Consider the following 57,671-nt stretch of genomic DNA (forward strand, 5'->3'; position numbering starts at 1 on the left):
GGTTCTCCCTGCACGCAGGCCAGGATATCGGGCAGATCGGCAAAGGTTTCCTCCGGCGAAAAGGCTTCCTGGAAGGCGAAACTGGTGTCGATGTGCGGGCTGTCCGGTCCTGCCAGACCGGCAAAGCGCTCGGCCCAGGGCGTTGAAATCTCGCGGATCGCGTCTTCCAGCTGCTTTTGCGGCACATGCGGGGTCTTGCCGAGCCTCCGGCCGATGATGAAATGCACGCGCGCATTGCCGCCCTCCGGAAAGGCCGGATAATAGGCGGAGACATGGCCTTCGAAGGTTGCGGCGAGATAGGTGCCAATCTTCTCGCGCACCGCCGAATTGTAATTTTCACGCGGCACGTAAACGAGAATGGACACGAAGCGGTCGAAATGGTCGATGCGCGCCAGTGCCCGCACGCGCGGCCGCTCGGCCAGTTCCATGATCTGCTCGCAATAGCGCGCCAGAAGATCCGGATCGATCTGGAACAGGTCGTCGCGCGGATAGGATTCGAGCGTGTTGCGCAGCATGCGACCGGAATGGCTGAGCGGATCAAAGCCGAAATGCTCTTCCACCCGCGCGGCCTTGGCCCGCAAGAGCGGAATTTCGCTGACGGAATGGGTGTAGGCCGTGCCGGTAAACAGGCCGACGATGCGCAGCTCGCCGATGACCTTGCCTTCGGGGTCGAAACGCTTGACCCCGACATAGTCCATATAGGCGCGCCGGTGGACGGTGGATTTCACATTGGCCTTGGTGACGATCAGGAAATCCTCCCCCTGGAGGAATTGCAGGATTTCCGGCGTGGTTGTCACCTGATCCTTACCCTGGCGCAGTACAAGCACATCCGGATCCGACAGGATGCCGAGGCCCCGCCCCTCGCCGCGCGACAGTGTCGCATCGGCGCCCTCGCCGGAATAGACGTATTCGCGCATGCCAAGGAAGATGAAATTGCCGTCGCGCAGCCATTTGAAGAAGTCGAGCGCCTCGTCCCGTTCTGCCCGGCGGCCGGTGATCGGCGCCTCCTTCATGTCGCGGCTGGCGCCCTTCAGCAGGGACAGCATCGGCTTCCAGTCGGTAATGACGGAGTGGACCTTGTCGAGCAGAAGGCGCAGTCGCGCCGAAAGATCTGCCGCCTGCTCCTCGGTGAGTGGTGCCAGATGAATCTGGATGAGGCTGACATGCTCGCTCGCCGCCTGGCTTCGCTCATAGGAATAGAGCCCCGGCGCCTTGCCCGGCTGCACGTCGAGGATAGGATGGACGGCAAGCGTGATGTCACGGAAGCTGCTGGTCACCTCGCCCATGACCGAATCGAAGAGGAAAGGCATGTCACGGTCGATCACCGTCAACACCGAGACCGGCACGCCATGGGGCGCGACGCCCTCGACAGTGGAAATGGAGATCCGCGCGGTCTCGCCCGTGAAGGCCTCCAGTTCGCGGGCCGCATAATGGGCGGAAGCGGCCAGCATGTCGGGCGTATAGGCGGCGATGTCGTCATTGCTGGCCCGACCAAACAGAATATCCGGATCCAACACGACACCACCGCTCTCAGCCCAGGCCGCGTGGGCCAGTTGGATCTGTTTTTCCTGCTTCGGATTACGCTTGGCAGCCATGCTTTCCTCCCTTTGCTTGGTTAGGAGCTATTCAACCGATGTTTGAGGCATTAAGGCAGCTCTGGAACAGGTTCTTGCATAGTTTTATGAGTTTAATTGACACCAGACCGTGAAAAATCGACGTAATCGCTCAAAAACAGGCTTTTTCTCATGTCCGACACCCATGCCGTCATCGTCATCTCGAGCCATGTGATTCGCGGCTCCGTCGGAAACCGCGCGGCCGTGTTTGCGCTCGAGACGATGGGCCTGCCCGTCTGGGCGCTGCCGACGGTCATCATGCCGTGGCACCCGGGCCACGGTCCCTCGACGCGGGTGGTGATCCCGGAAGATCAGTTCGAAAAGATCATCGAGGATCTGATCCGCGCGCCCTGGCTGCCGGAAGTGAAGGCGGTGCTCACCGGCTATTTCGGCCATGCTGCGCAGCCGCGGCTGGTGGCGCGTCTGATTTCGGCGCTGAAAGCCAAGAATCCCGATCTCCTTTATGTCTGCGATCCGGTGATGGGCGACAAAGGCGGCCTCTACGTGCCGGAAGCAACGGCCGAGGCCATCCGCGAAAACCTCATTCCGCTGGCCTCGCTTGCGACGCCGAACCGCTACGAGCTTGCCTGGATGGCCGGCGCAGATCTCGACAGCAATACGGCGATCATGGATGCCGCCCTGTCGCTGGGGCCGGCAAAAATGCTGGTCACCTCCGCCGTGCCGATGATGGCGGGAGGCACCGGCAATCTGTACTTGAGTGGAAACCACGCCCTGCTTGCCGAGCACCGGCTGATCGACAATGCCCCGAACGGGCTGGGCGACCTCCTGTCGGCCGTGTTTCTCGCCCGGCTTCTGTCGGGCATGGACGAGGAAAGGGCGCTGCAGCTGGCAACCGCCAGCGTGTTCGAGGTTCTGGCGCGCACCGCCAAACGCGGCGGTGACGAACTGACACTCGAAACCGATGCGGCCAGCCTCTCGACACCGATGGCCATGGTGCAATTGCGCCACCTGATGCATCCCTCGCGCACCGGACGGCGCTGAACGGGTGGGCGCTGTGGCCCTCCTCAGGGTGTCATAAGCTGCGCCGCCTGGATGCACACGAAAGAGGGTGCCTGCCGGCTGCCGTTTGACGACCGGCTCGGCTGGCCCCGATTCGGATCGGGCGGATGCCGCACGTGTTGATCTTCTGCGCCAGCAAGGCTAATCAAGGCGCATGACAGATTTTCCGCCCTCGCTCCTTTCCGGTTACGACAACTTCATGAGCGGCCGCTATAGCGGGGAGCGCGAGCGCTACCGCACGCTAGCCGAGACAGGCCAGAAGCCGCACACACTGGTCGTTGCCTGTTGCGATAGCCGGTCGGCGCCCGAGACCATTTTCGATTCCGGCCCCGGCGAGCTCTTCGTCGTGCGCAATGTCGCAAACCTCGTGCCGCCCTATGAGCCGGACGGCCAGTTCCACGCCACGTCGGCAGCACTCGAATATGCCGTGCAGGTGTTGAAGATCCGCGATATCGTCGTCATGGGCCATGGCCGCTGCGGCGGTATCCAGGCAGCGCTCGATCCCTTGGACGAGCCTCTGTCGCCCGGCGACTTCATCGGAAAGTGGATGGGCCTGCTGCGCCCGACCGCCGAACAGATCCCCGGCATCGACGTCTTGACCCAGGCCGAGCGTCAGACGGCGCTGGAGCGGGTGTCGATCCGCAACTCCATCGCCAACCTGCGGACCTTTCCTTGCGTGAAAATCCTTGAGGAAAAGGGCCGTCTGCGCGTCCATGGCGCCTGGTTCGATATCTCGACAGGCGAGTTGTGGGTGATGGACGCCAAGACCGGCGATTTCATCCGGCCCAGTCTCTGAGCCGGATGCTTGGTGCAGGTTGAAGAGGCCTGCACCGGACGGGATTATTGCCCGTCGATCTTTGCGCCCATATAGGCGATCGCCTGCTGATAGACGGTCGCGGCATTCCAGCCCTGGATGGCTGCAAAATTCGGCTGGCCCTGCTGATATCCCGCACCACGCTGCCAGCCATGGCCGACGAGGAAGTTTGCGGTCGAGGCCAGCGCATCGGCGCGCGAACGCACCATGTCGATATGACCATCGCCATCGCCATCGGCACCGTAGCGGATGACGTTAAGCGGCAGGAACTGCGTCTGGCCGATTTCGCCATGGGCTGCCCCCTTGGCAGAGGGGCTGAGGTCACCGCGCGCCACCAGCTGCAGGGCGGCGTAAAGCTGCTCGGTAAAATAAGCGGAGCGGCGGCAGTCATAGGCGAGCGTCGCCACTGCCGACAGCGTGTGCTGGTCGCCCATGAAACTGCCAAAGCCGGTTTCCATTCCCCAGATCGCCAGGATCGGGCCGGCCGGCACGCCGTAGCGGCGTTCGATATTGGCAAACAGCGCCGCGTTCGAGGCCTTCATGGTCTTGCCGCGCGAGATGATGGCAGAGGCGCCGCGCTTCTGCAGGAATTCATCGAAGGACAGCTTGAAGCTTTTCTGACCGCGGTCGGCACGGATCGTCGGGCGATTGTAGCTGACGCCGGAAAAGGCCTGCTGGACGACGGAGGCCGGAATGCCTTGGGCGGGCGCCTGTTGCTTGAAGTCCTGCACCCAGGCCTCGAAGCCTGATGCATCATTGCCGCAGCTGGCAGCCTGCGCGGCAGTGACCGTCATCATCACCGCGCCGACAGCGCCACCCAGAACAGTTTTCAACATTCGTCGGATCCCATGGTTGTCTCGAAGGCGCAGCCGTTCTGACGCGCCCTTTGTTGCTCGTGTGGTTATGGTGCGCTGAGCGCCATCGACAACCTTTCCAGGCATGAAAAGATCGTGATCCGCCCGAACGCAAAAGCCCCGCCCTGAAGGCGAGGCCTTATCACGTCATGCTTACCAAAAGGTAATTCAGGCTCAGGCGGCCTGCTTGCGCGGCTTGATCAGGCCGCGATTGACGAGAAGTTCCGCAATCTGGATGGCATTGAGGGCAGCCCCCTTGCGCAGGTTGTCGGAGACGACCCAGATGTTGAGGCCGTTTTCAACCGTGGCATCCTCGCGGATACGGGAAATGAAGGTCGCATCCTCGCCGGCGGATTCGAGCGGCGTGATGTAGCCACCGTTCTCGTGCTTGTCGATGACGAGGCAGCCGGGCGCCTCGCGCAGGATATCGCGCGCCTGGTCGGCCGTGATCTCGTTTTCGAACTCGATGTTGACCGATTCCGAATGGCCGATGAAGACGGGAACGCGCACGGCCGTGCAGGTCACCTTGATCTTCGGATCAAGCATCTTCTTGGTTTCGGCGAGCACCTTCCACTCTTCCTTCGTGTAGCCGTCTTCCATGAAGCTATCGATATGGGGAATGACGTTGAAGGCGATGCGCTTGGTGAACTTCTTCGATTCGATCGGATCGGCGACGAAGACGGCGCGCGTCTGGGTGAACAACTCGTCCATGCCTTCCTTGCCGGCACCGGAGACAGACTGGTAGGTGGACACAACGACGCGCTTGATCTTGGCAAAATCATGCAGCGGCTTCAGTGCCACGACCAGCTGGGCCGTCGAGCAATTGGGGTTGGCGATGATGTTGCGCTTGGAAAAGCCGTCGATGGCATCCGGATTGACTTCCGGAACGATGAGCGGAACATCCTGATCGTAACGCCAGGCCGAGGAGTTGTCGATGACGACGCAGCCCTGCGCGCCGATCTTCGGCGACCACTTCTGGGAAATCGTGCCACCGGCCGACATCAGGCAGATATCCGTGTCGGAGAAATCATAGTTCTCGAGGTTGGCAACCTTCAGCACCTTGTCGCCGAAGGAAACTTCCGTCCCCTGCGACCGCGCGGAGGCGAGCGCCACCACTTCATCGACGGGAAAGCCGCGCTCGGAGAGAATGTTCAGCATCTCCCGGCCGACATTGCCGGTTGCGCCGACCACTGCAATCTTGAAACCCATTTTCCTGCTCTCTTTCTCTTCTCTCCTCGGGCTTTGAGGGGGAAACACGATAAAACCGTGCTTCCTTGTCCCCGGCCGAACCGGGGAGAGAGCGGTAGGCCAGAGACGTCAGACGGTTTTCGTCGTCGTTTTGGCCTTGGTTTTGGAGGATACGCATGCGAAAAGCGGCGCTCCGGCCACACGTGCCGGACCAAATGAAGCGGCGATGTGATTGTCGCTGCGATACATTGTTGCTTCCCTTCTGATGAACTCCTTAGAAGATTTCGCAGGCGAGTCAAGCGTTGCGAAGAGCAACCTTTGCAGCCGCCCCCCGTTAGCGGCCAAAGCCATGGCCATTGCGAGCATGCCGCATGAGAAGGACACATCATTTGTCAATGATCGACCGCCGGAGCCTGCGACCCGGAGCCTCCACTGGTGATCAGTGAGCTTACCAGTCTCCCGCGCCCTGCAATCCTTGCCGCCGGTGCCCTGACAAGCGCGATCTGCGTCTTCGTCATCATTGCAAAGGCACGCGATCTCGGCCTCATGCAGGCCCCGGTGGCGCGCTCCTCGCATGTGCGGCCGACGCCAACCGGCGGCGGCATCGGCATTGTCGCCGGCACGCTGCTGGCCGGCCTGCTGTTGCCTGGCGGCAGTGGCCAGACCCTGTCACTGCTGCTGCTTGGCGCGCTCCTGGCAGCGCTGGGCCTTTTCGACGACTGGCGACCGCTCCCGGCCCGCGTCCGTCTGCCGGTGCAGGCCCTGATCGTTCTTCTGGCGATCTGGATCACAGGCGGCACGGCGGCCATCGCCGGCGACAGTGGAGCCGTCGTTCAGCTCGGCGCCGGGCTTCTTCTGCTGCTCGGCGGGCTCTGGTGGGTCAATCTCTTCAACTTCATGGACGGCATTGACGGAATTGCGGGCCAGCAGACGGTCATGATGATGATCTCCGCCATGGCAATTGCCGCCCTCGGCACTCCTGCAGCGCTGGAGAGCTGGACCTGGTGGCTGATGGCGGCCACCGCCAGCGCGACGGCGGCCTTCCTGCTCTTCAACCTTCCCCCTGCCCGCATCTTCATGGGCGATGCCGGCAGCACGTTCCTCGGTTTTGTCATCGTCGCGATCGCCATGAAGAGCCTCGTCGCTGGCTGGCTCAGCCTGCCGCAATGGCTGATCCTGTCGGCACTCTTTGCAAGCGACGCCACCGTGACTCTGATCATCCGCTATCTGAGGGGCGAAAACATCGCGGAAGCCCACCGTTCCCATGCCTATCAGCGCCTGGCGCGGCGGTTCGGAGGGGCGCGACCGGTTACCCTGTCGGCCTTCGGTCTCAACCTTCTGGTCATTCTGCCGCTGGCACTTCTGGCCCGTGACACGGGCTTTGGCTTGCTTGCCGTGCTTCTGGTCTATCTGGCCACGGCCGCACTTGCGCTTCTGGCCGGTGCCGGCCTTCCCGACCACGAGACGGCAGGGATCGCCACCTATCGGCGTCTGCTGAAACGATGAGCATGAGGGCGACAGAAACGTGTACCTGATCACTGGTGCCACAGGTTTTGTCGGACAAGCCCTCTGCCGGATGCTGGCGGAACGCGGCTTGCCGTTTCGGCCGGTGAGCCGCCTCCCCCGCCCCGGCTATGCAACGATCGGCACCATCACCGACCGGACCGACTGGCGGCATGCTCTTGCCGGCATCGACACGGTCATCCACCTTGCCGCACGCGTTCATGTGATGCGCGAGACGGACGGCGATCCGCTGACGAAATTCCGCGCGATGAATGTCGAGGCGACGCTTCATCTGGCCCGCGCGGCCGCAGAAACGAAGGTGCGCCGCTTCGTCTTTGCAAGTTCCATCAAGGTAAACGGTGAAAGCACAAGAGAGGGCTTTCCCTTCCACGCCGACGATGCACCTCATCCCGAGGATGCCTACGGCCTTTCCAAGGCCGAAGCGGAACGGGCGCTTCTGGCCTTGGGCAAAGAGAGCGGCATGGAAGTGGTCATCGTGCGCCCGCCTCTGGTCTACGGCCCGGGTGTCGGCGCCAATTTCCGCCTCTTGATGCGCCTTGCCGCTGTCGGCCTTCCCTCGCCTTTCGCCGCCTGCGACAACCGGCGTTCGCTGGTCTATGTCGATAATCTCTGCGACCTGCTTCTTGCCGCGGCCCAGCATCCGCAGGCTGCCGGAGAGGTTTTTCTGGCAAGCGACGGTGAGGATCTTTCCACGCATCAGTTGTTCAAGCGGCTGGCACAACTGCAGGGACGGGCTGGACTTGGCCTGCCGATCCCACCCAGCCTCCTGAAAACATTGGCAAAGTTGGTCGGAAAGACCCAAATAAGCAACCGCTTGCTTAAGAATCTTCAGGTGGATATACGAAAGACGGGTGATTTGCTGGATTGGGTTCCTCCCTATCCGGTGGCCTACGGTCTGCAGCAAACGGTGGCGCGGGACAAATCACCCGAAGCGCCGCCCCATCACGGCAAGGCGATCCCATGATCGGCGCGAGAGGCTTCAAGACGCGAGCGACTGCATGGTGTTGACCGAGGTGCTGCGGCGCAAAATCGAGGAAATGCCCCGGTTCTGGAAGCGCGTCCTGCTGATCGGCTTCGACGTGGTGACACTGATTGTCGCGCTCTGGGCAAGTTACGCGCTGCGCTATGCCGTGTGGTGGCCGGATATCTCGCCCGAGCGGGTCTTTCTGGCGCTGCTGGCACCGGCGATTGCCATTCCGATCTTTATTCGCATGGGCCTCTACAGGGCCGTGATCCGTTACCTTCCGGATACGGCCATCTGGACGATCCTGAAGGCCATGGCGATTGCGACGATGATCTGGGTCATCCTCGTGTTCCTGATGGAAATGTCCGGCCGCGGCATCGTTCCCCGGTCCATTCCCTTTTTCTATTTCGCCCTCGGCGCGGCCCTCATCGGGGGATCGCGCTTCACCACCAAGATCATCCTCAGCCATGGCACCGGTCTGCGCCGCGACGAGCGGCCCGTATTCATCTATGGCTCCAGCGCCTCCTCGGTGCAGCTGGCGCAGGCGCTGCGCGGCAGCGGAAACCGCTTCATCGTGGGGCTCCTGGACGAGGATCCGGGCCATCATGGTCGCGATGTCGGCGGCTACCGCGTCTACAATCCTGCCAACCTGCCGCGCCTGATCGAGCAATATGGCGTGCAGGAAATCATCCTGTCCCTGTCAACGATTTCGGCCGATCGGCGCCGCAGCGTCATCAGCAGTATCAGCGGGCTTGGCGTGAAGATCCGCACCGTTCCGGATATTTCAGACCTGGTCGACGGCCGCTACCTGGCAAACCAGATCCGCGAGATCGAGATCGACGAATTGCTCGGCCGATCCTTCGTGCCGCCAGACCCGCAGCTGATCGACAGCATCGTCAAAGGCCGGGTGATCATGGTCACCGGCGCCGGCGGCTCGATTGGCTCGGAACTGTGCCGGATGATCGTGCAGTGGAGGCCGGAATGCCTTGTGCTGTTTGAGGCCAATGAATTTGCGCTCTACAAGATCGAACGGGAACTGGCCGGTCTTACACGCTGCCGGATCGTCCCCTTTCTCGGTTCGATCACCCACCAGGGCCGGGTCAATCACGCGATTGAGACCCACAAGGTCGACGTGCTTTACCATGCCGCGGCTCACAAGCATGTGCCCATGCTTGAAGCCAATGCCCTGGAAGGCATCGAGAACAATGTTTTCGGCACGCTGACGGTCGCCAAGGCTGCATTCGAGGCCGGTGTCGGCCATTTTGTGCTGATCTCGTCGGACAAGGCGGTGCGCCCGACCAATGTGATGGGCGCCACCAAGCGCTGGGCGGAACTTATCATCCGCCAGATGGCGCTGGAAGCGGAACGGCGCAGCACCGGCCAGCACTTTTGCGCGGTGCGCTTCGGCAATGTGCTGGGCTCCAACGGTTCGGTAGTGCCGCTGTTCAAGCAGCAGATCGCCGAGGGCGGGCCGGTCACCGTCACCAATCCGGACATGACGCGCTACTTCATGTCGATCCAGGAAGCGGCCGAACTGATCGTTCAGGCAAGCGCCCTGTCGGTCGGCGGCGACATCTTTCTTCTGGAAATGGGAGAGCCGGTGCGCATCGGCGATCTGGCGGAAAACATGATCCGCCTTGCGGGCTTTACCGTGCGCAATGACGAAAACGCCCACGGTGGCATTGAAATCCGCGTGACGGGCAACCGGCCGGGCGAAAAACTGTTCGAAGAACTGTTTTACGATATGGCAAACGCCATGGCGACGCAGCATCCGAAGATCCTGCGGGCCGACACCAAACTGACCGACCATGACGACGTGCTGCAGGCACTGCAGGCACTGAAATCAGCCGTCGATACCAAGGACGAGCAGGCCGCGCGTGCAACCCTCTTTCGCTTCATCGGTCTTGAGTTTCCGCCGTCATCAACGACCTGACGGAAAGGCTCAGGCCGCCGCTGTCGGCTGGCCTCCCGAAGCGCTGCCGCCCAGCACCGGCAGGAGAGTGCGCCACCGGCCGGCACGCCGGCTCGGCAAGGACAGCGGCAGTGGCCGGCAAAGCCTGGGCAGGCTGCCATCCTGCGCCGTAAACAGAAGCCCGTACCGGGCAAACACCGTCGCCGTCACGATCGAGAACCAGGCGCCGAAGACGAGGCCGGCAATCACATCACTCGGATAATGCGCGCCCACGATGACGCGGGAGAAGCCGAGCCAGAGGCCAAGCACCAGGCAATGGACGCGCCAGGCGGGCGCCATCAGCGCAAGCGCCATCATCAGCGCCCCCACCGTCGTGGCATGGCCGGAGGGAAAACTCTCGAACTGGTAGCTGCCATGCAGGGGCGAAAATCCGAAAGCGCTGCCATCCGGCGCAAACAGCGGCCGTACGCGCCCGATCATCCGCTTGGCGAGATTGGCGGCAAGACCGGAAAGGGCGACCGTCAGAAAAACATAGGCGGCAACATGAGAGATGAGAAAAGCCTGCAAGCGCAGCGCGGCGCTGCGCACAAGCCTTGCCTTCGTCAGGGCTTCGCCAAACAGAAGGGCGCTCACCATCAAAATCCAGCCGGATTTGCCAAAATCCGTCACAAAACTACCGATCGGCTTCAAGACCGATGGCGTACGCAGAAGATAGGTGGATACCGGCTCATCCAGAAGGAAGACGGCCAGTAGAATGAGGTTCAACGCAACCAAAACACAGGAAACATGACAGTGTGTCCGCACGCTGCCGCAGTAACGAAGGTGCCGCCGCCTCAACTTGCCCATCATCGCCAGATTTCCCCACAGCCTATACAGGGATAACAAGTCTGTATGACAAGAATTTTGGCATTCCTGACGTTTGGCGGCAGGCATCGCGATAATCTTGAGGCATTTGCGGGCAAGGCAAAAAAAATACCCCGCACAGGGCGGGGCACGGGTCGCATCCGCAGGCTCCACCGTTTCCGGCAAAGCCCAAGGCACAAGAGTCAGGCCGACAGAGCCTTGAATTCAGAAAGGATCGCATCGCCCATTTCGGACGTGCCGACCTTGGTGCAGCCTTCCGCCATGATGTCACCGGTGCGGATGCCCTTGTCGAGCACGTTGGCAATCGCCTTTTCCAGACGGTCGGCTTCTTCAACCTTGTTGAAGGAGTAGCGCAGGCACATGGCGAAGGAAGCGATCATGGCAATCGGGTTGGCAATGCCCTTGCCGGCGATATCGGGTGCCGAACCATGGACGGGCTCGTAAAGCGCCTTGCGCTTGCCGGTCTTTGCATCCGGTGCGCCAAGCGACGCCGAGGGCAGCATGCCGAGCGAGCCGGTCAGCATAGCGGCGACGTCCGACAGCATGTCGCCGAAAAGATTGTCGGTGACGATCACGTCGAACTGTTTTGGCGCACGCACCAGCTGCATGCCGCCGGCATCGGCCAGCATATGCTCCAGTTCCACATCGGAGAACTTTGCCTTGTGCGTCTCGGTCACCACCTGGTTCCACAGGACGCCCGACTTCATCACGTTGCGCTTTTCCATGGAGCAGACGCGGTTCTTGCGGGTGCGGGCCAGTTCGAAGGCAACACCCGAAATGCGCTCGATTTCGTAGGTGTCGTAGACCTGCGTATCGATGGCGCGCTTCTGGCCATTGCCGAGATCGGTAATCGTCTTCGGCTCGCCGAAATAGACGCCACCGGTCAGTTCGCGCACAATGAGGATATCGAGCCCTTCAACCAGTTCCGGCTTCAGCGAGGACGCATTGGCAAGCGCCGGATAGCAGATGGCCGGGCGCAGGTTGGCAAACAGCTCGAGATCCTTGCGCAGGCGAAGCAGGCCGGCTTCCGGGCGCACCTCATAGGGAACAGCATCCCATTTCGGGCCGCCGACGGCACCGAACAGCACCGCATCGGCACTCATGGCCTTTTGCATGTCGTCTTCGGAGATCGCAGCGCCATGGGCATCGTAGGCCGAGCCGCCGACCAGGCCCTGATCCGTAACGAAACCCGCACCGAGCGCCTCGTTCATGTGGTCGATGATCTTCACCACCTCGGCCATGGCCTCGGGGCCGATACCGTCACCGGGAAGCAGGAAAAGCGAATGAGACATATGATGCGTGTCCTTGAGAAATCGGCAGGCCTGATGCGCCAAAGGTGGCGCCTCCCTGAGCTTCGCCCGCGCCTGCCGCTGGACGAAGTCGCAGATTGGTTGTCATGCGGAACCGGCGCCGCGGCGCGCAGTAACCTCGATCTCGATCTTCATCTCCGGGCTGACCAGACCGCAGACCACCATTGTGGCGGCCGGGCGAATGGCGCCAAAGACGTCTCCGAGGACGGGAACCACCGCATTGTAATGGACCACGTCGCTCAGGTAGTAGCGCACGCGCAGCACGTCCGTGAGGGAACTGCCGGCCTCTTCGAGCGCCTTGGCAATGGTCTGCAGCGCGTTTCGGGCCTGTTCGCCGACATCGTCGGGCATGACCATGCGGCTGTAATCATAGCCGGTGGTGCCGGAGACATAGATCATGTCGCCATCCACGACAGCGCGTGAATAGCCGATCGTCGCTTCAAAGGGAGAGCCCGACGAGATGTGCGTCAGCATCGGAAACTCCTTCTTCGGCATTAAAGCCAGGGACGCTCGGACTTCAGCTTCGTCTCGAACGAGGCAATGGCGCCGTCGCTCTTCATCGTCGTGGCAATGTCGTCGAGGCCTTCCAGCATGATGTGCTTGCGGGCCGGATCGATGTCGAAGGTGATCGTGCCGCCATCGGGACCGGAAATCTGCTGCGCTTCCAGATCCACCGTCAGCACGGCATTGGAGCCGCGCGAAGCATCGTCCATCAGCTTGTCGAGGTCGTCCTTGGAGACGACGATCGGCAGGATGCCGTTCTTAAAACAGTTGTTGTAGAAAATGTCGGCGAAGGACGTGGAGATGACGCAGCGGATGCCGAAATCGAGGAGTGCCCAAGGCGCATGTTCGCGCGAGGAACCACAGCCGAAATTGTCGCCGGCCACCAGGATCTTGGCGTTCTGATAGGCGGGCTTGTTGAGGACGAATTCGGTATTGAGCGAGCCGTCTTCCAGATAACGGGCTTCGGCAAACAGGCCGGCACCGAGGCCGGTGCGCTTGATCGTCTTCAGGTAATCCTTCGGAATGATCATGTCCGTGTCGATGTTCACGACAGGAAGCGGCGCAGCAACGCCGGTGAGCTTGGTGAATTTATCCATGATCTGCCTCCGCGAGACTTACTTCTGCGGAAGCTGCCATAGACCAATTTCAATAGGATTTGAAGGCCGGTTTGCCATCAAACGGTACGCCGCCCTGCCTTGAGCGGGCGGCTGTCATCACAATGTGATACGCGCCCTGTAAAGAGCGCGCAGGCAAGTCACTGCCGGCAGGGCCTAAAGATCGATGGCTTAAAGATCAATAATCGTGCCGCGGCCATCGTTCCAGACGCGCATGTGCTCATCTCTTGCCTTTGCCGAACGCCTCGCACGCACAGGGGCGGGCTTGGGGCCCGGGGTCAGTGCCTTCACGACCGTAAACACGGCAAGCATGGCGGCAAAGGCCAGCGTGATGGAGGCCGTCAGCACGACGATTGCGGTGATGGCGGCAATGCCGGCAAGGCCAAGGAAGAGTGCGCGGATATTCTGCATGGTTTTAAACCTTTCTTCTTGTGGAAATGTGGGCTTTTCTCTCGACACATGCAAGGGCTTTTGCCCTACTGCGCTCTTGCGCCTCATCACAAAGCTTGTCACAACATTGCGATGTCCCATTCGCTTGCTCCGGCTCTTCGCCCGCACCGCTCGTTTTTGAGCGTGCCTGCCATCAACCAGCGCGCGCTGACCAAGATTTCCTCGCTTGCCTGTGATGGCGTGATCTTCGACCTCGAGGATTCCGTTTCTTTCGAGAAGAAGCACGAGGCACGCACCAATCTGTCGGCTCATTTCGCAGAGCCGCCGGCCGGGGATCGCCTCTCGATCATCCGCATCAACCCGCTCCTCTCTAAATTCGGCGCCGACGATCTGGCGCTCGTCGTCTCTATCCACCCCGATGCGATCCTCCTGCCGAAGGTGGAAAGCGCCGACGACCTGCAAACCGTGGAACGCGTCCTTGACGAGGCCGGCGTTCCCGACACCACCAAAATCTGGGCGATGATCGAGACGGCCAAGGGCGTGCTCAATGCGGGCGCGATTGCCAGTTCCCGCGAAACATCCGTACCCCGCCTGCAGGGGTTCGTTGTCGGCCTCAACGATCTTCGCAAGGAAACACGCATTCCGGCGCGGAAAGGCCGCAGCTTTCTTATTCCCTTCCTGATGCAGGTGGTGCTGGCGGCGCGCGCCCATGGGCTTTGCGTCATCGACAGCGTATTTAACGATTTTCGCGACGCCGAAGGTTTTGAAGACGAGTGCATCCAGGGCCGCGACATGGGCTTTGACGGCAAGATGCTGATCCACCCGGCACAGATCGACCCGGCCAACCATCACTTCGGCCCCGATCCGGAGGCTGTCGCAGAGGCCGAGGCGATCATCGCCGCCTTTTCCACACAGGAAGCGCAGACCCTCAACGTGATCAACCTCAACGGCCGCATGATCGAGCGGTTGCATCTTGTCGAGGCCGAACGGCTCGTGCAACTGGCCCGGCTGATCGGACAAAGCAGCCGCATCGACCAAAGCCCCTTTGACCAAGGAAAGACCGAAACATGAAAGTTTACCGCTTCCTCACCGGACCCGACGATTCCTCCTTCTGCCATCGGGTGACGGATGCCCTCAACAAGGGATGGGAATTGTACGGCTCCCCCAGCCACACCTTCAACGTGGCGGAAAACAAGCTCTATTGCGGGCAGGCGGTGGTGAAAACCGTCGAAGGCAAGGACTATCATCCCGACATGAAGCTCGGCGAGCAGTAAGCTCAAAAGCCTGCCGGACAGCGCCTAAGCGCGTGGCAGGGCTTGCACAACCGATCCCGAACGATGGCGATGCCTTACAACGGCCGGGAAATCCGTGTGGTTGGGGCATTGCTTCGCACCCCAACTAAGACGGATGAGACCATGGCAGAACCGAGAGCGGCTGAACGGGTAGAATATATTGTCGAGGGCGGACATCGCCTGTCCGGCACCATCGAGCCCTCGGGCAACAAGAATGCAGCCCTGCCGATCATTGCGGCCGCCTTGCTGACCGACGAACCCGTCATTCTCTCCAACGTTCCGCGCATTCGCGATGTCGAGGCGCTGGTGCAGCTTCTGTCCTCGCTCGGCGCCGAAACCGCATGGACGGATCACAATACCTTGCGGATCCATGCGCGCGAGGTTCGCCCGGCAACGCTGGATCCGGATCTGTGTTCGCGCATTCGCGCCTCGATTCTGCTGGCCGGGCCGGTTCTTGCCCGCTGCGGGGAAATTACCCTGCCGCCGCCCGGAGGCGACGTGATTGGCCGGCGCCGGCTCGACAGCCACTTTCTGGCCCTGCGCCAGCTCGGGGCGGATATTGCCCTCGACGGAGATTATGTCTTTCACGCCAAAAAGCTTGTCGGGGCGGATGTGTTTCTCGACGAACCCTCGGTCACGGCAACGGAAAATGCGCTCTGTGCCGCCGTTGCCGCCTCCGGCACGACGATCCTGCGCAACTGCGCCTCCGAACCGCATGTGCAGGATCTCGCCCATTTCCTGGTTGCCATGGGCGCCCGCATCGAGGGTATCGGCACCAATTGCATGACGATCCATGGCGGGGCAGCCCTTTCGGGGGCAAGCCACCGGATCGGGCCGGACCATATCGAGGTGGGCTCCTTGATCGGGCTTGCAGCGGTGACCAATTCCGATCTTCGCATCACCAATGCCGGCGTCCAGCATCTGCGCTCGACCCTCATGGGCTTTGAACGGCTGGGGATCCATTGCCGGATCGAGGGCGACGATCTGATCGTGCCCTCCGGCCAGTCCAAACGGATCGAACCGGATTTCGGCGGCCATGTGCCCAAGATAGAGGATCAGCCCTGGCCCGCCTTCCCGGCCGATACGATGTCGATTGCCATCGTCACCGCAACCCAGTGCGAGGGCATGGTGCTGATGTTTGAAAAGATGTTCGAATCCCGGATGTTCTTCGTCGACAAGCTGATCTCGATGGGGGCACGCATCGTGCTATGCGATCCGCACCGGGCCGTCGTTTCAGGACCAAGCCCGCTTAAAGCCGCACGGCTGGAAAGCCCCGACATTCGTGCCGGCATGGCCATGCTGATTGCCGCCATGGGCGCCGAGGGCACGTCGATCATCAACAACGCCCAGCAGATCGAGCGCGGCTATGAACGCATCGATGAGCGGCTGAATGCGCTGGGCGCCCGCATCCGGCGCATTCCGGCCCGCGCCTGATGAAAGCGGCTTAGCCGGTGCGATCTGCCGCTTCGTCGACGCTTGCCTCGATGCGCTCCATGTCATCGTCGCTCAAGCCGAAATGGTGGCCGATCTCGTGGATCAGCACATGGGTGATGATATCACCCAGTGTTTCCTCGTTTTCCGCCCAGTAATCGATGATCGGCCGGCGATAGAGCCGGATGCGGTTGGGCAATTCGCCGGTTTCCATGGTGAACCGCTCGGAAATGCCGCGTCCTTCGAAAAGCCCCAGAAGATCGAAGGGCGTCTCAAGCGCCATGTCCTCGAAAATCTCGTCGTCGGGAAAATCCTCGATCTCGATGGTGAGGTTTCCGGTCAGCGCACGGAACTCTTCCGGCAGGTTGCCATAGGCCTCGATTGCCAGCGATTCGAACGTGCTGATGGTCGGGGCGTGGCGATCACGCCAATCATCGGTCTGGTCGACACGGGCCATAACTGCTCCTTTTTCAACGAGCATATAAGGTTTCCAGAAAAATATTTCGAGTGCGGATTCAAGCAAGAGGTGGGGAGGGTGAACGAATCTCGCCAAGGGTGCTGTTGACTCTTCCGGGCAGCTCTGGAATCCATAAGAACATAACATGAACATATGAGGCGAAGAGGATCATGGAGATTCTGCCTCGACAAGAAGTGGAGCTGACGTCATGGCGCGATCCGCCCTGGCGCAGGAGACTGTTTTTGCCCTGCGCGAAACGATAGCCCGGCTGGAGGGAAAGCCTATTCCGGCACTGGCCGCTGCACAGGCGCAAGCCACGGCAGACGGGCAGGAAAGGGAACGGTCAGGCCGGGAAGACCGGCCGGCCCGGCTGGCGACCGGTGTTGCAGTCATGGACGAGGCCCTCGAGGGCGGGGTGCCGCTCGATGCCATCACCGAAATCCGCAGCCGCGCTTTTCTCGATGCGGGTGTCGCAAGCGGCTTTGCATTTGCCCTTTCGGCGCGCCTGCAGGCAGGCGCGCAGGGCGGTGTGGGCACGCTGCCGGTGCTGTGGATTGCCGAGCGGATGGCAAGCCAGGAGGCCGGAGCGCCTTACCCCTTGGGGATAAGAGGGTTCGGCTTGTCCACGACACAGTTTTTTCACGCCTTCCCGAACCGTATCGATGAGGCGCTGTGGCTTGCGGAAGCAGCCCTTGGCAGCGGCGCCTTTGGCGTGACCATTCTGGAGGTGCGCGGCAATCCGAAAGCCTTCGGGCTGACCGAAAGCCGGCGCTTGGCGTTGAGGGCAAAGGCGGCGGGGCGGCCGCTTTTCGTTCTGCGCCATGCCGCGCAGGAGGAGGCCTCGAGTGCCACCTTCCGGTTTCTGGCCGAACCGGCGCTTGCCACCGAACGGCGCCTTCCCGACGGATCGATGCTGGGCGGCAGCATCGGCCATCCCGTCTTTCGTCTCACCCTGGAGAAGAGCCGAAACCCGGCTCCGCTCTCCCTCTTTCTTGCCTGGAACGCCCATGACCGCCAATTCACCTGCGTCGACGACCCGATCCGACATGCTGTGCCTGAGGGGAGGGCCGCAGCGCATTCTCGCGCTTCACTTCCCGCAGCTTTCAACCGACAGGATCCTGCGCCGGCACTGGGGTCTCTCCTGGCGTTTGACCGGCAAGCGGGCGGGCGGGCCGGGCCTTTCGAGCGGGCATCCTGAGGATGCGCCTCTCGTCTGCGCCGGCAGGCGTGACAATGCCATGCGCCTCACGGCGCTGGATGAGAATGCGCAGGCAGCCGGGCTGAAGCGGGGGCAGGGGCTTGCCGAGGCGCGCGCCATCTGTCCGGGCCTTGTCGCCATCGACGAGGATAGCGCCGCCGACCGGCGCTTTCTCGAAGCGCTCGCCGACTGGTGCGACCGCTATACGCCGCTGGTGGCGCTGGAGGGCCAGGACGGCCTGTTTCTCGACATTACAGGCTCCGCCCATCTTTTCGGCGGCGAGGCGGCCCTTCTCTCTGATGTTCTCCACCGTATGACAGGCCTTGGCCTTGCCGTGCGCGGAGCCGTCTCGTCGACACCCGGCCTTTCTTCCGCCGTTGCCCGCTTTGGCGAAAGCCGGGTGATCGCCGACAGCGAAATCGAGGCCGTTCTTGCCCCCCTTCCGATCGCTGCCCTGCGCGTTGGCGCCGACGTGGTTCAGGCGCTGGCAAAGGTGGGACTGAAACAGGTGGGCGACCTTCTGGAGGCGCCCCGCGCGCCGCTTGCCCGACGCTTCGGCCCCCATCTCCTGCTGCGGCTCGATCAGGCAACCGGCTTGGACGAGGAGGCGATTTCGCCGCGCCTGCCGGTGGCAAGCCTGTCGGCCGAACGACGGCTGGCCGAACCGATCCAGTCCGAGGAGGATATCCTGAGCCTTGCCGGCCAGGTGGCGGAAGCCCTGAAGCCGAGCCTCGAAGCCCGCGCTGCAGGCGGCCGGATGTTCGAACTGGTGCTGTTTCGGGTCGATGGCAAGGTGTTTCGCTTGACCGCCGGCGCCTCGCGCCCCTTGCGCGACGGTCCCCGCATTGCCCGCCTGTTTGCAGAGCGGCTGACGGGCGTGCATGACGAGCTCGATGTCGGCTTCGGCTTTGAGATCCTCAGGCTCAATGTCCTCAGCCACGACGCTTTTGACCACGCCCAGGGCGATTTCGATGGCGATGGCTCCAGGCAGCAGTCCCTGGCCGATTTCATCGATCAGGTGTCGGCACGGCTTGGGCCAGAATGTCTCAAGACCTACCAGCTGCGCGAAAGCCATATTCCCGAGCGGGCCGTGGTCGCGATCGAGGCCCTTCACCACTCGGTCTCCAAACCACAGCGCCTGCCGGAAGCGGCACCGCTTGGCACTGCAAGCAGTGCGGAAAAGGAGCGGCCGCTGCGACTGTTTGCCCATCCCGAGCCGCTCGAAGCCTTTGCTGTGGAAGTGCCGGACGGGCCACCGATCCGCTTTCGCTGGCGAAGGCTCACCCATCAGGTGCGCCGGGCGGAAGGGCCGGAACGGCTGGCGGCGGAATGGTGGCTGGACGGTGAAGGCGCCCCGACGCGCGATTATTTCCGGCTTGAAGCCGACAATGGCCAGCGTTTCTGGGTCTACCGGCAGGGGCTTTACGACCAGGTGGCCAATCCGCGCTGGTTCATGCACGGCATTTTCGCATGAAAGACGCTCCTGCCTTTTGCGAACTGGGAGCACGCACCAATTTCTCCTTCCTGGAGGGCGCCTCGCATCCGGAGGAAATGGTGCAGCAGGCCGTTTTCCTGAAGCGGCAGGGCCTCCTCTCAGGCCTTGGCATTGCCGACCGCAACACGGTGGCGGGCGTGGTGAAGGCGCATTCGCAACTGCGGGTGCTGAAGAACGAGACGGATCTGGAGGTCAAGCCCGGCGCGCGGCTGGTGTTTTGCGATGAGACGCCGGACCTGCTGGCCTATCCCCGCAACAGAAAGGGCTGGGGCCATCTCTGCCGGCTGCTGAGTGCCGGCAATCTGCGCGCCGAAAAAGGCGAGTGCCGGCTTTTCCTTGACGACCTCCTCACCTGGGGCGACGAGATGATGCTGGCGATCCTGCCCGGCCGGCCGTTGCTGTTTGATAGGCGTGCAGGGGAAAATTTTCTCACTCTGCTTTGCCGCCTGCGCGCGCGCTTCGGCACGGCGCTCCATCTGGCGCTGTCTGCCCATTATGACGGGCAGGATGCCTTTGCCTTTGCCGCCTTTTCCGGCTGGGCCCGAGAGGCGCGGGTGCCGCTTATTGCCACCAACCAGCCGCTTTACCATAGCACTGAGCGCCGGCCGCTCGCAGACATTGTAACCGCCATTCGCGAGCATGTGACGGTGGCGGAGGCGGGCTTTCGCTTTGCCGCCAATGCCGAACGCTACCTCAAGACGGCCCCTCAGATGGCCTCGCTCTTTCGCCGTTATCCGCAAGCGCTCGGCAACAGTCTTGCCTTTTTCAAGGCGCTCACCTTCTCGCTCAACGAACTGCAGCACAATTATCCGCAAGAGCAGGTGGCGGGGGAAACGCCCGACCAGACCCTTGAACGGCTGGCCCATGAAGGGGCCCACCGGCGATATGGAGGTGACGTTCCGGAAAAGGTCAGCGCGCAGATCCGCGCCGAACTCGATCTGATTTCAGAGAAAAAATACGCGCCGTATTTCCTGACCGTGCGCAACATCATGGAATTTGCCCGCGGTGAGAACATTCTCTGCCAGGGGCGCGGATCGGCGGCCAATTCCACCCTCTGTTACTGCCTCGGCATAACCGATGTCGATCCGATGACATCCTCACTGCTGTTTGCAAGGTTCCTCTCCACCGAGCGCGACGAGCCACCCGATATCGACGTGGATTTCGAGCATGAGCGGCGCGAGGAGGTGATCCAGCACATCTATCGCACCTATGGACGCGAGCATGCGGGCCTCACCGCCGCCGTCACCAGCTATCGCACCCGCTCCTCCGGCCGCGAGGTGGCCAAGGCTTTCGGATTGTCGCAGGACGTTCAATCGGCGCTGTCGAGCACGATCTGGGGCTGGTCGACGGAGGGTCTGACGGAGCGCGAGGCGAAGAATGCCGGGCTCGACACGGAGGATGCGACGACGCAGCGCGTGCTGACCTATGCCCGCCAGCTGATGAATTTCCCCCGCCACCTCACCCAGCATGTCGGCGGTTTCGTCATCACCCGCGACCGGCTGGACGAGGTGGTGCCGATCATGCCGACCGCCATGCCCGGCCGCTACATGATCGAGTGGAACAAGGACGATCTCGACACACTCGGCATCCTGAAGGTGGATGTGCTGGCGCTTGGCATGCTGACTTGCCTCGCCAAGGCTTTCCGCCTGCTGGAGAACCATTATGGGCAGCGGAAAACCCTGGCCGGCATCTTGAAAGACGAGAAGCCGCAGGTTTACGACATGATCTGCCGGGCCGACACGGTGGGTGTCTTCCAGATCGAAAGCCGGGCCCAGATGAGCATGCTGCCGCGCCTGCGGCCGCGGAAATTCTATGATCTGGTGATCGAGGTGGCCATCGTGCGCCCGGGCCCGATCCAAGGCGACATGGTTCACCCCTATCTGAAGCGCCGCGAGGACGAGCGGGCAGGGCGGAAGATCGAATATCCGAGCGACGAACTGCGCCAGGTGCTGGAGCGCACCTTGGGTGTGCCGCTCTTCCAGGAACAGGCCATGCAGATTGCCATTACGGCGGCGGAATTTTCCCCCAGCGAAGCCGACAGGCTGCGCCGGGCCATGGCCACCTTCAAGCGCACCGGCACCATTCACAGCTTTCGCGACAAGATGGTCGGCAACATGGTGCGCCGCGGTTATGACAAGGATTTCGCCGATCGCTGCTTCAGCCAGATCGAAGGGTTTGGCGAATACGGCTTTCCCGAAAGCCATGCCGCCTCTTTCGCGCTGCTGGTCTATGTCTCCTGCTGGTTCAAGGCGCTCTATCCCGATGTGTTCCTCGCCGCGATCCTCAATGCGCAGCCGATGGGTTTTTATGCCCCCGCGCAACTGGTGCGCGATGCGCGCGAGCACGGGATCGAGGTGCTGCCGGTCGATGTGAACTTTTCCGACTGGGACGCCATGCTGGAAGAAGGCAAGGGTTTCGACGCCCGTCGAATGGCGCCGCAGCACCGGGACATGGGCACTGTCATTCAGGCGCGAAAATCGGTGCGGCTGGGCTTCCGACTCATCAAAGGTCTGTCGGAGGCAGAAATCCGGGGAAAGCTGGTGGCGGCGCGCGGCGAAGGCTATCGCTCGATCCGCGAACTGTGGCTGCGCTCCGGCCTCAACCGCGCCACCATCGAAAAGCTGGCGGAGGCGGATGCCTTCCGCTCGATGGGGCTCGACCGGCGCCAGGCGCTCTGGGTGGTACGGGCGCTCGATGCCGCAAGCGCCCGCGACAGCCTGCCGCTGTTTGAACGGGCAGGCCACGAGGATCTGCAGCACGAGCCGGCGATGGACCTGCCGGAGATGCCGCCCGGCGAAGAGGTGATCGAAGATTACCGCAGCCTCACTCTGTCGCTGAAGGCGCATCCCGTCTCCTTCCTGCGCGGCGAGCTTGCGGGGCGGGCGATGGTGACCACGGCCACGCTCAGAACCGCCGAGAAGAACCGTCGGGTGGAGGTGGCGGGGCTGGTGCTGATCCGCCAGCGGCCCGGCACGGCCAAGGTGATCTTCATGACGCTGGAGGACGAGACGGGCACCGCCAACATCATCGTGCGGCCAAAGATCTTTGCCGCCTACCGGGCCGTGGTCATGGCCGCAAGGATGGTGCGCATCCGTGGCCTGCTGCAGCGGGAAAGCGACGTGATCCACGTGATCGCCGACCATATCGAGGACCTGACCCCGATGCTCGGCCTGCTGCAGGCCGAAACCCGCCGTTTTGGTGCCTGCGAACGGTCCGATGAGGTCTTGCGGGCGACCCGCGATCCACGGGAAGCGCGGGGGAGGCCGTTTCCGCCTTCAACTCCAGGCGCCCCGCCGGCAGGTGCTTTGGACGAAAATGCCCGCGTGCTGCCGCGCGGTCGCAATTTCCACTGACACGGCAACCTCCACGGCTCAGCAGCAAGCGACACGAAGATGTGACAAGGCCAAGGGCCGCCCGATCAGCGAAAAGGCCCGTCAGCCGCCTTTTGCCGGCGATTCTTTCTTGACATCCATCATCCGCTTTATCAATAAAGAGGATATCGTGTGTCATGTTTGATGGCTAATGAGCATGCTGGTCTGTAGTTGCAATTACATCACCGATCATGAAATCAGGGACGTGATCAACGGGCTCCTCGACGAGGACTGTTGGCAGCTGATCGTGCCGTCCAAGGTGTATCATGCGATGAGCAAGCGCGGCCGTTGCTGTGGATGCTTCCCGAATGTCGTCGACCTGATTATCCGGACCACGGAAGAATATCATGCCTGCCGCCACTCGACGGAGGCAGAGGTTGTCGACTATATGTCACGCTTGAAAAAGTTCCATGAGGACAACAGGAGAGCGGACATTGAAAGGCGACACAAGAGTCATCGAGCGGCTTAACGAAGCCCTTTTTCTCGAACTCGGCGCAGTCAACCAGTATTGGCTTCACTATCGGCTTCTGGAAGACTGGGGCTATACGAAGCTTGCCAAGAAGGAACGGGCCGAATCGATCGAGGAAATGCAGCATGCCGACAAGCTCGTCGCGCGCATCATCTTCCTGGAAGGCCATCCCAACCTGCAGACCCTTGCTCCGCTGCGGATCGGCCAGACCGTTCGCGAAGTGCTGGAAGCGGATCTCGCCGGCGAATATGATGCCCGCACCGCCTACAAGGCATCCCGCGACGTCTGTCATGAAGCCGGCGATTACGTCACGATGAAGCTGTTCGAAGAACTGCTGATCGACGAAGAAGGCCATATCGATTTCCTCGAAACCCAGCTCGAATTGCTCGGCAAGCTGGGCGAAGAGCGCTACGGCCTGCTGAACGCCGAGTCGGCTGACAGCGCCGAATAAGCCATTTCAAATCATCAAAAAGCCGGCTCGCGCTTATCCGCAAGCCGGCTTTTTTGTGGGCCAATGACACGCGGCAGATCAGCCTTTCGTGCCGGACAAATGCGAGAAGGCCGCAACCACCTGCTCATAAGCAGGCCGCTTGAAGGAGACGATCAGTTCCGGCAGTTCCGCCATCGGCTTCCAGTCCCAGGCATCGAATTCCTGATGCTGACCGCTGGGCGGGTTCTCGATGTTGATTTCGCTCTCGTCGCCCTCGAAGCGGAAGGCAAACCAGCGCTGGCGCTGGCCACGATACTTGCCCTTGAGGCCGATGCCGATCAGGTGGGCAGGAAGATCGTAATGAATCCAGTCCGGCGCTTCTGCCAGAAGCGAGACGGTCTTGATGCCGGTTTCCTCGAACAGCTCGCGATAGGCCGCATCACGCGGATCTTCACCCTTGTCGATCCCGCCCTGCGGCATCTGCCAGAGCTGCGGCGATCCGTCCGATTCACTGTTGTTTTGCGACAGGCGCCGGCCAACCCAGACCAGCCCCTCCCGGTTCAGCACCATGACGCCGACGCAGGGGCGATACGGCAACTCGCTTGCGGGTTTCTTGTTCTTGCTCATGCTCACCTCACTGATGTTCGGGCTCGGCCAGAAGGGCCGACACGCCTACAATTTCCACGCCACGACCTTGCGCCTGCTTCAACCACTCAGCCACGGCATCCACCGTTTCGTCAAAGGCCGAGCCGATGCCGATTGCCGATCCCTGCCGCTGCGCAATCCGCTCGAGATCATCCAGCTTTTTCAGGATGGCCTGACGCGAGAGGCTTGTATCCAGTGTCAGGTCGGCAAAGCCATGCGGCAAGGACAGTGTGCGGGCGAGATCGCCGCTCTTCGATTGCGCCGATGACCCATCATCGAGAAACAGCAGTCCGCGGCGCGCCAGATCCGCCAGAATGGGCTGAAGCGCCTGCGGATCGGCGAGATAGCGGCCGCCGAGAAAGTTGACGACACCGGTATAATTGGTGATGCGGCCCATGGCCTCGTGCAGGCGGCTCAGATTTTGCGCGGACGAAGACCCGCTGACCAAGGTCAGGGGACCTGGATCGTTTGCCGGGTAATCAAACGGTTCCATCGGTATCTGCAGGAGGATTTCGTGATCCGAACGGCGCGCCTCCTGCATCCAGCGCTGCAGGCTGTTGCCGCTGGCGGCAAAGGCAAAGGTCACGGAGCCGGGCAGCGCGCGGATTGCCTTTTGCGTTCCGGTCTGACTGAGGCCGAGCCCCCCGATGACGATCGCAATGCGCGGGCCACGCGCACCGGACCAGGGCCTGGCATACTGATCCATCGGCCGAAGCCCATCCGGACCCTTGACCGGCAGGCGCCCGAAACGCGTCTCTTCCAGAAGATCGTCATTGGGCAGGGCGGCCAGGCGCGGATCCTGCCCGATCCGAGCCCCCTCGACGAGAAGCGGTCCGGAACCATCCCGCGGGCGCGGTGAAAAGGTGGTGACGACCGTCCCGTCCTCAAGCTGGGCAGGCTTGGCATTGGCCCCGCCTCCCCCACCGGAGCGCAGCAGCGACGATAGCGGCGGCTCGTCCTGCAACGCCGACCGGGACGGCTCGGGTACAGGCTTTGCCAGCCCATCGACGGAGGGGGTAAGGGGGACTGTAACTGCGACGCGGGCCTTATCGGGAACGCCCGAAGCCCGCATGAGATAAAAGGACACGCCGAGAAGGGTAGCAGCCGACAGGCCGAGAAGGCACCCACCCACCGAAAGGCCCCGCCTCGGCCGGGCCTTTTTGGGTCTGCCGGGTCCAAGCGGAGCGCGAAGATCTGTCCCCAATGCGTCCGTCCGCTGTGCTGGAGGTCGGGCAAGAAAAACCCGCTCTGCGCAGGGCGCAAAGCGGGCTTAACGAGTGGATCAGGGCTTGACGGCAGCGGCAGCCGCCTTGTCCGGCTGCGGCGGGAAGGACGGATCCGTCTTCACACCACGCAGCAGGTCGAGCGCATAGTTGAGCTGGACGTCGTCCTTGGCTTCCGGCGGCACATAGGCCGTGGAGCCGGAGCCTTCTTCGGTCTCGCTCTGGCCCTGGATATGTCCCTTGAGGCTTGATTCGCCTTCAGCGCGCACCTTGCCCTGCAATTCCGGCGGAAGCGGCTGCTCGACCTTGATATCCGGCTGGATGCCGGTGCCCTGGATCGACTTGCCGGACGGCGTGTAATAGAGCGCGGTCGTCAGACGCAGCGCACCGGCTTCGCCGAGCGGGATGATCGTCTGGACAGACCCCTTGCCGAAGGAGCGGGTGCCAACCACGGTCGCGCGCTTCAGATCCTGCAGCGCACCGGCAACGATTTCCGAAGCCGAGGCCGAACCGCCGTTCACAAGCACGATCACCGGCTTGCCGTCGGTCAGATCGCCCGGGCCGGCGTTGAAGCGGCGGGTTTCCTCCGGATTACGACCGCGGGTGGACACCACCTCGCCGCGCTCCAGGAAGGCATCCGACACATTGATCGCCTGATCCAGCAGACCGCCCGGATTGAGGCGCAGGTCCAGCACATAGCCCTTCAGCTTGTCGGCCGGCACGTCCGCCTTGATCTTCTTGATCGCCTTTTCGAGGTCGTCATAAGTCTTTTCGGTGAACGAAATCACCCGCAGGTAGCCGACATCGCCTTCGACGCGCGACTTGACGGCGCGAACGGCAATGATGTCGCGCATCACGGTGATTTCGAGGGGCTTGTCAGCGCCCTTGCGCAGAATGGTCAGCTTGATCGGCGTCTTCACCGCGCCGCGCATCTTCTCGACCGCATCTTCAAGCTTCAGGCCGCGCACCGGCGTTCCGTCGATTTCGGAGATGAAGTCACCGGCCAGAACGCCCGCGCGGGCTGCCGGCGTATCATCAATCGGCGTGATGACCTTTACCAGCTCGTCTTCCATCGTCACTTCGATGCCGAGACCGCCGAACTCACCCTTGGTCTGGGTGCGCATGTCGGCCGCATCCTTGGCGTTCATGTAGCTGGAATGCGGGTCTAGCGAGGAGAGCATGCCGTTGATGGCATTTTCCACGAGCTTTTCATCGTCGGGCGGCGTCACGTACTGCGCGCGCACGCGCTCGAACACGTCACCGAAGATGGACAGCTCACGATAGGTCGATGAACCGGCCGCCTGGGCAGGCACGCCGGCGGAATAGACGACACTCATGGCCGTCGCGCCGAGCAGCGCTCCAACGATGACAAGAGAAGCCCTACGAATCATTGCGTGCCCTTCCAGTTTCCTTTGCGGACCACCACGGCTTCGAATCGACCGGAGTGCCGTCCTTTCGAAATTCAATGTAAAGCGTCGGACGGTCTGTTTCCAGCGCCAACGCGGTTGCGCTCGCCACTCTTTTCTCGCCCATGGCGGCGAGCGGCTCGCCGGCAAAGACGAATTTCCCCTGTCGCACATTCACCCGGTCCATCCCCGTCAGGACGAGGTGGTAGCCATCGCCCACGTTGAGGATGATCATCTGCCCGTAGCTTCGAAACGCACCGGCAAAGACGACCAGCCCATCTGCCGGAGCCGTGACAACCGCACCGGCGCTCGCGGCCAGGGTGATGCCCTTGGCCGGGTGACCTGTACCGTCCGGATCGCCGTAACTGCGCAGAAGGTCTCCCTCCACAGGCAGTGTCAGTTTTTGCTTGAGGCTTGAAAATGCATATGCCGGCGCAATACGGTTTTTGTCGGGCACGCCGCTTTCGGCCAGTTCCTGGGCCTTCCGGCGTTCGGCATCCGTCAGCTGGTTGCGCCGCTCCTCCTCCTCGCGGGCCCGCTGCATGGCCTCGCGCACGGAGGAAATTTCGCCTTCCAGCGAACCGATCAGCCCTTCGAGACTGCTGGCGCGGCTGGCCAGTTCCTGCGACCGCCGACGCTCTGCCTCCAACTCGGCGGAACTTTGACGGCTCTGCTTGTCGTTTTCCGCCAGAAGCAGTTCCATGCGGCGATCTTCCTCAAGGCTTGCCGTCATCGCCTGCGAGGCCTTTGTCCGTTCGGCCAGCACCTCAGCCTGAAGATCAGACAGTGCCTTCAGATCCGCCATCAGGCGATCGGCCTCGGCGCGCATGCCGGGAACGACGGCCCCCAGCAGAATGGCACTGCGCACGGAACCCAGCGCATCTTCCGGGGTCACCAGAAGCGCCGGCGGCGGATTGCGCCCCATGCGCTGAAGGGCGGCCAGAACTTCGGCCAGAACACCGCGCCGCTCATGCAGGGATTTCCGAATGCCGTCTTCCTTCACCTTCAGCTCGGCAAGCTTGTTTTCGCCAGCTTTCAGATCGGCCTCGAAGCCTTTGCGCCTTGTGGCCGAGTCGATCAGCGCCTGGCGGATATTGGCGCTGCTCTTGTCGAGCGCGGCAATGGCTGCGGTAATTTCCTTGGTCTTGTCCGTGGAGAGAGAAAGCGTCTTCGACAACGTCTCGAATTCGCGGCGCGTTTCATCGCGCTTCGTTTCCAGGAGATCGACGGCGTTGCCGGTCCCGCCCGGGGATGCGGCATCGTTGCGCGGCACCGTCGCATCCGTCTGCGGCAACGCCTGACCCTGCGCCGCCATGGACACGGAAACGCAGGCCAGCAGCAGGATTGCCGCCAGAGACCTTGCAGGCTGCATGCTCTCGTCGCGCTTTCGCATTCTCACCCGTCACACCAGCCTTTGGACCTTGGCCAACCCATGGCCGGATATCCGCAAACGACCGGAACACGCCACCTCAATCCGTCAAGATTAAGCTGATTTGCCGGCAAGCACCAGAAACAACATCGTGTATCGGTCAGGCCATCAGACCCGGTGATAGGGATGGCCGGACAGGATGGTGACGGCGCGGTAGAGCTGTTCGGCAATCAGGATGCGCACCAGCTGGTGCGGCCATGTCATCGAACCCAGGTTGACGATCGCATCGGCGCGCTCGTAAAGCGCCGGATCGAGGCCATCGGCACCGCCGATCGCCAGCAGCAACTCGCGCTTGCCCTGGTCCCGGTAGCGCCCCAGGAGGTTGGCAAAGGCCGGACTGTCCAGCGCCTTGCCGCGTTCGTCGAGCAGGACCAGGATGGCGCCGTCGCCCAGGCTTTTTTCGAGAAGCTGCGCCTCTTCGCGCTTGCGGGTCTCGGCAGAGGACGCCCGGCTCTCATTGACCTCGACCACCCGGGAGAGCTCCAGGCTGACCGCCGGGCCAGCCTTGGCGAAGCGATCGAGATAGCGCGAGGCCAATTCCTTCTCCGGGCCGGTTTTGAGCCGCCCCACCGCAAAAAGACCTATGCGCATTGCATCACCGCCTGAATTCCAAACACCGCATCGGCAGACATCCGGCTCAAAGGAGCCCGGCCACCTCGGCAAGCCATCCTGCGACGGCCCGGCAAGGGCATTGGCAAGTCACATGCCGTCCCGCATCCGGAAGCCGAAGCCGACCCGATGGCGCCTGATGCCTTTATCCGATCGAGGAGCACCTTGCACGCGCAAAGGGCGTGCAAGCACCCTCAATGGAGCGTTTCGTCCTCGTCGGGCGCGGCCCACATCCGTTCCAGGTTGTAGAATTCCCGGATTTCCGGACGGAACACGTGGATGATGATGTCACCGGTATCGATCAGCACCCAGTCTCCCGTCTCCAGTCCCTCGATGCGAGCGCCGCCAAAGCCCTCGTCCTTCAGGTCGGAGAGAAGATGCTCGGAAATGGCCGAGACATGCCGGCTCGATCGCCCGGAGACCACAACCATGTAGTCGCCCAGCGCGGACTTTCCGGCAATGTTGATGGTGACAATGTCTTCCGCTTTGGAGTCCTCAAGACTTGCGAGGACCAGTTCAAGAGCACGGGAAGCGGCATCGACGCCACGTTCCGCTCTCTTCGGGAGGACGCTGTGCGCCTTCCCCTTGGCGTGTACTGTTGTCAGGGTTGTTCCTTTCTTCCAAGAACAGAACAGGCACTTGCCCCGAATCCCTTGCTTCGGAATCCGGTCAAGTGAAGGTGGCATCGAATGATCAATCTTTCAAGGGATGGGGCTCTGGAACACGGGACGAGGCGGCAGTCTCCTGCGCCGCCTTTTGCCCATGGCGCAGCGCCGTCGAACTGAAGGAGGAGCGCGGTCCGTGGATGAAGGTCCAGGCGGGCGGTGTCCGGTAGGGCAGGGAGCGTGCTGCCTCCTCATCGATGCGCGCAAAAGACAAAGCACGCGCCGCCGGCGATGACAGGAAGGAGAGCGTGGCACCCGGCCGGTCCACCACAGCGATCGGAACGGTTGCGGCAATCTCGCGCCATTTCTGCCAGCGGTGAAAGGTCTTCAGGCTGTCGGCGCCCATGATCCAGACAAACCGCACCTTGCTGTTCCTTGCCGCGACATGGGCAAGTGTGCGGGCGGTATAGCTGGTGTTCAGACGTTCTTCGAAGGCGGTCACCTTGATGCGCGGATCGCGCGCCAGGTCCTCGCTGAGCGCAATGCGCTCGGCAAGCGGCAGCAGTTCCGCACGGCTTTTCAGCGGATTGCCGGGCGTCACCATCCACCAGAGCTGATCGAGCCCGAGCCGTTTGAGCGCGATTTCCGCCACCAGAAGATGGCCGGGATGCGGCGGGTTGAACGAACCACCGAACAGGCCAACCGTCATGCCGGCTTCGGCACGCGGCATGACGAGATAGCGATCGTGTGCCCGCCTGGCCGTCACGCCGTCAGGGCCGCGTCTGGCCGGTGCCATGCACGCGGTATTTGAACGAGGTCAGCTGCTCGACGCCGACAGGGCCACGCGCATGCATCTTGCCGGTCGAAATCCCGATCTCGCCGCCCATGCCGAACTCGCCGCCATCGGCAAACTGCGTCGAGGCATTGTGGAGAAGGATGGCCGAATCGATCTCGTTGAAAAAACGCGAGACAACCGTCGGATCCTCGGCAATCACCGCTTCCGTGTGATTGGAAGAATAGGTGGCGATATGAGCGATCGCCCCATCGACGCCATCGACCAGCGCAACCGAAATGATCGCTTCCAGATATTCCGTCCGCCAGTCCTCTTCCGTTGCGGCGACAAGGTCGGGCTCCAGCGCCAGAACATCCTCCGAAGCACGGATCTCGCATCCGGCAGCCGACAGCGCAGCAAGGATGGGCTTCAGATGCGTATCCGCCGCTGCCCGGTCCACCAGGAGCGTTTCGGCCGCACCGCAAATGCCGGTCCGGCGCATTTTCGCGTTGACGACGATGTTGACCGCCATGTCGAGATCGGCAGAGGCATCCACGTAGATATGGCAAAGCCCTTCCAGATGGGCAAAGACCGGCACGCGCGCTTCCGCCTGCACCCGCGCCACAAGGCTTTTTCCCCCACGCGGCACGATGACGTCGATGGCGCCATGAAGACCGGACAGCATGGCACCGACGGCCGCACGATCCGCCACTGGCACGATCTGGATTGCGTCTTCCGGCAGGCCGGCTTCGGTGAGCCCCTGGACCAGGCAGCGATGGATCGCCTGCGATGAATGATGCGAGTCCGAACCGCCGCGCAGGATCACGGCATTGCCGGCCTTCAGGCAGAGGGCGCCGGCATCCGCCGTCACATTCGGGCGGCTTTCGTAGATCACGCCGATGACCCCGAGCGGCGTGCGCACGCGCTCGATCTTCAGCCCGTTCGGACGCTCCCAGGCGGCAATGACGTCGCCGACCGGATCGGCAAGGGCGGCGATGGCGCGCAGTCCCTCGGCCATCTCCACCACCCGCTTGTCGTTCAGTGTCAGGCGATCGATAAAGGACGGCTGCAGGCCCTTGTCGGCGACCGCTGCCAGATCTTTGGCATTGGCGGCGAGGATTTCCTCGCGTGCGGACAGAATGGCATCGGCCGCCAGTGTCAGCGCCCGGTTCTTGGCTTCGCTCGAGGCATTGGCAAGCCGGCGGGCGGCAGCCTTCGCCTTGTCACCCATCTCCTGCATCAACTGGCCGATATCGTTTGTGGTCACCTTATCAAGCATGGGCGGCCTCCTGTGAAATTGCGTCCGTCGTCACCTTGGCCGACACGGGGCCAGTCATCACCAGATCATCGCGATGGACCATGGCAGCGCGGCCGGCATAGCCGAGGATCGCTTCGATCTCTCCGGATTTGCGCCCGGTGATCTGGCGCGCTTCGTCGGCATCATAGCCGGCAAGGCCGCGGGCAATCTCGCGCCCTTCCGTGCCGATGATGGCGACCGTATCGCCCCGGCTGAACTGGCCGGACACGGCACGAACACCCGCCGGCAGCAGGCTCTTGCCGCTTGAAAGCGCTCGTTCAGCACCCGCATCCACCACAAGCTCTCCGGCCGGCTGCAATTGCCCGGCAATCCAGGTCTTGCGGGCCGTCACCGGCGTGCCGGACGGGGCAAACCACGAGGAGCGAGCGCCGCCATCGATCACCTTCAGCGGATGGTCGGGTTTGCCCGACGCGATGATCATGCCGCAGCCGGCACCGGTTGCAATCTTGCCCGCATCGATCTTGGTGCGCATGCCGCCGCGCGACAGTTCCGAAGCCGCGCCACCGGCCATGGCTTCGATCTCCTGGGTGATGGCGGAGATCGTTTCCAGAAACCGCGCATCCGGATCCAGATGCGGCGGGGCGGTGTAAAGCCCGTCAATATCCGACAGCAGCACCAGAAGATCCGCGCCCGTCATGGTCGCCACGCGAGCTGCCAGCCGGTCGTTGTCGCCATAGCGGATTTCGGAGGTCGCCACCGTGTCGTTCTCGTTGATGATCGGCACCGCGCCAAGCTTCAGCAACTGGTTGATCGTGGCACGGGCGTTAAGATAGCGGCGTCGTTCTTCCGTATCGCCAAGTGTCAGCAGGATCTGGCCGGCGACGATCTCGTCCCGCGACAGGCTTTGCGACCAGGCACGCGCGAGCGCGATCTGGCCAACGGCTGCCGCCGCCTGGCTTTCCTCAAGCTTCAAGGCACCGGACGGCAGGCCGAGCACCGTGCGGCCAAGCGCAATGGCACCGGACGAGACGACGAGAACGTCGATGTTCTGCGCGCGCAGCGCCGCGATATCGGCGCAGACGGAATTCAGCCAGGCGCTTTTCAAACCCGTCTTGCGATCGACAAGCAGGGCGGAGCCGATCTTGATGACGATCCGACGATGACCGGACAGGGGCTTGCGCGACAGGCTCATCTCAATCCTCGTTTTCTGCATCTTCGCCAAGGCTGCGGTCGGGAAGCGCCGTCTCGCCATGGGAGGACACGATGACATCGCGCAACGCCCGCTGCACCTCCAGCATGCCCTTGTTGATGGCAGCAGAAATCAGCATAGGCGGACGCCCGCAGGCCTTTTCCAGCTCCTTGGCCTTCTTCTTCAGTTCCTTCTCGTCCAGCACGTCGATCTGCGACAGGGCGACGATTTCCGGCTTGTCTTCAAGACCGCCGCCATAGGCTTCCAGCTCGTACTTCACGGTCTTGTAGGCCTTGCCGACATTCTCTTCCTGGGCAGACACCAGATGCAGCAGCACGCGGGTGCGCTCGACATGGCCGAGGAAGCGGTCACCAATGCCGACGCCCTCGTGGGCGCCCTCGATCAGGCCCGGAATATCGGCGAGCACGAACTCGCGTCCATCAATCGTTGCGACACCGAGATTCGGATGCAGCGTGGTAAAGGGATAATTGGCGATTTTCGGCCGTGCCCGCGTGACGGTGGCCAGAAACGTGGATTTTCCCGCATTCGGCAAGCCAACCAGACCCGCATCGGCAATCAGCTTCAGCCGCAGCCAGATGTTCTTCTCTTCGCCCTCGAGGCCGGGATTTGCCCAATCCGGCGCCTGGTTGGTGGACGACTTGAAATGCGCATTGCCAAAGCCGCCATTGCCGCCGGCGGCCAGGCGAAAGCGCTGGCCTTCCTTCGTCAGGTCGCAGATCAGGGTCTCGTTGTCTTCCTCGAAGATCTGGGTGCCGACCGGCACTTTCAAGGTGACGCTTGCGCCATTGGCGCCGGTGCGGTTGCGGCCCATGCCGTGCACGCCGGTCGCGCCCTTGAAATGCTGCTGGAAGCGGAAATCGATGAGGGTGTTGAGGCCGTTGACCGCCTCCACCCAGACGTCGCCGCCGCGTCCGCCATCCCCGCCGTCCGGGCCGCCGAACTCGATGAATTTTTCGCGGCGAAACGACACCGCGCCCGCGCCACCGTCGCCGGATCGGATGTAGACTTTTGCCTCGTCGAGAAATTTCATGGGTTCTGCCATCAGTTCTGGGGTTGATCGGGGCGAGCCCGCACCGTTTTCCGGGCTTTTCGTTATCGCCGCTTGTCGTGAAGGTCAAAGATTATCGACATTTTCGTGCCTCGCACGCCGCAAGAGATCCGCAGATCTGCCGTTTGACGGGAGAGGAGAGCAGGCCGAACGCAATCGGCCTGCTCCAGAGGTGTTTTTCTCAAGCCCACGGGCTCTTCAAGGCGCCAGGCGGAAGCCGGGTTGCGATATGCGAGGCCATGCGGTTGCGCGCCAACGAAAAGACCTCGTCAGTGCCGACCACTTCGAACCCCAACTTCTGCTGGATCCGCAGCGAGGCCGCGTTATCGGCAAAGGCACCGGAATAGATCGTCACATCCGGCATGCGGCGTGTGAAACGTTCGAGCGCGGCAAACACCGCCTCGCTCATGACGCCCTGGCCCCAGTAGAACCGGTTCAGCCAGTAGCCGAGGTGCCACAGCCCGTGGCGCAGCTCGATGCCGACGCAGCCGATATGCACGCCATCGCCTTCGGTAATGGCCAGTTGCCAATCCGGAAGCGCGCCGGACCGTTGCCGGTTCAACCAGTCGCGCGCGTCATCGCGGCTGTAGGGCAGGGCGACGCGCGACAGCATGCGCGTCACCTGCCAGTCGTTCAGCGACTGGGCGATGGAATCGGCGTCATCCATGCGGTGGGGCCGCAGCACGAGATGCTCCGTCTCGATGATCGGGCAGGGGCCGGGCCTTGCCAGGACCGGCCGGGAGAGAACGGCAGCACTCATCGCATTTCCCCCCAGCTCTTCAACGACATCCAGGTTTTGCGATCAAGCCGGAACCACTCGACCGGCACCATGCCGCCGAGCGCCAGCGAACCGACCATGCCGGAGCCCTGGAACTGGAAGCCGCACTTCTGAATGACCCGCCGCGAGGCGATATTGGTTACCCGGCAGCGGGCATCGATCTGGTCGATGTCGCGGGTGCGAAAGGCCATGTCGATCAGCGCATGGGCGGCTTCCGTCGCAAAGCCCTGGTTCCAGAAGGGTTCGCCCAGCCAGTAGCCGATTTCGAGCGTCAGCGGATCATCCAGATGCGGCTCCAGCGCGCAGCAACCGAGAAAGGCGCCGTTGTCTCCTCGCGTAATGGCATAAACGCACTTGCCAATCTCGCCCGCTTTCGTGCGTCGCACGAAATCGGCTGCGTCCGTTGCCGTGTAAGGATGCGGCATACGCGACACCATGGAGGCGATGTTCACATTGTTGGCGAGATGGGTAAGGGCGTTGATGTCTTCTTCGTGCGGGGCGCGCAGAACAAGTCTCTGCGACAACAAGACAGGGCAATCGCTCCGTAACCGCTGCGGCCTCAGCCGCTCTTGCGGCAGCCGCTGCCGGCTGCTCCTTAATAATTCGTCCTGCATGGTTTCAGTCCTCCTGACGGGGGTTAAGAAAAAAGGGGAGGTGGGTGGCGCCCCATCTCCCCTTTTTTCAGACTGAACCTTTTGCGGGCATCAGCCGGGTCGATGTGACGCCGGCTGTTTTAACGCGCTCCGGCTTGTTATTCCGCGGCTTCCGCTTTCGGCATAACGGACACGTATACGCGGCCGTTAGCCTTCGTACGGTAGTTCACATTGCCGGCGGTGAGTGCAAAAATGGTGTGGTCCTTGCCGAGGCCGACATTGGCGCCCGGATGCCACTGCGTGCCACGCTGGCGCAGGATGATGTTGCCGGCAATGACGGTTTCGCCACCGAACTTCTTCACGCCGAGGCGCTTGGATTGGGAATCGCGACCGTTGCGCGAGGAACCGCCAGCTTTTTTATGTGCCATGGGAGTTCTCCTTTAAACCTTCGAAAACCTAGTGAAACCGATCAGGCGACGATGTCGGTGATGCGGACGACCGTGTGGTGCTGGCGATGGCCGCGAATCCGCTTGGAATTCTGACGACGGCGCTTCTTGAAGGAGAGAACCTTCTTGCCACGGTTATGTTCGACCACTTCCGCCTTGACGGTGGCGCCAGCCACGAAGGGCGCGCCAAACTTGGCATCGGCGCCAACGCCAACGACCAGAATTTCATTGAACTCGATCACGTCGCCGGCTGCCACGTCGAGCTTCTCGATGGTGAGAACGTCGTTGGCCGCTACGCGGTACTGCTTACCGCCGGTCTTGATGACTGCGAACATTTTTTATCCTTTCATGTTCGATCCGGCTCTTCCTGCCTTCAAAGGCAAGCGGCCGTCTTTTTATCAGTCCAAATTTGAGCAGGATTACAAAAGATCAACTCTTTCGAACCGGTCTGCCGGTGAAACAGGTTTCATTCGAAACCCGTCTTTTCATCCCGTGGGCATCACGTTGAACGCAATACCCCACTTCGGAACGCGTGGGGGATACGTGAGGGCCTTGAAGCTGTCAAGGAGAAAGACGTGACAAGACGCGATTTCACCCTTGCCAGCCCTTCCTTTCATCGCTATGAGACAGCCCGCGCTATGAAGCGCCGACCAGCAAAGCGGAGAGGTGGCTGAGTGGTCGAAAGCACCGCACTCGAAATGCGGCATACGGGCAACCGTATCGTGGGTTCGAATCCCACCCTCTCCGCCATTTCTGGGTCACTCTTCCCCAATTAGACGCAAGCCCTTGGGTTTCCTCGCGAATTCCTGACTGATCGCCCCAACCAGAGGCACTCAAGTCATGAATGTATCGCGCATTGTATCGCTCGATGTACAGTCCGATGTATCGCCGGACGCGGAAATCATTTCCGCAAAGAAACGGAATCGCAAGCTTAAAACGAGATCGTCCGGGCTCTATCTGGTGAGGAGCGGCGGGACCTATCTTTTCCAGATCAGACTGCCGAAACGCATCGGTGGCGGTGCAGGCTCCCGACCCATCCGGGTGAGCCTGGGCGCGCTTCCGCACCAACAGGCGAGAGAGCTTGCCAATGCCCTTGGGGCGTTGGCACCAACGCTCTTCAGGGAGATCGAGAAGAGAATGGCAGGCAAACGGGGACCCAATTCGAAAACTGCAAAAGACCTCAGTGACGAGGGGGTCGCTGACGAGGACTGGCCCTTCGATTTTGCCAGCGTGTTCCTAAAGGCCGCACTCTACGACATCGTGCAGCCTCCTCGTGCGCCGACGCCTGCCGAAGCGGAGGGGCATGAGATGATGCGCGGCCTCGTGCGGATTGGACGTGAGTTGTCAGCCAAGCAGGCGGGCCAGCCTCATGACGAGATGATTGCCGACCATGCCGAAGTTCTCGCCTCCCGACATGTAGCCAAATATCAGGCGGCAGCCTCGCCGGTTTCTATCTCTGAGGAGCTGTACACCTCGGTATCGGCCCCGCTCGCGCCGGTGCCTTATCAACCATTAAGTTCGCCTCTACCAGAACCCACGCCCCTTACTCAGCCTGACACCGAGTCCGGCAGCAAGGACAAGCGCTTGATCAGTGCCGACGTGCCCGCCGCCTTTCAGCTCGATCGGCGTACCGTCGAGCGACCTGCCTCAAGCAAGCCGCTCTTCAGTCATGTTGCGAGCAATTATCTGGCAAAAAGGAAATCCTCCAAGTCAGAGGAAAACAAAGATATCAGCATTGCCGAGATGCGCCTGAACCTATTCGCCGAGCTGATCGGCGATCACCCGATCGACACCTACACGGCAACCGATCTTCAGGCCTTCATTGATCTCATCAAGTATTGGCCCAAGGACGTGAAATGTCGCCCGGCTCATCTCACTGCACGTGAGATTATCGCCTCGAACCAGGATTATCGGTTCGAGACAATGGCGCGGAAGACGCTCGAGGAGGGCTATCTCGCTGTCGTTAAAGCCGCCCTGAATTCAGGCCAGGTCGACCATGACTACCGCCCGATTGCCAATGCCAAGCTCTTCTACCCCGACCTGGCTCGGCCACCGGTTCACACACAGCCGTTGGCAAAGGCCAAAATCGAGAAGGTGTTTCAAACAGGGGTCGCAAGTGGGATGTTCGACTACGCGTTTCTCCCGCTCATCGGCTTTCTGACCGGGCGTCGCCTGGGACTTCTGTTGCACCTCCAAGGCTCGGACTTCAGGGAAAAGTTCGATGGCGTATGGGTTGCACAGACATCTGGTATCGTCTTGAGCGATGGCAAATGGAAGCGGGTCCCGATCAAGAACACCGCTAGCGCCTCGTTTTTTGTGCTCAATAACTTCCTCGCCGAGATCGGCCTCGTTCAGTGGGCGCAGGAGCGAGGGGACCAGTTTTTGTTCCCCGAGTTGATGAGGCTGATGAGACCCAGCAAAAGCGCATCCAGCTACATGGGACGGTTGTTCGAGAAGGCAGGGATCGAGAAATCTCGCGGCGAGGTGTTTCACTCGTTCAGGAGTGGCTACATTGCCGACGCTGGTGACAACAACATCGAGAGGCGCGACAGGAAGATGCAGGTTGGACACGAGGTTGGCGATGACGAGCACGACAAGTACGGGTTTCGGACCCTGACGGAGCGGAAAGCTCGCCTACTCGCGAGCCTGCCGATCGAGGTCGATCTTTCCATGTTCAGGGGGCTGGATTTCGACGAGTTCGCAAATGCGAAACGAACGCTGGGGCGGAAGCCGAAAGCCACGGCTCTCCCGAAAGCGGGAGGGAGGTGAATCACGGAAATCATTTCCCCGACAGCATGCTGCTCTGCTGTGTTAGGATGTTGCCTTGCACCGAAGCGAATTCGTTATTCGTTTCGGTACAGGATTTCGTCGATTCGACATGCGGCCCTGAATACCGCACTTCGCAGGTTACGATGTTGGGAGGTCTCCCCAACGGAAAAATCGTAGCACTTCAGAAGAAGGCTTTCGAAGCGGCTGACATCCTTCTGTCCATCTGGAATTCCTTGTACAGCGAGCGCAATCTTATGCGCACTCGAGATATCTGCAGGATCATTTATTTCTCCCCGGGCGAATGCCGCAACTAGCTGTTTCGGCTTCCCTTGATTTATATTGTACGCACTTTTCTTGCCAGCGAGGCGAGAGATCACTGCGTCTCTATGACTGCGATAGCTTGCGTCCTCTTTCCTCATCAGCTCAATTCCCTCTTCAGCCGAGAGGCGTGCCTGACGTAGGTAGTACCAGATTGGCTGCCATTCTCGGCTTGAGTGCGCCGAGTGAAGGAAATACTGACGTGGCTCTTTGACTTCGACATTGTTCAGGAAGTTTCTGATTACTGCGTCAGAGGTCACATTATCTCGCACCACCGTGGCCTTTCCTGAGCCAGCCTCGACGTCCCCTATTAGCCTCAGCGTCGGTGATCCCGCTTTCTCCGCAAACTGCCCCTCTCGGATGAATTGAATTTTCGGCAACAACTCCTCGCCGATCGTAAAGCTGCCGACCCGGCCCTCCACTTTGCCCGTATCCAAATCAAGTGTCGCCGCGGCTCCCATGGCAACCCGTGACATGCGGTTGGAGAATTCGGCGATGGCACGTTGTTCGCGGTTGGCGATGATCTGGTGCAGTTCTCCAGGCTTGATCGTCCTGGTTTCGCCAACGTAGCGAAAGTAGATCGCGCCTTCTCTGAATTCGTTGTTGACGTTCTTGATCGCAACGATCGGTGGAAGATCGTGCTTCTCAATGTGGATCACCCCCACCTTTAGGCCGTCAAAGCCGAGACTGAACATAGAAAAGACTGGGACTGGGCTCATCGAACCCGCTAGGCACCGGTTGAGTTCAGCAGGGTCGGTGAGTGAAAACGCTTCGTCGCGCAGTCCCACAACGTTCAAACTGCCATCTGGTAGCTCTTTAACACCAAAGAAGACGAAGCCTCCCTTGTTGTTTGCGAGCCCCGCTATTGATCGAAGTGGGTCAGCGAACCGATTTTCGGGCTTGAGACAAAATCGCTCTTTGCACTCGGTTGCTTCCGATTCATGCGTTTTCAGGAACCAGCCTGATCGGCCGCGCAGTTCAAATAGTGCGCGCGCACGCTCCTCCGCAGTCTCCTGAGCGGGCGGCCCGAAAGACTTTACAACCGCCCCGATGGCTGCCGGCTTGAAGGTCGACAGAAAAAGATCAAGTTCCTCTTCAGAGGCCTCCGGAACTTCGGGACCGTAGCTCTTGTCCCGAATTTGCGTGATTCGGCCGGAGTTCACGGCACGCTCTTGCCGATTGAAGTAGAACTGGATGTCCTTATTTTTCATGTTTCGCGCTAGCATGGCCTTGATCAATCCAATTTCTGGATCGGTAATGCTGCGCTTCGGCATGTTGAGCCCCCCGGCTGCTACTAGGCTGTGCTAACAACCTGACCAGGTTGCTCTTGCGTGATTGAACTCTCCGTCGCGGCCTGAGCCTTTTCCGCAGCGACCCTACCGGCAGTCCAAACGTTCAGAACGAGCCAGTCGTCCGCGAGGAAAAACTCGCCCCCGAGCGATTCGGCTTTCTCGTCGACAAGCCTCTTCTTCATGGCATCTTCGCCCACGATCGCAATCTCAGCATTTGCGTAGGGTGGCGTGTCAGGTTGAGGACTGGGTTTGAATACTTCCCAGGCGAAGGTGCCTTTGGGATAGGCGCTCTGGATTTGGTCGCGCCTTGCAAGCGGGCTCTTCGAGAAGCCGACTTTTATAACGGCCTTCTCTTCCAGCTCCTTCGCCGGCCGGCCGAGGTAAACGGAAATATCTCCAGAGAGCTTGAGTATGTACAGATGCTTGGGACCATCCGTTTCGCCAACCCAATAAGGACTAGGTGCGGGCTTCACCGCGCGGCTCGGGTTCAGGGCCGATTCCAATGTTTGGATCGTAGGATCGACCTGTCCCGCTTGGCCGTAGACGGGAACTTCGTAGACGTCGAGACTGCGAAGAGCGGCCGTTTCCTCCTGGCTAAGGGGGACGCCGTTTGCGCCGATCAACTCGGCATTATTGTTCCCATACGCATCAGGGAAAAGCTCCTCTACGGGCTTCCAATCCTCCGGCACAATACGCCAGGCGCGGGTCGCCCTTATTGCGTATAGCCACTTTCCCTTGCGCTCCGGGCTGCTTTCTTTCGCCGCCCAGTGCTCGCCAGAGATGAAGTTCTTTGCGTGTCCAATCTCGTGCGAGACTTCGAGTACGCCGACCACCTTGCCCCGCATATTCGACGGGCCTTTGTTCTTGGTGACATAGATCGCGACCAGTCCACCAGGCTGCGAGCTTCGCAGATATGCATTGCGCCGCCACTCGTCCGCGAAGCCAATACACCCCCATCCCGCAGGATCGAAACCCCAGAACGAGGTCAGCCAAGCGCCACGATCCTCGGGGAGATGATCCCGAGTGGGGCCAAGCTCGGGAACAGTCATCCAATCAAAGGCGAAAACTTCCTGCTGGGCTGCCTCGATGTTGATGCCGCCAAGAGCGCTGCGGATATAAGCCATTGCGTCTTCCGCCGGGTGGCGGTGTCCCTTCTTAACGACAATGGTCGTCAGCGGCGGAAGTCCCCGATCCTTGAGATGGTGGAGGATGACTTCGAGATGCGGCCCGAGACCACGTCCGGTCGGATGTGCCCATCCGACCGCCTCGCCGACCTGCTGATAAGTGACCCGCTGCTGCCGTTTCGCCTTCGCCGCGATCACCCTGGCAATCTCGAACTGGAACGCATCCATGTTCAATTTGCTCCTGCTCCCGTCACGAAGGCATCTGGCCAACCGCCGTGTTTATCGATCTCGACGTCGATTTCGGCCATCAGTCGGCGTGTTTCTGTAAGGGCTACGACGATGCGGCGATAATGAAGGATGTCTTCATCAGTCAGCACACGACCAGGGCTGGGGTTTTTGCCGCCCTTGCCGGCGCGATCCTTCAGCCATTTCTCGCAAACCTGGTAGCCGCCGATCTTGAACTCCCACGTGGCTTTGGGCACATCTTCGAACCAACGACTGGCGTTGATCATCACCTTGCCGTTTTTGTATTCAGGATAACCCTTTGCAACTAGCGCCTCGCCGGTGCCCCGTAATTCGATCTCGGGGGATTTCAACACAGACACATCCTCTTGGCGCAGAAGGTGAAAGCTGACAAGTTGGCGGCCTAGTGCCGCCAGCGCCGCAAAGGTAGTACGGCTCGCGGGAATAGGTATGCGCGGGAAATCTGACTTCAGGAACTCTGTGTAGCGGCTGCGGTAGCCAAGGCTATGCAGCACAGCATAGATGTAGTCGAACAGATCACGGGGCCCGAAGGTCCTTTCGAGATCACCGCGACCATCCCATGACGCCCCTAATGCTTTAGGTTGCTCTGCATTGCCGTTGCCGGACTTAGCATAGTTTACTTGTGAAACAGTCGATGAGATGCCATCTGTATATATCAAATCAATTGTCTTGCTGATTTGTTCTGATGTCGCCCGGGCAACGTTTGGTCTACGAAAATTTTCGTTAGCATTTGGTGACAACCAAAGTGGAATAACATATGTATTTGTTGATGTTTTTGAAGAAAGGAATATCTTATCGGTTCTTTTTGAGCTAACAAATGCATGCGCAAAATGTAGATCATTTGAGATGCGCGAAACGAGCAGGGCACAGTTATCGACGTCAAAGTTACGTTGCACTGTATCCTTCAAAATAGTTACGACGCTGGGATCAATTACTGTAATTCGCGTGTCGAATGGTCTATATGAGACCGAAGTTATTTGCTTCCTCCATCCGGTTCCGGACGCATGCCTCAAGGCCCTTGCATAGTCCCACTGATTGGTTGAGCACATCTTATATCTTGACGAGATATCGGCTCTCGAGGTCGACGTTGCTAGCTGTTGCATCCGATCATTCAGCTCTTGTTCGCCAAACGCTATAGCGAAATCGTCCTGCTGGGATGCAAACCCTGTAGACCAATAAACCTCCTTGTCTGAACTTCGATTCCCGGTCCCAAAAAAACTGGGAAGATCAAGGTAGCTCATGTATTCTTCTTCGAGCTCGCCCAGCTCCCAAAAAAAATAGTTGGGAGGGGTCGGAGTTATACTTTTGGCTGGAATGGAGCCCACGCCTTGTGTGAGAAGCCATTGCATTTTTTGCTCAAGTGAACCCTCTTTGCTTAGGTATTGAGCGCTTCTTTTTCCTTTTGCAGATATGGTTGAAAATATTCCAATGCCGACGCCTGTCATTATTTCAAAAACCGGGTCGTCCGGACCGGCAACATCGTCTCGCCGAGCACTACCATTCAAATTGATTGCAATCAGTTTCTCAAATGTGTCGATTAAAGACTTCCTCATGTCTCGCGGTTGTGAGCCAAGCATGTAGCCATGACCAGTAATCATACCGAAGACACCACATCCGGATTTCTGGATTGAGTAATGACCCATTCTAATGAACTTTATATAGTCGTTTGATAGAGACTGAATTTGGCTTTCTTCATTGCGAACATTTTCTTTATAAATATCGCACAGTGAGGTTATCCATTTTCCCGTATTAAATGATTTTACTGAATAAGGCGGATTACCGACTACTACGGTTGTTGATGTATCGGTTTTCGCATTGTTCGACGCCTGTGCCTCATGGGCTAGCGCCTCGGACATAAAGATAAACTCCATATCCAGGTCACGCGCCGGTTCAAGTGCGTTAGTCAGGAAGATGCGGGCACGCTCTTGTGAGCGAAATGTGTAACCTGTCTCCGACAGTTTCAACCCAACCTTCATATGCGCGATGGTGTAGGGTGCCATCATCAGTTCAAAGGCTGTCAGCCGTGGTAGAAGATGTGCGGGAACATAGGCGTTCCAGGCGGCCTTGATCTCAGCTGCCGACTTGCCCTGTTCTTTCCAATGTTCCTCCATTCGCCTGTAAATCAAGTCGATAACTTCAACCAGAAACGTGCCCGTGCCAGTAGCGGGGTCAAGGATTTGGACAAAAGGTGCGTCGGGCTTCACATGGCCGGGGATAGTGATGCGGTCATTTCGTGCAGCGACCTCTGCCCAGGTGCTCGTGTCGGCTAGTCCCAGCGGCAGACCAAATTCTGTCCGAAGGATTTCGTCGACGCCCCGAACAATGAAATTCACCACAGGGCGCGGGGTGTAAAAGACACCACGCTGCATCCGTTTCTGCGGGTCATATTCCTTCAGGAACAGCTCGTAGAAATGAATGACGGGGTCTTCCTTGGGGTTACGGTCGCCGAAATCCCGGAGCACCGCCTCCATGTTGGCTGCATTCAACATGTCCACCACATCCCGGACACCAAGTTCGTCAAAGTCCAGGCTTTGTCGCTTGTCGTGGCCGCCAATCGCCAGAAAGTTTGCGAAGAGTTCTTTCAGGAAAGGGTTCGTCTTCGGCACCATGTCGGCGAGATTATCGGCGACGATCCCCGCTGGACGTGAAATGCGTGCCGCGAGCATGCCGTAGGCGATGGTCTGGGCGAACATGTCGGCAAAGCCGTCCTCATCCAGATCATGGATGAGATTTTTTCGGAAGGCTACGAGCATGGTGCGCATTGGGCCGCGGTCTGTTTCCGCACCGAGAAGCTCGTTTGCGCGTGCTCTAATCTCGGTTGCCAAGCCCGCCAATCTTAGGGCGAGGTCCCTGGACGTTCGGATCGCCTCGTTGAGGCGAAGCTCGAACGCAGAAGACCATTCCTCACGCCACTTACTGATGTCTTTTGGATCATCTGGCCACCGCAGCTTTTCGGCAAGGGTCCGGCCGACATAATCATTGTGAAGCTGGGTGTCCCTTGCGTTCCACCCAAGCACCTTCATGACCGGAAGGTCACGTGACTGCGCGCCATCGGAGAAATGAACGAAGGCGAGTTCGCGGGAACCGGAGTTCCCGAAGTTCGCCGCGAAGATGAGATCGTTCTTCTCCCAGGCCTGTCGATCTGACGCTTGTGCTCCCGCGCGCTTCTTCAAAATCAGGTTTTTCAGAATGCGGCGCAAAACCGTAACTGAAAGGGCTTTGTCCTCAAACGATATGAAGAAGATACCCCAAGGCTGGCTGGTTGCCAGTGGCCGCAACTGATGAATTTCCCGTATCTTTGCGATTTCATTGGGCTTCAGCCCAAGCTCACTGGCCTCATATTCGTAGACGACGTCTTCGAAGCCATAATCCTCCTCGATCGGCCATTCGAGGTGGTTCCGGAGCAGATCAACCAGCTTCGGAAAGCTGTTTATTTTCGCAAGTTCAGCCGCAGATATCCCAGCCATCGTTTCCCCCTCAAAATCAACTCAATTCCATCCAAGCCTTCAGAACAGGTCCTACGCCGACAGGCGCTTGAACCTTCCGCAAGAAAGTTTTCGTGATGTGCTTTTCGACTGCTGTTCGAATATCCGAAAGTTGCAGACGTTCGATCTCGAGGTGGCGTGGTGTCGACGGATCGGAACGGATGGCGTCCGCCATCAATGGTGCCTCTTCTAGGACCTTCCCGCTGGCGACATCATAAAGATACCACTGTACGTCGCCCGCCTCAGCGCTCCAGATATCTTCACCCGTTTGCTCACTTGCGGCTTTGTCATGCGCCGGGCGTGCGTAGCAGAAAAAGACGGCGCGAGTGCCGGGCTTGAGGTTCTGCTTTCCACTGAATACCGCATTTGGAAAGGCGTTCAGCATCTCGTCTAGACCCGGGTGCTCCTTGAGCAAATCTTGCCACTCAAGATGAAGGTTTTCGTCCGGGCTTTGCTGACCCTCGTACTGTTCATTGAAGTTTCGCAGGTCCTCGTAATCATCGTCTTCGCGGAGCAGTTTCCTGCCTTCGATGCCAAGCGTTTTCGAAATGCGCAGGGTCTTGTGCGCGACCTTGCCATAAAGGCGCAGCAGCTCGTCTAGGTCTTCGGGCGGCAAGAAATTCCAATAGGCGACAGTGCCACGAATCTCCTTCTGCTCCGGATGGTCCTTCAATATCCGCGCCTCGATTTCGGGATTCATTCGGCGATCGACACGGCCGATGCGCTGCATCAACCTGACAGGATTCCAATGCAGGTCATAGTTGATTAGCCGGGTCGCGTCCTGAAGGTTCAGACCTTCTGAGAGCACATCCGTGGAGATCAGCACCCTGATCTCGCGGTCGCCCTGCTCCTTGCTACTGCTGTCATTGTAGTAGGGGGCAAAACGTTGGATGATCTTTGTTCTGTCGCCCTTGGTGCCGCTGTCAATCTGCTCAACACCATCAATTCCGCTCTCCCTGAGTTGGGTTGCTAGGTAACGCGCGGTGTCGCCGAACTCGCTGAAAATTAGCACCTTGTGCTTTGACAGCACGGGGTCCTTGGTCAGCAATTGAACCAGCTTTTTCAGCTTCAAATCCTGGCTTGGTTTAAATTTCTCCAGCTCGTTCAGGAAGTCGGCAATCTGCTCCAGGTCAGCGATGCTGTCGGCGATGATCTCCTCGACCTTGAATTCCCGCCGATCGAGTTTGTCCTTCTCGATATCCTCGATGAGTTCAGCCGGCACCAGGTCTTCATCGACTTCGGTATCAAACAGGTCTCGATCAGGCTTGTAACCGAGCAGCTTCGAATGCTTACGCTTCCAACGCTCCAGTTGCGCCTTCTCGTGGTCTGTCTCGCAGTGAACCTCAAGCCAAGCAAGAAGCTTCTGGAGGAGCCGCCAGCAGGACTGTTTGAATGCCTCAGCGGAACTTTCAAATCGCTTCAGGAAGCTGGTCCGGATGAGGGCAACTACCTGCTTCAGGCGTCCACGTTCTAACGCCGTTGCAACGTCTTCAGTGTCACCTTTGTAATAGGCATACGGGTTATAGATTCCGAGGACGAAAAGTGGTTCGCGTTTGTTGAAAGCGGCAGCAACCATTTCCAGCAGCTTTCCATAGGTTTGCCGCACGGAGTATTCGGCCACTGTGGGCTTGCGTGGTTCCGGGAACATGACGTCACCGTCACCCTCACGCTTCATGCTTTCCTTCACGTAGCTCCGGCTACGCTGGACGACCAATGCATCCATAAGAGGGTCGGAGTAGAGGCGTTTGGCAACATCCGCACTGTTCAGCTCCAGCGGCTCATCACCGCTGCCGCCATAGATTTCGCCCTCGATCTGTTTCTCAAGTTGCCGGATGTAGCCGGGCAACGAGTGGATGCCGAGCGTTCCACCGGCGAAATAATCGGCCCGGTGGCGAGAGAATAGTTCAACCATGTGCTGGAAGTCGGTCAAACGGTTGTTGATCGGCGTCGCAGTCAACAGGAATACCTGCTTACCTTCGGCTATGTCGTAAAGACGCCAATAGCGGGATTTCCGCTCCTCGGCATCCACTCCTCGAATCCCCGTGTTCCGGAAGTGGTGCGCTTCATCAACGATGATGACGTCCGCTTGCTTTGCGATCTGATCGAGCTCCTCGCGCATGGCATTTCGCATCAGGTCGGTGTGGCTATAGATTCGAAGATTGGCGAAACCCTTGAACAGGTGAGGCAGCCGCTTCTTCAGTTCTCGCTCCCAAACAGCTTCCTTGGCGGCTTTTGGAACGAAAAGAGCGACATTCTTCCCCTCGTGGACCACGAAGCGCTCGATCAGCATCAAGCCGACGAACGTCTTGCCCAAGCCTACGCCATCGCAAAGAAATGCACCCCCAAACTTCTCCGCTCTCTTCAGCAGGCCGCCGTAACCGTCCCGTTGGTACTTGGCCAAGATCGGAAAAATTCGCGAATTCCGCTTCTCCCACTCGCCCGCCGTCTCCTCGTGACCGAGAAAGTATTGCTGAAGAGACCGAGCGTAAACTTCAAAGGGCTTATATTCGCGCGTGTGCTTCTCAACCACTTGAAGTAGCTCTGGCGTCACATCCTCCGCTTCCTCCCAGTGTTCTTCGAACCATTCCTGGAGTACCGCGACTGGAGAACCCGTCACCTGAACATTGAGCTCAATGTTTTGAGTTAAGCCTGGATGCGTAAAGTTCGAAGAACCCACCAGAGCCGACGAGCCGATCACCTCCAAGCGGGCATGTGTGATGTAAGCTTTCGCGTGGAACTTATCTTTGCGGTAAACTCGACACTCGATCTGCTTAGACCGTATGGCATCTGAAATGGCATCCACACCCTTCAGGAAGTGATTCTTCGACTTCTCTCGGTCAAGGCTTTCATCAAGCCTTCTGCCGATCTCAGCGAGGCCTTTCTCAAACGCCTTCTTTGTACGGCGAGACACTTCATCGCCCATAAGAATGCGTATCTTATCAACCTTCATCCACTCCTCTTCCAGCGCGAGAAGAGAGCCGATCTCGAAGTATCCCGTGGCGATATCGAACCTTTTGGACAGTGAACACCAATCCTTGAGGTAACGGACGACCTTCCAGTCGTCCTCGCTGTTGTCCACTATGAAGAGTTCACTTCCAACTTTGTGGCTGGACCGTTTAGGCATGAAAAGCCCCTTGAAGGTTACTCATCTTTCAGCGCGATCCGTGGCTATCACGAAACTGCAAACTCTAAAAATCTACGGACGATCAAGAGCATGACACACGTGCCCGCCCAAACCCTGCCGCTTGATTAAGTCACATTTAATACCCGTGCATCGTGCGCGAGTCACTTTGGATACAAACATCAAATCGTCGATCAAGGCTTTTAGAGCGCTGGCTTATACAACTCCAGAGTTTACCAGCATTGCCCCCGCATTTTTCGCGCACGCCCACAGCATTGGTGGTAGTGAAGCGTAGGAAACGGAGGGCGTATCCATCGTCAGGGACACCGTAGAAGTCCCGAGACTAATGAGGGGCAGGCTAAGGTGTAGCGAAGCGGAAATGATTTCCGCATCGCCACGGTTATTGCTCTGGATTACACGGTGGCGAGCATCGTTCTGCCCGCAATTCGATTGAAACGAGCCTGCTGCCGTTCGAGTGCGGCAATATGATCGCCAGAGTATCCAAGCTTCGTGACGAGCCGATCCACGAGTTCCGTCGGCTCCGGGTAGACCATCGCTGTGGCCCGGTTCCAGAGAATGTTCTCTGATGCCGCGATGGCAATCGTTGCAGCCTCGAGCGCCATGATCTCCAACTCGCTTGCCGCAAGGGGCACGTAGACCGCGCGGCAGTGCTCCGCAATGAACGCAGAGCGAAGGTCCTTCGCGATCTTCGCATCGGGATCGCGCTGCTGTGTCAAGCGATCGCGATACATCCTGCCGGTGTTGTAAATTTTGGAGAAGTAGTGGCTGTGCGTTTCCGACCCGGTTCGATGGCGCTGGTGGATACGCTTGCGAAAATTTTCAGCCTCCCCCGTCGTGCAGCCGATGTAACGAAGATGCTGATTGTGATCGATCAGGCCATAGATACCGCGCTGGTCACGTGGCAGAGAGACTGTCTTCACCGGAGTCTGGGCGAGGAGGGCGGCGAGTACGTCTGTGCTTTTCATATCATTTTCCTTTAAATTGAACAGCAGCCAGCATTCCCGCTCCAGGAATTGGAGGGGCTCGAATAGTTGATCGAAGCTGGTTGATTGGGTGATGTCGCTACGCAGTCGGCAGCAAAGCCGCAAATCGCAGGAGATGCGATGTGGTCTGGTTAGTCTTTGATGTTGTTCAGGTCTCGTCGGCTGAGTACAGTCCACCCTGACGCCTTAACAATACCCCAGTTGCCTTGGGAGTTCGGTCGACGCCAGCGAGGTACCTCCATTTCGCTCAGCGCCCGAAGTGCGGCGTCATAATTCTCGATGGTAAACTCCTGTCCCTTCTCGCCGATCATGTAGCCGCTTCTGCGTCTCAGGCCCGGATGGAAGACGGTCCCGTCCGACGCTTGGGGTACTCGTACTGCAGTCATTTCATTATCCTCTTCTAAAAGTGGGTCTTCACTCCATATGGACGGCCAAAATGCCGCCCGGCCTTGCAACCAGCGTTCAGCTTCTGGTGCAGGGATTTTCCCGTCTACGGACCTGATCTCGGCGCTGGTCCCGGACATAAGATTGCGAATGCGTCCCTCCGAAATCCCACCGAGAATGGCGAGGGCAAGGGGCTCGATCAGGCCGCTCTTTCGCTCGATGCTGCGCCGCCCGTCGGCAACGGTGATTATCTTGGAAACCACCCGGTCGTCGCATCGGGAGGGGGCCTTTTCCTTCAGGGTCTTGGCCAAGCGTAAGTGACCATCGAGATGACCTTCGATATCCTGGATTTCAGCCCGGTCCACCACATCGCCGTAAAGGCCGTAGTATGCGAGGCCTTTAAACAACGCGGCGGCGGAGAGGTCGTTGACAGCGATTGGTTCCGCAACTGGCAGCCCTGTTGCCAGCGCCAGAAATTCGGCTTGAGCTCTCAGGCATGCGTCCAGCCACGGTGTCGAATCCCACTCCCAGCGATCTTCGCTTGCCATGAGTTTATTCCAGTCCGTGCGACGCTCCGCAAATGATCGACCGTCTGCCATGATTCTCCCTCAGTTCGTGAAGGATAAGTATCACGCATAGCCTTTCCGTCAACCTCAAAACGTGATCGCGTGATAATTTGTTTTGAGGCCATGGATTTTCGATTCTTCTGCAAACGCCGTTATGAGGAGTAACGGGGGGAAGACGAGGATAAAAACATAACGGCGTTTGCATTTGATAGAGAGCAGAGCGTCTGATCAGGAAGGCATAAGGTGCCGTTTGGGCCGGAATGGATACAGGCCGTCGCTGTACCGGTCAGCGATCTCGTGGAACACTTCTTCGCATTCTCGGACGGCAAATCCCTGGCGCTCAAGATCATTGGTCAGAGAGTCCCGAACTTTGCCCAGCGCGCGGTCTGTGTCCTTATGCGCCTGCGCGGCAGTAATGATCTGCCACAGCAGAACTCGAGCCAGGTCGTCGCGGGATGGACGACAGCGCGCCTTGGCATCCTCACGCACCTGCTGTTGGCGTTCCGCCTGCGCGGCGTTGCGTTCTTTCTTACTCTTTCTAGGCTTCTTCGACATCGTGTGCTCCTTGGTTGTCGGAGCCTCAGCGTGACCGATAGCCAAGCAAGCAACAAAACAACCGAGCCAACCGCCGGCGCGGCACCTCCTTCATGCAATCTCAGCATGACGCCCAGCGGTCCATGCCCTTCCGCCCAAACACCGTTTGCAGATGAATCGCAGAACCGGAATCCAGCAACGCTTTCCCGGAATTCAGAATCGGGTGAGGGTAAATTGAGATGACGTGTCCGGAACTAGACGCAAAGCATGGCGATGTAATCTCAATCGACATGCCTTGCGCACAAGACGTTTCAAATCGCCAAGTATTTAAGCGGTGCAGTAACTCCGGGCGTGGCGAAGGCGGATACTTAGCCGAGTAACGCTGCTGCGCGATTTCGCAACGCGGACCGGGAAGCCCGAATCCAAATCCCTGAACTCAGAATCGAGCGTTCAGATTTCTGAATCGAAAATCTTGAGATAGGAATCGCGCCGGCGCCACTAGGAATCGCCTTTTCTCAGCCGAGGTCATGGCTCACCCTTTTCGCTATCACCGACGGAACCGCGAACAATGCGCCTCACCTCGTCGCCCGACAGGATGCCGACGCTTTCCAGGCCTGAGGCAATCTCATTGAGTGCCGACCTGTTGGCCTGGATCAGGTCATGCGCCATCGCCTCTGCGCACACTAATCTCCGATTAACGCGATCGGCGAGGTCACGGTCCATGGTCAGTTCGTGCATGCCCATCGCGATCGATCGATAACGAAGCGGCTGCTCTTTCGAGAAACCGAGACTGGTCTCAGCCGCCAGGGCCATTGCGGTGGCGCGGGCGAGATCGCTTTCATCTGCGCCACCGGCTCCGGCAATCGGTTCGTGGAAGACGAGGATTTCGGCGGCACGGCCTGAGAGGAGAGAGGCAATGTTGCTCATGAGCCACGCTTCAGTCTCCGGCAGATGCGCGTTCGGGACCGTCTTGACCAGTCCGACGCCGTGCAACGCGATACTGGCGGATTGTACCTCCGCAATGCCGGTCAGGGTATAGACCAGCGCATGCCCCGCCTCATGGATGGCTGCACGTTTGCGAAGGTCAGCGGACATGGGTGCCTGTCCGGCCCGCAGACCTGCCTCGAGGTCGCGCCAGGTGATGCTGCGCCCGGAGCGGCGGGCGGCTCGGCGAATGTCGCGGATCAAGTGCTCGATATCCGCACCCGTCTTACCCAGGGCCAAGAGGGCGAGTGGACGAAGCAGATTTCCGGGATTAGTGACGTGGTCTGTCATGGTGCTGCTCCCTTTCCCTTTGAGGCTTTGCGGGTCTCGGAATTCTCCCGAAGCTTTTGACGATCGGCGTTTCTCGCGGCAGCTGGCCGCAGCCTCACGCGGTTCGCAGGAGCCGACGCCAAGACGCCTGGAAGATCGTTGCCCAGATGATGCGTAAGGATGCCGGTCAGCGTTTCGACGTCGGGTAGCGGAATACGGACATGTGTCTCCAGCCTTCCAGACCGAAGCAGGGCAGGATCGATCTTCTCGGGCAGGTTCGTCGCACCGACGATCACGACGCCCTCGGTTTTCGTGGCACCATCGAGCAGCTCAAGGAGACGATTGATCAACGACACCCAATAGTCATCGTGTTGCCGCGTGCCCGCACTCGAGCGGGAGCCAATGTTGTCGATCTCGTCAATGAAGAGGATTGCAGGCGCGTGCTTAGATGCCTGGGTAAATGCCGCTGACATCCTCTGGAGAACATCACCGAGAAATCCAGGTTCCAGCCAATTGGCGACCGACGTCACCAGAAGCGGTACCTGAAGCGTATTGCAGAGCGCCCGCGCAAACGTCGTCTTGCCAGTACCGGGCGGCCCTGACAGCAGAAGTTTCGTGCTCATCTCCGGCCAGGTCAGAGCGCCTTCACGCCAAAGTTCCAGGTCAGCTTTCAGGTCGCGTGTCCACGCTTGGGCGGCCCCATAGCCGCACAGCGTTTCGACTGTGATGGGAGCGCCCTTCGCAGTTGTCAGCGGTGGGCTATCGGTGTCGACCAAGACGGCTTCGGGAATGGGTGGCTCTGGAAGGATGACTTCAACACCCGTCGATCCACCGGCTTTCTCCTTCTCGGCAGACTTGACACGTGATTTCCCACCCCCGGAACGTCCACGGCCCTCGCCAGCGTCCTCGGTATCCTTGCCGTCTCTATCCGAGCCTGAGCATAGATCAACCAGCATCGCTAGAACCGTAAGCACTTCTTCGACGGAGCGACCTGGTCGCACGGCGAGGAGCAGATCGTCGATCGATAGCGATTGCGGATCGAAGGCTTTCATATTCATGAAGTTGAGTGCGACGTCACTTGGTATACCGATACAGAGACTTAAGAGATCGGCGATCATCGACCTATCAAATCCGTCGCATTCGACAACGAGGTCGGCCGTCTCGACGATCACCGGTGTCAACGCCGTCGGTGTTTCATCGGCCACCAGAATTGGCTGAGCTGCATCGGTCATCGCCGTGCGGAGTAGACGACGGATCGTTCTGTCGTCGCGTTTAATCAGTGAGGAACCAGCCAGCGTTTGCAGCCTCATCTGCTGTCTCGACGACCGGTTATCCCTAAACCTGCCGGACAGCGATCCGTCTCGCGCCACATCTTCCAAGGTCACCGAGAACGGCAGAAGCAATCCGTCCTCGAGCATCATGCCGACACTCGCCTCGAACCTTGCAACCGGTGCTTTGATTAGCACGAACGGTGTACGGGAACGAACGACACCCGTGAACGCAGACAGACGTCTCAGACTTGTGCCGACCGCACGTGCGATCAGAAGCGCGACTGCGACGTGCATGGGAGAAGATGGCGGCAGATGCTCTTTCAGCAGCTCGGCAACATAGTTGAAGCTGATCGCTGAGCCGACGGGCAGTCGACGTGTGCGGCGTCCGGACTTTGGTTTCGGCTGCTGACTTGGAGGTGCCGGAGTAGACCAGTCGTAGAGTGATGCTTCGCCCTCTGAGGTCCTCGTCGACCCAATGTGATCTGGGCTGTCACCACCACGATTGCCACGACTGCTGCCGATCATCCGAGCGATGATTTTCCGATCGTAGTCATGGGCGCCGGTCAGATATTGCCGTGCCTTGATCGAGACAATCCAGGGCCTGGCAAGCGGGCCGGTATCGCCGACGCCGCGTTCCAACAGTCCGGCAGTCGCAGCCGTTTCGTAAAGGTCGAGGACAGCACGACGGCGCAGCCGTGCGAGGAGGTAGCGGCGAACGCGTTGCTCGAGCGTTTCCATTACGCGCCCTCCCGAGAGGACAAGTCCGTTAAGCCCGGGTTGCCATCGAGCCAGGCACGCACAACAACGCATGTCGGGTCACCCAGCTCGCACTGCTCGAGCAACCACACCCGCAGTTGCGGCGGCAGGCTTTCGATCCGCCGACCCTTGCGTCGGGCAAAGCCGATCGTCGAGCGAACAATGGATGCGATGTAGTCCGCGCGTTCGTCGGCATCGAGTTTGTCGCCTGCGAGCACAGGATGCTTATCCAGTACCGGTGGCAGAAGAACCGACGGCGCGGTGCGCGTGGGGAAAGCAAGGATATTGGAGGCTCGTGAAGTCATGGCAGACGTCTCCTGTTTCCCCTGCAGCACTGCAGGGGTAAAAGATCAGAGAAGAGAGGAAGGCTTGGACCGATCAGGCCATCGCTATGCGTGGTGGCCTGGCGAATCCAATCGATACCGGCGTACGCGACGCGCTGGGCTCGTCTTCGCTTGGACGTGGTCGGACGCCGTTACGCTCGGTCGGGTCGCTGCGCGAAATCATTGGGCTGTTAGCCGTGTCGAGGCGGTGATCGTTCAACGCCGACATCCAGTTTGCCTCGACACGCCGTTGGAATAGCTCGCGGAGATGCGCCATCACTTCGCCGGCGCCCGCAATTTCCAAAAGGTGGTCAAGATGCGTGAGGGGCCACACGCCGCCATCGATATCGGTTCGCTGGTTCTCGGCATTCAAGATGACAACGCGGACCTCCTCGACATGCAGTCGCCGATGCTCCTTGTACAGCAGGTCCGGAACGACCAGCGCGGCCGCAAGCATGCGGTTCTTCAACTCCGTGATCCGCGAGACTTCATAAGAATTGAGGCTGCGCTTCACATCAACCAGATGTCCGATTCTCGTGGACCGGTTGATGATCAGGAGATCGGGCGTATAGCTTTTACGACCACCACTATCCGCATCGAGGCTCAGCGCTTTGACCAGAGCGGCGTCATTCATCGCGACCAGTTCAGCGGCAGCCTTGGTAACCGGCAGGCGTAGGTTATCGGTCAGGACGACAAGATCGGGATTGCGTTTCGCGAGGAAGCCAATGCCTCGCTCGAGCAATCGGCCCTCGGCGGCCGGCACAGCGCGCATTACGGATGCGATGTCATCCATACCGGCGGTTAGCGCACGGCGGAACATGGCACCGGAGAGAGCCGTATCGACGATCTCGCTTACCAGCTTGTCGAGCGACGGACGCATGTCCTCGAGGTCGATGGTCAGGTCATAGGATGCCGCTGCCGCGGCGGGAGTGTTCTTGGCGGTCATGAAGAATTCTCCTGTGATCGAGGCAGGATCGGCAGTCACCTCGACCGCGCGGACGCGGGTCGACAGATGCGGAAATGATTTCCGCATTGACGCTGGTGAGAGTGATCCTGAAGGGAGGCGGTTAGCGCGCAGCCAAACGGCAGCTGCGCGACAAGCGCCAGCGAGTTTCAACAGGGGAATGCGAGGGGGATGCTTCCGGTGGGCAAGCGAAGCGGTTAAGGGTCGACATAGCCGGTGGCCTTTCGAGAGAAGGTTGCTGGTCAGGCTTTCGTCGGTGTTGGTAGCACCGGCGGGAGCCGCTAAGTGTCTGCAGAACCAGGCGTTTCTGCTGACGCCGTCGACATAGCCCGGAGAACCATGTCCGGCAAGTCGACAAGAACACACCCGGAACGAAGAGCTCCGGCATGGTTAACGAGACACGCGGCTTCCCCTGCATGCAAAAAGCCCCGCGCGGTGGCGGGGCTCTTGGTGGCGGTCTGGTGTCAGGCAGCCAACCTCTTTAGCTGCCGCTTGAACGGTCTGGCATCGAACACAAGCTTCGTCTTGAATTCGTCTCGACCATCCGGAGCGACGGTTTCCACAGCACTGTCGATCTGGTCCCGCGCCGGTAGCGGCATGTAATGGTAGCCGAGGAGCCCGTCATCTGCTTCCTGTTCGATCTCCACGGCGACGTCGGATCGGGCCTCCTCCTCCTCGGCGTCGCCCGGCAGAGGTTCGCCATGAACGACGAAGCGAAGGAGCGGCACCACTTCGTTCTGAAGCCAGGGTACAAAGCTCGACCTGTCCGGCCAATCTTCACTGCCACCCATCCGATGCAGGAGGGCCTGCACCTTCCGCCAGTTGGTGCCGTGTGGCAACTTCTCCGGCTTCCAGTTCATATGCGCAGTCACGTCAGGCCTGAGCGGGGCGGCGAGGCTGTTGATGAGGTCGTGGGCATGACGGCAGTCGTACATGACGGCATCGCTCAGTGCCCCCTTGAGCACCGCGCGGTTGCGCGACAGAGGCTCAAGCGCCTTTTCGACCTTGGCTAGGATCGACGTCGTCAGACCAAGGAACCGTGCGGCGTCCTGCTCGATCTTCAGATCGGCGACTTTGCGCAGGCCGGCCAATCCGCCCATGTTCAGACTGTCAGCAACTGGCGCTGCCTTCTTGGGTGTCGACACGCCGACCATCTGCTTCACCTGGGCTACGGTGAGCTCCTCGCCGGCTTCAAGAGCAGCCAGTACGTCCTCGACCTTTTGTTCCTCGGCGTAGGCGAGGACGAAGAGCATGGTCGGGGACGTCGCCGTTGCGACAAGCCGCTCCTTATAGACACTCAGGTTCTCATAGACGGCGATATAGTTGCGGGCGGTCTTCGGGGTGAACTTGCAGATCGCCTTCACCCAAGCGCCAAGCTCTCGCTCCGGGAGTATGGCTTTCGCGCGAGCGAGGTAGCCGCCCAGCTCGTATGCTTGCAGGTTTGTCCTACGACCGAGAGAGCGAATGTCCTCGCCGATGGCCTGTAGCTCGCTGACGTCCTCTTGCGAGACGTCGTCGTCGGCCGCCTTCGCTGCCTTGGCGGCGAGCTTGGCCGAAATCTTCTTATGCGTGTACTTTGCCATGTATTCATTAACTCCTTGTCTGATCCGGTCTTCATCGGTGACCGTGAGATAATGATGACATGGATTTCAGGAAGGTGTTACAACCGCGATTGTCAACATTATGAAAATAAACGATAAATGACGATTTTATCGACTTTCGCGTCTGATTTTCTCAATGATTCCAAGAGCCGAATTTTCTCGAAAATTTTTTTGGAGGCCAATTTTGATTGCATCAATAAGTTGCATTCAAATGTCGGTCATACCGAGTTTCAGCCCGAAATCTGCCGCTCGATCCGTCGGCACCGCTTCTTGATGAGGAAGACGAGGTTCGAGGCGATTTCCCGGTTCGAAACCGGGTAGGATTGCACCTGCTCGAGCGCTTCGTCGGCCTTGGTCGTGACAAGAGCGGCAAGCTCCCCGACGCGCCTGGTCACGGTGGCGGGGCTGAGCCCGACGTCGGCGGCGAACTCACGCCAGTCCTTTCCGTGCAGCTCATCGGCGTTTCGTTTGCCGCCCAGATGCTGGGGTAGGGATTGATCGACCTGCTTGTAGGGTGCCGCGCACATCAGGTCGTAGAGCGGGGCGAGCCTGGCCGTGCCAGACGCACCGACTAGGACGGAATAGTTCTTGGCATGCGAGTCTGAATTGCAGATCAGGACATTGAAGACCACCGCGTCGAGTAGCCGAATGCGCTCGGCTGGCGAGACAAGGCGAGCCAAGGCTTCGAACATCTGCGGCAGAGATGCGCCGCCACGCCGACCGAGACCGGTTTGCTCATACTTCTCTGCCGGGAACAGTCCCAACAGCTGGCAGAAGTCCTCCTGGTGTATGCGGCGGATGATCCCCTGGCCGTCGGAAACCCGGTCATAGCGGCGGACAAGAAGATAGTCCCGTTTCCCTGCGCGGCCCATTGTCACTTCGGCGGCGTCCAGACCGCAGAGCCT

General features: G+C 60.0%; 50 protein-coding genes and 1 tRNA gene (2 of these 51 cut by a window edge). 15 read left to right on the forward strand and 36 right to left on the reverse strand.

Features of this window, described 5'->3' with window-relative positions:
* On the reverse strand, window positions 1-1,595 hold the start of the coding sequence (locus J2858_RS20800) for an NAD-glutamate dehydrogenase (protein ID WP_210106780.1). 3,157 nt of this gene lie to the left of the window's left edge; only the first 1,595 of its 4,752 coding nucleotides appear in the window; the start codon lies at window positions 1,593-1,595; the stop codon falls past the left edge of the window.
* 150 nt (window positions 1,596-1,745) lie between these two features.
* On the opposite strand from J2858_RS20800, the gene pdxY reads away from it, so the two are divergent.
* Together pdxY and J2858_RS20810 are read left to right on the forward strand one after the other, a co-directional pair.
* A complete protein-coding gene (pdxY, locus tag J2858_RS20805; RefSeq protein ID WP_210106781.1) occupies window positions 1,746-2,615 on the forward strand; it encodes a pyridoxal kinase PdxY in 870 nt (289 codons plus the stop codon).
* Window positions 2,616-2,787: 172 nt separating this feature from the next.
* Window positions 2,788-3,429: a carbonic anhydrase gene (locus J2858_RS20810; RefSeq protein WP_210106782.1), complete on the forward strand. Its 642-nt coding sequence runs from the start codon at window positions 2,788-2,790 to the stop codon at window positions 3,427-3,429.
* A 44-nt stretch (window positions 3,430-3,473) separates the two neighbouring features.
* On the opposite strand, the gene J2858_RS20815 is transcribed toward J2858_RS20810, so the two are convergent.
* Both J2858_RS20815 and J2858_RS20820 read right to left on the reverse strand, forming a co-directional pair.
* The gene (locus J2858_RS20815) at window positions 3,474-4,283 is read right to left on the reverse strand and encodes a lytic murein transglycosylase (protein ID WP_210106783.1); all 810 of its coding nucleotides are present in this window, start codon (window positions 4,281-4,283) and stop codon (window positions 3,474-3,476) included.
* A 192-nt stretch (window positions 4,284-4,475) separates the two neighbouring features.
* The gene (locus J2858_RS20820) at window positions 4,476-5,510 is read right to left on the reverse strand and encodes an aspartate-semialdehyde dehydrogenase (protein ID WP_210106784.1); all 1,035 of its coding nucleotides are present in this window, start codon (window positions 5,508-5,510) and stop codon (window positions 4,476-4,478) included.
* Between the two features lie 414 nt (window positions 5,511-5,924).
* Between J2858_RS20820 and J2858_RS20825 the strand changes: the two genes are divergently transcribed.
* Genes J2858_RS20825 through J2858_RS20835 form a run of 3 tightly spaced genes read left to right on the forward strand, consistent with a single transcriptional unit; the run spans window position 5,925 to window position 9,910 of the window.
* Complete coding sequence (locus J2858_RS20825; RefSeq protein WP_210106785.1) at window positions 5,925-6,995, forward strand: MraY family glycosyltransferase; 1,071 nt, start codon at window positions 5,925-5,927, stop codon at window positions 6,993-6,995.
* A 19-nt stretch (window positions 6,996-7,014) separates the two neighbouring features.
* Window positions 7,015-7,977, forward strand: a complete 963-nt coding sequence (locus tag J2858_RS20830) for a UDP-glucose 4-epimerase family protein (protein ID WP_210106786.1) — start codon at window positions 7,015-7,017, stop codon at window positions 7,975-7,977.
* A 34-nt stretch (window positions 7,978-8,011) separates the two neighbouring features.
* The gene (locus J2858_RS20835) at window positions 8,012-9,910 is read left to right on the forward strand and encodes a polysaccharide biosynthesis protein (protein ID WP_210106787.1); all 1,899 of its coding nucleotides are present in this window, start codon (window positions 8,012-8,014) and stop codon (window positions 9,908-9,910) included.
* 9 nt (window positions 9,911-9,919) lie between these two features.
* On the opposite strand, the gene J2858_RS20840 is transcribed toward J2858_RS20835, so the two are convergent.
* From J2858_RS20840 to J2858_RS20860, 5 genes are all read right to left on the reverse strand, one after another.
* Window positions 9,920-10,654, reverse strand: a complete 735-nt coding sequence (locus tag J2858_RS20840) for a phosphatase PAP2 family protein (protein WP_245366902.1) — start codon at window positions 10,652-10,654, stop codon at window positions 9,920-9,922.
* Window positions 10,655-10,935: 281 nt separating this feature from the next.
* Window positions 10,936-12,045, reverse strand: a complete 1,110-nt coding sequence (gene leuB / locus J2858_RS20845; RefSeq protein ID WP_210106789.1) for a 3-isopropylmalate dehydrogenase — start codon at window positions 12,043-12,045, stop codon at window positions 10,936-10,938.
* A gap of 102 nt (window positions 12,046-12,147) precedes the next feature.
* The gene (locus J2858_RS20850; protein ID WP_210106790.1) at window positions 12,148-12,537 is read right to left on the reverse strand and encodes a RidA family protein; all 390 of its coding nucleotides are present in this window, start codon (window positions 12,535-12,537) and stop codon (window positions 12,148-12,150) included.
* A 20-nt stretch (window positions 12,538-12,557) separates the two neighbouring features.
* Window positions 12,558-13,163, reverse strand: a complete 606-nt coding sequence (leuD, locus tag J2858_RS20855; protein ID WP_210106791.1) for a 3-isopropylmalate dehydratase small subunit — start codon at window positions 13,161-13,163, stop codon at window positions 12,558-12,560.
* A gap of 189 nt (window positions 13,164-13,352) precedes the next feature.
* Window positions 13,353-13,592, reverse strand: a complete 240-nt coding sequence (locus tag J2858_RS20860) for a hypothetical protein (RefSeq protein ID WP_210106792.1) — start codon at window positions 13,590-13,592, stop codon at window positions 13,353-13,355.
* Window positions 13,593-13,703: 111 nt separating this feature from the next.
* Between J2858_RS20860 and J2858_RS20865 the strand changes: the two genes are divergently transcribed.
* The 3 genes from J2858_RS20865 (at window position 13,704) to murA (ending at window position 16,297) form a co-directional block, all read left to right on the forward strand.
* The gene (locus tag J2858_RS20865; RefSeq protein ID WP_210106793.1) at window positions 13,704-14,642 is read left to right on the forward strand and encodes an HpcH/HpaI aldolase/citrate lyase family protein; all 939 of its coding nucleotides are present in this window, start codon (window positions 13,704-13,706) and stop codon (window positions 14,640-14,642) included.
* Window positions 14,639-14,845 (forward strand): DUF1737 domain-containing protein, encoded by a 207-nt coding sequence (locus J2858_RS20870; protein WP_210106794.1) that lies wholly within the window; start codon window positions 14,639-14,641, stop codon window positions 14,843-14,845. Before J2858_RS20865 ends, J2858_RS20870 begins: the two co-directional genes overlap by 4 nt.
* 141 nt (window positions 14,846-14,986) lie before the next feature.
* Window positions 14,987-16,297, forward strand: a complete 1,311-nt coding sequence (gene murA / locus J2858_RS20875) for a UDP-N-acetylglucosamine 1-carboxyvinyltransferase (protein WP_210106795.1) — start codon at window positions 14,987-14,989, stop codon at window positions 16,295-16,297.
* A gap of 10 nt (window positions 16,298-16,307) precedes the next feature.
* Here the strand turns inward: murA and J2858_RS20880 are convergent, their stop codons facing one another.
* On the reverse strand, window positions 16,308-16,751 hold the full coding sequence (locus J2858_RS20880; protein ID WP_210106796.1) for a metallopeptidase family protein: 444 nt from the start codon (window positions 16,749-16,751) through the stop codon (window positions 16,308-16,310).
* Window positions 16,752-16,959: 208 nt separating this feature from the next.
* On the opposite strand from J2858_RS20880, the gene J2858_RS24155 reads away from it, so the two are divergent.
* The 5 genes from J2858_RS24155 (at window position 16,960) to bfr (ending at window position 23,735) form a co-directional block, all read left to right on the forward strand.
* The gene (locus J2858_RS24155) at window positions 16,960-17,949 is read left to right on the forward strand and encodes an ImuA family protein (RefSeq protein ID WP_245366903.1); all 990 of its coding nucleotides are present in this window, start codon (window positions 16,960-16,962) and stop codon (window positions 17,947-17,949) included.
* Window positions 17,950-17,989: 40 nt separating this feature from the next.
* Entirely contained in the window at window positions 17,990-19,423 is a 1,434-nt protein-coding gene (locus J2858_RS20885) for a Y-family DNA polymerase (protein ID WP_245366957.1), read from the forward strand.
* On the forward strand, window positions 19,420-22,797 hold the full coding sequence (locus J2858_RS20890; protein ID WP_210106798.1) for an error-prone DNA polymerase: 3,378 nt from the start codon (window positions 19,420-19,422) through the stop codon (window positions 22,795-22,797). Before J2858_RS20885 ends, J2858_RS20890 begins: the two co-directional genes overlap by 4 nt.
* A 169-nt stretch (window positions 22,798-22,966) precedes the next feature.
* Complete coding sequence (locus tag J2858_RS20895) at window positions 22,967-23,284, forward strand: (2Fe-2S)-binding protein (protein WP_245366906.1); 318 nt, start codon at window positions 22,967-22,969, stop codon at window positions 23,282-23,284.
* Complete coding sequence (gene bfr, locus J2858_RS20900; RefSeq protein WP_210106799.1) at window positions 23,250-23,735, forward strand: bacterioferritin; 486 nt, start codon at window positions 23,250-23,252, stop codon at window positions 23,733-23,735. Before J2858_RS20895 ends, bfr begins: the two co-directional genes overlap by 35 nt.
* Before the next feature lie 78 nt (window positions 23,736-23,813).
* Here bfr and J2858_RS20905 read toward each other — a convergent pair whose 3' ends face one another.
* The 14 genes from J2858_RS20905 to rplU form a co-directional block, all read right to left on the reverse strand.
* Entirely contained in the window at window positions 23,814-24,341 is a 528-nt protein-coding gene (locus J2858_RS20905; RefSeq protein WP_210106800.1) for an RNA pyrophosphohydrolase, read from the reverse strand.
* 7 nt (window positions 24,342-24,348) lie between these two features.
* On the reverse strand, window positions 24,349-25,563 hold the full coding sequence (locus J2858_RS20910; protein ID WP_210106801.1) for a divergent polysaccharide deacetylase family protein: 1,215 nt from the start codon (window positions 25,561-25,563) through the stop codon (window positions 24,349-24,351).
* A 78-nt stretch (window positions 25,564-25,641) separates the two neighbouring features.
* Window positions 25,642-26,973: a S41 family peptidase gene (locus J2858_RS20915; protein WP_210106802.1), complete on the reverse strand. Its 1,332-nt coding sequence runs from the start codon at window positions 26,971-26,973 to the stop codon at window positions 25,642-25,644.
* Complete coding sequence (locus J2858_RS20920; protein ID WP_210106903.1) at window positions 26,963-28,360, reverse strand: murein hydrolase activator EnvC family protein; 1,398 nt, start codon at window positions 28,358-28,360, stop codon at window positions 26,963-26,965. Before J2858_RS20920 ends, J2858_RS20915 begins: the two co-directional genes overlap by 11 nt.
* A gap of 165 nt (window positions 28,361-28,525) precedes the next feature.
* Complete coding sequence (gene rlmH / locus J2858_RS20925) at window positions 28,526-29,008, reverse strand: 23S rRNA (pseudouridine(1915)-N(3))-methyltransferase RlmH (protein WP_210106803.1); 483 nt, start codon at window positions 29,006-29,008, stop codon at window positions 28,526-28,528.
* Window positions 29,009-29,220: 212 nt separating this feature from the next.
* Window positions 29,221-29,712, reverse strand: coding sequence for a ribosome silencing factor (gene rsfS, locus J2858_RS20930; RefSeq protein ID WP_210106804.1), 492 nt, complete (start codon window positions 29,710-29,712; stop codon window positions 29,221-29,223).
* A gap of 7 nt (window positions 29,713-29,719) precedes the next feature.
* A complete protein-coding gene (locus J2858_RS20935) occupies window positions 29,720-30,427 on the reverse strand; it encodes a nicotinate-nucleotide adenylyltransferase (protein WP_210106805.1) in 708 nt (235 codons plus the stop codon).
* Window positions 30,402-31,682: a glutamate-5-semialdehyde dehydrogenase gene (locus J2858_RS20940; RefSeq protein WP_210106806.1), complete on the reverse strand. Its 1,281-nt coding sequence runs from the start codon at window positions 31,680-31,682 to the stop codon at window positions 30,402-30,404. Before J2858_RS20940 ends, J2858_RS20935 begins: the two co-directional genes overlap by 26 nt.
* Window positions 31,675-32,853: a glutamate 5-kinase gene (gene proB / locus J2858_RS20945; RefSeq protein WP_210106807.1), complete on the reverse strand. Its 1,179-nt coding sequence runs from the start codon at window positions 32,851-32,853 to the stop codon at window positions 31,675-31,677. The genes J2858_RS20940 and proB overlap by 8 nt, the downstream gene beginning before the upstream one ends.
* A 1-nt stretch (window position 32,854) precedes the next feature.
* Entirely contained in the window at window positions 32,855-33,901 is a 1,047-nt protein-coding gene (gene obgE / locus J2858_RS20950) for a GTPase ObgE (protein ID WP_210106808.1), read from the reverse strand.
* Window positions 33,902-34,100: 199 nt separating this feature from the next.
* Window positions 34,101-34,679 carry a GNAT family N-acetyltransferase gene (locus tag J2858_RS20955; RefSeq protein WP_210106809.1) on the reverse strand — a complete coding sequence of 193 codons (579 nt, stop codon included), beginning with the start codon at window positions 34,677-34,679 and terminating at the stop codon, window positions 34,101-34,103.
* Window positions 34,676-35,311, reverse strand: coding sequence for a GNAT family N-acetyltransferase (locus J2858_RS20960; RefSeq protein ID WP_210106810.1), 636 nt, complete (start codon window positions 35,309-35,311; stop codon window positions 34,676-34,678). Before J2858_RS20960 ends, J2858_RS20955 begins: the two co-directional genes overlap by 4 nt.
* A 137-nt stretch (window positions 35,312-35,448) precedes the next feature.
* Entirely contained in the window at window positions 35,449-35,718 is a 270-nt protein-coding gene (gene rpmA / locus J2858_RS20965) for a 50S ribosomal protein L27 (RefSeq protein ID WP_210106811.1), read from the reverse strand.
* A gap of 41 nt (window positions 35,719-35,759) precedes the next feature.
* Window positions 35,760-36,071, reverse strand: a complete 312-nt coding sequence (rplU, locus tag J2858_RS20970; RefSeq protein WP_210106812.1) for a 50S ribosomal protein L21 — start codon at window positions 36,069-36,071, stop codon at window positions 35,760-35,762.
* 325 nt (window positions 36,072-36,396) lie between these two features.
* Here rplU and J2858_RS20975 point away from each other — a divergent pair.
* Together J2858_RS20975 and J2858_RS20980 are read left to right on the forward strand one after the other, a co-directional pair.
* Window positions 36,397-36,486, forward strand: a tRNA-Ser gene (locus tag J2858_RS20975).
* Window positions 36,487-36,576: 90 nt separating this feature from the next.
* Window positions 36,577-38,505, forward strand: coding sequence for a hypothetical protein (locus J2858_RS20980; protein WP_210106813.1), 1,929 nt, complete (start codon window positions 36,577-36,579; stop codon window positions 38,503-38,505).
* Between the two features lie 74 nt (window positions 38,506-38,579).
* Here the strand turns inward: J2858_RS20980 and J2858_RS20985 are convergent, their stop codons facing one another.
* The 13 genes from J2858_RS20985 to J2858_RS21045 form a co-directional block, all read right to left on the reverse strand.
* A complete protein-coding gene (locus J2858_RS20985) occupies window positions 38,580-40,097 on the reverse strand; it encodes an AlbA family DNA-binding domain-containing protein (protein WP_210106814.1) in 1,518 nt (505 codons plus the stop codon).
* A 20-nt stretch (window positions 40,098-40,117) separates the two neighbouring features.
* On the reverse strand, window positions 40,118-41,467 hold the full coding sequence (locus tag J2858_RS20990) for a hypothetical protein (protein WP_210106815.1): 1,350 nt from the start codon (window positions 41,465-41,467) through the stop codon (window positions 40,118-40,120).
* A 2-nt stretch (window positions 41,468-41,469) separates the two neighbouring features.
* Entirely contained in the window at window positions 41,470-44,970 is a 3,501-nt protein-coding gene (locus J2858_RS20995) for a type ISP restriction/modification enzyme (RefSeq protein ID WP_210106816.1), read from the reverse strand.
* A 16-nt stretch (window positions 44,971-44,986) separates the two neighbouring features.
* Entirely contained in the window at window positions 44,987-48,112 is a 3,126-nt protein-coding gene (locus J2858_RS21000) for a helicase-related protein (RefSeq protein ID WP_210106817.1), read from the reverse strand.
* Between the two features lie 410 nt (window positions 48,113-48,522).
* A complete protein-coding gene (locus J2858_RS21005; protein WP_210106818.1) occupies window positions 48,523-49,095 on the reverse strand; it encodes a hypothetical protein in 573 nt (190 codons plus the stop codon).
* 149 nt (window positions 49,096-49,244) lie between these two features.
* Entirely contained in the window at window positions 49,245-50,045 is an 801-nt protein-coding gene (locus J2858_RS21010; RefSeq protein WP_210106819.1) for a hypothetical protein, read from the reverse strand.
* A 246-nt stretch (window positions 50,046-50,291) separates the two neighbouring features.
* Entirely contained in the window at window positions 50,292-50,618 is a 327-nt protein-coding gene (locus tag J2858_RS21015; protein ID WP_210106820.1) for a hypothetical protein, read from the reverse strand.
* 504 nt (window positions 50,619-51,122) lie between these two features.
* Window positions 51,123-51,872, reverse strand: a complete 750-nt coding sequence (locus tag J2858_RS21020) for an ATP-dependent Zn protease (RefSeq protein ID WP_210106821.1) — start codon at window positions 51,870-51,872, stop codon at window positions 51,123-51,125.
* Entirely contained in the window at window positions 51,869-53,860 is a 1,992-nt protein-coding gene (locus J2858_RS21025) for an AAA family ATPase (protein ID WP_210106822.1), read from the reverse strand. The genes J2858_RS21020 and J2858_RS21025 overlap by 4 nt, the downstream gene beginning before the upstream one ends.
* Window positions 53,860-54,183, reverse strand: coding sequence for a hypothetical protein (locus tag J2858_RS21030; RefSeq protein ID WP_210106823.1), 324 nt, complete (start codon window positions 54,181-54,183; stop codon window positions 53,860-53,862). Before J2858_RS21030 ends, J2858_RS21025 begins: the two co-directional genes overlap by 1 nt.
* Before the next feature lie 73 nt (window positions 54,184-54,256).
* Complete coding sequence (locus tag J2858_RS21035) at window positions 54,257-55,147, reverse strand: hypothetical protein (protein ID WP_210106824.1); 891 nt, start codon at window positions 55,145-55,147, stop codon at window positions 54,257-54,259.
* Between the two features lie 482 nt (window positions 55,148-55,629).
* Window positions 55,630-56,748, reverse strand: a complete 1,119-nt coding sequence (locus J2858_RS21040; protein ID WP_210106825.1) for a hypothetical protein — start codon at window positions 56,746-56,748, stop codon at window positions 55,630-55,632.
* A 248-nt stretch (window positions 56,749-56,996) separates the two neighbouring features.
* Window positions 56,997-57,671: the 3' portion of a type II toxin-antitoxin system HipA family toxin gene (locus J2858_RS21045; RefSeq protein WP_210106826.1), read on the reverse strand. It continues 570 nt past the right edge of the window; only the last 675 of its 1,245 coding nucleotides appear in the window; its start codon lies beyond the right edge, outside the window; it ends in the stop codon at window positions 56,997-56,999.

The sequence above is a fragment of the Neorhizobium galegae genome, from assembly GCF_017877135.1.
GTDB lineage: Bacteria > Pseudomonadota > Alphaproteobacteria > Rhizobiales > Rhizobiaceae > Neorhizobium > Neorhizobium galegae_A.

Bases quoted from the DNA above. Each gene is read 5' to 3' on its own strand.
- J2858_RS20995 (WP_210106816.1), bottom strand. From the start codon at position 44,970: ATGGCTGGGATATCTGCGGCTGAACTTGCGAAAATAAACAGCTTTCCG.
- J2858_RS20890 (WP_210106798.1), top strand. From the start codon at position 19,420: ATGAAAGACGCTCCTGCCTTTTGCGAACTGGGAGCACGCACCAATTTC.
- J2858_RS21035 (WP_210106824.1), bottom strand. From the start codon at position 55,147: ATGACCGCCAAGAACACTCCCGCCGCGGCAGCGGCATCCTATGACCTG.
- rlmH (WP_210106803.1), bottom strand. From the start codon at position 29,008: ATGCGCATAGGTCTTTTTGCGGTGGGGCGGCTCAAAACCGGCCCGGAG.
- rpmA (WP_210106811.1), bottom strand. From the start codon at position 35,718: ATGGCACATAAAAAAGCTGGCGGTTCCTCGCGCAACGGTCGCGATTCC.
- J2858_RS20955 (WP_210106809.1), bottom strand. From the start codon at position 34,679: ATGAGTGCTGCCGTTCTCTCCCGGCCGGTCCTGGCAAGGCCCGGCCCC.
- J2858_RS21025 (WP_210106822.1), bottom strand. From the start codon at position 53,860: ATGGAAACGCTCGAGCAACGCGTTCGCCGCTACCTCCTCGCACGGCTG.
- J2858_RS20860 (WP_210106792.1), bottom strand. From the start codon at position 13,592: ATGCAGAATATCCGCGCACTCTTCCTTGGCCTTGCCGGCATTGCCGCC.
- obgE (WP_210106808.1), bottom strand. From the start codon at position 33,901: ATGAAATTTCTCGACGAGGCAAAAGTCTACATCCGATCCGGCGACGGT.
- J2858_RS20870 (WP_210106794.1), top strand. From the start codon at position 14,639: ATGAAAGTTTACCGCTTCCTCACCGGACCCGACGATTCCTCCTTCTGC.
- rsfS (WP_210106804.1), bottom strand. From the start codon at position 29,712: ATGCCACCTTCACTTGACCGGATTCCGAAGCAAGGGATTCGGGGCAAG.
- J2858_RS20810 (WP_210106782.1), top strand. From the start codon at position 2,788: ATGACAGATTTTCCGCCCTCGCTCCTTTCCGGTTACGACAACTTCATG.
- J2858_RS20905 (WP_210106800.1), bottom strand. From the start codon at position 24,341: ATGAGCAAGAACAAGAAACCCGCAAGCGAGTTGCCGTATCGCCCCTGC.
- J2858_RS20960 (WP_210106810.1), bottom strand. From the start codon at position 35,311: ATGCAGGACGAATTATTAAGGAGCAGCCGGCAGCGGCTGCCGCAAGAG.
- J2858_RS21005 (WP_210106818.1), bottom strand. From the start codon at position 49,095: ATGAAAAGCACAGACGTACTCGCCGCCCTCCTCGCCCAGACTCCGGTG.
- J2858_RS20940 (WP_210106806.1), bottom strand. From the start codon at position 31,682: ATGCTTGATAAGGTGACCACAAACGATATCGGCCAGTTGATGCAGGAG.
- J2858_RS20920 (WP_210106903.1), bottom strand. From the start codon at position 28,360: ATGCAGCCTGCAAGGTCTCTGGCGGCAATCCTGCTGCTGGCCTGCGTT.
- J2858_RS24155 (WP_245366903.1), top strand. From the start codon at position 16,960: ATGGCGCGATCCGCCCTGGCGCAGGAGACTGTTTTTGCCCTGCGCGAA.
- J2858_RS20985 (WP_210106814.1), bottom strand. From the start codon at position 40,097: ATGCCGAAGCGCAGCATTACCGATCCAGAAATTGGATTGATCAAGGCC.
- J2858_RS20835 (WP_210106787.1), top strand. From the start codon at position 8,012: ATGGTGTTGACCGAGGTGCTGCGGCGCAAAATCGAGGAAATGCCCCGG.
- J2858_RS20980 (WP_210106813.1), top strand. From the start codon at position 36,577: ATGAATGTATCGCGCATTGTATCGCTCGATGTACAGTCCGATGTATCG.
- J2858_RS20990 (WP_210106815.1), bottom strand. From the start codon at position 41,467: ATGGATGCGTTCCAGTTCGAGATTGCCAGGGTGATCGCGGCGAAGGCG.
- pdxY (WP_210106781.1), top strand. From the start codon at position 1,746: ATGTCCGACACCCATGCCGTCATCGTCATCTCGAGCCATGTGATTCGC.
- proB (WP_210106807.1), bottom strand. From the start codon at position 32,853: ATGAGCCTGTCGCGCAAGCCCCTGTCCGGTCATCGTCGGATCGTCATC.
- J2858_RS21030 (WP_210106823.1), bottom strand. From the start codon at position 54,183: ATGACTTCACGAGCCTCCAATATCCTTGCTTTCCCCACGCGCACCGCG.
- leuD (WP_210106791.1), bottom strand. From the start codon at position 13,163: ATGGATAAATTCACCAAGCTCACCGGCGTTGCTGCGCCGCTTCCTGTC.
- J2858_RS21000 (WP_210106817.1), bottom strand. From the start codon at position 48,112: ATGCCTAAACGGTCCAGCCACAAAGTTGGAAGTGAACTCTTCATAGTG.
- J2858_RS20865 (WP_210106793.1), top strand. From the start codon at position 13,704: ATGTCCCATTCGCTTGCTCCGGCTCTTCGCCCGCACCGCTCGTTTTTG.
- J2858_RS20815 (WP_210106783.1), bottom strand. From the start codon at position 4,283: ATGTTGAAAACTGTTCTGGGTGGCGCTGTCGGCGCGGTGATGATGACG.
- murA (WP_210106795.1), top strand. From the start codon at position 14,987: ATGGCAGAACCGAGAGCGGCTGAACGGGTAGAATATATTGTCGAGGGC.
- J2858_RS21015 (WP_210106820.1), bottom strand. From the start codon at position 50,618: ATGTCGAAGAAGCCTAGAAAGAGTAAGAAAGAACGCAACGCCGCGCAG.
- J2858_RS20820 (WP_210106784.1), bottom strand. From the start codon at position 5,510: ATGGGTTTCAAGATTGCAGTGGTCGGCGCAACCGGCAATGTCGGCCGG.
- J2858_RS20915 (WP_210106802.1), bottom strand. From the start codon at position 26,973: ATGATTCGTAGGGCTTCTCTTGTCATCGTTGGAGCGCTGCTCGGCGCG.
- J2858_RS21020 (WP_210106821.1), bottom strand. From the start codon at position 51,872: ATGACAGACCACGTCACTAATCCCGGAAATCTGCTTCGTCCACTCGCC.
- leuB (WP_210106789.1), bottom strand. From the start codon at position 12,045: ATGTCTCATTCGCTTTTCCTGCTTCCCGGTGACGGTATCGGCCCCGAG.
- J2858_RS21040 (WP_210106825.1), bottom strand. From the start codon at position 56,748: ATGGCAAAGTACACGCATAAGAAGATTTCGGCCAAGCTCGCCGCCAAG.
- rplU (WP_210106812.1), bottom strand. From the start codon at position 36,071: ATGTTCGCAGTCATCAAGACCGGCGGTAAGCAGTACCGCGTAGCGGCC.
- J2858_RS21010 (WP_210106819.1), bottom strand. From the start codon at position 50,045: ATGGCAAGCGAAGATCGCTGGGAGTGGGATTCGACACCGTGGCTGGAC.
- J2858_RS20895 (WP_245366906.1), top strand. From the start codon at position 22,967: ATGAGCATGCTGGTCTGTAGTTGCAATTACATCACCGATCATGAAATC.
- J2858_RS20880 (WP_210106796.1), bottom strand. From the start codon at position 16,751: ATGGCCCGTGTCGACCAGACCGATGATTGGCGTGATCGCCACGCCCCG.
- J2858_RS20885 (WP_245366957.1), top strand. From the start codon at position 17,990: ATGCGCCTCACGGCGCTGGATGAGAATGCGCAGGCAGCCGGGCTGAAG.
- J2858_RS20935 (WP_210106805.1), bottom strand. From the start codon at position 30,427: ATGGCACCGGCCAGACGCGGCCCTGACGGCGTGACGGCCAGGCGGGCA.
- J2858_RS20850 (WP_210106790.1), bottom strand. From the start codon at position 12,537: ATGCTGACGCACATCTCGTCGGGCTCTCCCTTTGAAGCGACGATCGGC.